The organism is Pseudomonas segetis (genome assembly GCF_900188155.1).
GTDB lineage: Bacteria > Pseudomonadota > Gammaproteobacteria > Pseudomonadales > Pseudomonadaceae > Aquipseudomonas > Aquipseudomonas segetis.
On the sequence record NZ_FZOG01000009.1, the window covers coordinates 1 to 57,671 of the forward strand.

Annotated in this window: 47 protein-coding genes and 1 rRNA gene (1 of these 48 running past the window's edge); 28 read left to right on the forward strand and 20 right to left on the reverse strand. The window is 57.5% G+C overall.

Going from position 1 to position 57,671, the window contains the following annotated elements:
• The first annotated feature begins 147 nt into the window (after nucleotides 1–147).
• Nucleotides 148–263 (forward strand): 5S ribosomal RNA (gene rrf / locus CHB79_RS20470).
• A 448-nt stretch (nucleotides 264–711) separates the two neighbouring features.
• Here the strand turns inward: rrf and CHB79_RS20475 are convergent.
• Entirely contained in the window at nucleotides 712–1,431 is a 720-nt protein-coding gene (locus CHB79_RS20475) for a murein L,D-transpeptidase catalytic domain family protein (RefSeq protein WP_089361254.1), read from the reverse strand.
• 127 nt (nucleotides 1,432–1,558) lie between these two features.
• Here CHB79_RS20475 and CHB79_RS20480 point away from each other — a divergent pair, with 127 nt between their 5' ends.
• The gene (locus CHB79_RS20480; protein WP_089361255.1) at nucleotides 1,559–3,163 is read left to right on the forward strand and encodes a L,D-transpeptidase family protein; all 1,605 of its coding nucleotides are present in this window, start codon (nucleotides 1,559–1,561) and stop codon (nucleotides 3,161–3,163) included.
• A gap of 42 nt (nucleotides 3,164–3,205) precedes the next feature.
• Here CHB79_RS20480 and CHB79_RS20485 read toward each other — a convergent pair whose 3' ends face one another.
• On the reverse strand, nucleotides 3,206–4,153 hold the full coding sequence (locus CHB79_RS20485) for a LysR family transcriptional regulator (protein ID WP_245851611.1): 948 nt from the start codon (nucleotides 4,151–4,153) through the stop codon (nucleotides 3,206–3,208).
• Between the two features lie 192 nt (nucleotides 4,154–4,345).
• On the opposite strand from CHB79_RS20485, the gene CHB79_RS20490 reads away from it, so the two are divergent.
• From CHB79_RS20490 to CHB79_RS20505, 4 genes are all read left to right on the forward strand, one after another.
• Entirely contained in the window at nucleotides 4,346–5,374 is a 1,029-nt protein-coding gene (locus CHB79_RS20490) for a TRAP transporter substrate-binding protein (RefSeq protein WP_089361256.1), read from the forward strand.
• A gap of 58 nt (nucleotides 5,375–5,432) precedes the next feature.
• Nucleotides 5,433–5,993, forward strand: coding sequence for a TRAP transporter small permease subunit (locus CHB79_RS20495; protein WP_010485345.1), 561 nt, complete (start codon nucleotides 5,433–5,435; stop codon nucleotides 5,991–5,993).
• Nucleotides 5,994–6,008: 15 nt separating this feature from the next.
• The gene (locus tag CHB79_RS20500) at nucleotides 6,009–7,313 is read left to right on the forward strand and encodes a TRAP transporter large permease (protein ID WP_089361257.1); all 1,305 of its coding nucleotides are present in this window, start codon (nucleotides 6,009–6,011) and stop codon (nucleotides 7,311–7,313) included.
• Between the two features lie 66 nt (nucleotides 7,314–7,379).
• Nucleotides 7,380–9,116 (forward strand): IlvD/Edd family dehydratase, encoded by a 1,737-nt coding sequence (locus CHB79_RS20505; protein WP_089361258.1) that lies wholly within the window; start codon nucleotides 7,380–7,382, stop codon nucleotides 9,114–9,116.
• A 35-nt stretch (nucleotides 9,117–9,151) separates the two neighbouring features.
• Here the strand turns inward: CHB79_RS20505 and CHB79_RS20510 are convergent, their stop codons facing one another.
• The 3 genes from CHB79_RS20510 to araD1 form a co-directional block, all read right to left on the reverse strand.
• Nucleotides 9,152–9,658, reverse strand: a complete 507-nt coding sequence (locus tag CHB79_RS20510) for a P-loop nucleotide/nucleoside kinase family protein (RefSeq protein ID WP_089361259.1) — start codon at nucleotides 9,656–9,658, stop codon at nucleotides 9,152–9,154.
• A 149-nt stretch (nucleotides 9,659–9,807) separates the two neighbouring features.
• Nucleotides 9,808–11,391: an aldehyde dehydrogenase (NADP(+)) gene (locus tag CHB79_RS20515; protein ID WP_089361260.1), complete on the reverse strand. Its 1,584-nt coding sequence runs from the start codon at nucleotides 11,389–11,391 to the stop codon at nucleotides 9,808–9,810.
• 127 nt (nucleotides 11,392–11,518) lie between these two features.
• Nucleotides 11,519–12,514 (reverse strand): AraD1 family protein, encoded by a 996-nt coding sequence (araD1, locus tag CHB79_RS20520; protein ID WP_089361261.1) that lies wholly within the window; start codon nucleotides 12,512–12,514, stop codon nucleotides 11,519–11,521.
• A gap of 101 nt (nucleotides 12,515–12,615) precedes the next feature.
• Between araD1 and CHB79_RS20525 the strand changes: the two genes are divergently transcribed.
• The 10 genes from CHB79_RS20525 (at nucleotide 12,616) to CHB79_RS20570 (ending at nucleotide 23,976) form a co-directional block, all read left to right on the forward strand.
• Nucleotides 12,616–13,557 carry a LysR family transcriptional regulator gene (locus CHB79_RS20525; protein ID WP_089361262.1) on the forward strand — a complete coding sequence of 314 codons (942 nt, stop codon included), beginning with the start codon at nucleotides 12,616–12,618 and terminating at the stop codon, nucleotides 13,555–13,557.
• 266 nt (nucleotides 13,558–13,823) lie between these two features.
• Complete coding sequence (locus CHB79_RS20530; protein WP_089361263.1) at nucleotides 13,824–14,600, forward strand: transporter substrate-binding domain-containing protein; 777 nt, start codon at nucleotides 13,824–13,826, stop codon at nucleotides 14,598–14,600.
• A gap of 36 nt (nucleotides 14,601–14,636) precedes the next feature.
• Entirely contained in the window at nucleotides 14,637–15,314 is a 678-nt protein-coding gene (locus tag CHB79_RS20535; RefSeq protein WP_010485358.1) for an amino acid ABC transporter permease, read from the forward strand.
• Nucleotides 15,311–16,045 (forward strand): amino acid ABC transporter ATP-binding protein, encoded by a 735-nt coding sequence (locus CHB79_RS20540; RefSeq protein ID WP_089361264.1) that lies wholly within the window; start codon nucleotides 15,311–15,313, stop codon nucleotides 16,043–16,045. Before CHB79_RS20535 ends, CHB79_RS20540 begins: the two co-directional genes overlap by 4 nt.
• Nucleotides 16,046–16,064: 19 nt before the next feature.
• The gene (locus CHB79_RS20545; protein WP_010485362.1) at nucleotides 16,065–17,312 is read left to right on the forward strand and encodes a cysteine desulfurase-like protein; all 1,248 of its coding nucleotides are present in this window, start codon (nucleotides 16,065–16,067) and stop codon (nucleotides 17,310–17,312) included.
• A 21-nt stretch (nucleotides 17,313–17,333) separates the two neighbouring features.
• Nucleotides 17,334–18,194 carry a MurR/RpiR family transcriptional regulator gene (locus CHB79_RS20550; RefSeq protein WP_089361265.1) on the forward strand — a complete coding sequence of 287 codons (861 nt, stop codon included), beginning with the start codon at nucleotides 17,334–17,336 and terminating at the stop codon, nucleotides 18,192–18,194.
• A gap of 45 nt (nucleotides 18,195–18,239) precedes the next feature.
• Nucleotides 18,240–19,151, forward strand: a complete 912-nt coding sequence (locus tag CHB79_RS20555; RefSeq protein ID WP_089361266.1) for an allantoinase PuuE — start codon at nucleotides 18,240–18,242, stop codon at nucleotides 19,149–19,151.
• A 103-nt stretch (nucleotides 19,152–19,254) separates the two neighbouring features.
• Nucleotides 19,255–20,691 (forward strand): dihydropyrimidinase, encoded by a 1,437-nt coding sequence (gene hydA / locus CHB79_RS20560; protein ID WP_089361267.1) that lies wholly within the window; start codon nucleotides 19,255–19,257, stop codon nucleotides 20,689–20,691.
• On the forward strand, nucleotides 20,688–21,434 hold the full coding sequence (locus CHB79_RS20565) for a fumarylacetoacetate hydrolase family protein (RefSeq protein WP_089361268.1): 747 nt from the start codon (nucleotides 20,688–20,690) through the stop codon (nucleotides 21,432–21,434). The genes hydA and CHB79_RS20565 overlap by 4 nt, the downstream gene beginning before the upstream one ends.
• 115 nt (nucleotides 21,435–21,549) lie before the next feature.
• A complete protein-coding gene (locus CHB79_RS20570; protein WP_089361269.1) occupies nucleotides 21,550–23,976 on the forward strand; it encodes a glucose/quinate/shikimate family membrane-bound PQQ-dependent dehydrogenase in 2,427 nt (808 codons plus the stop codon).
• A 119-nt stretch (nucleotides 23,977–24,095) separates the two neighbouring features.
• Here CHB79_RS20570 and CHB79_RS20575 read toward each other — a convergent pair whose 3' ends face one another.
• Complete coding sequence (locus tag CHB79_RS20575; protein WP_089361270.1) at nucleotides 24,096–25,133, reverse strand: AraC family transcriptional regulator; 1,038 nt, start codon at nucleotides 25,131–25,133, stop codon at nucleotides 24,096–24,098.
• 9 nt (nucleotides 25,134–25,142) lie between these two features.
• On the reverse strand, nucleotides 25,143–26,060 hold the full coding sequence (locus CHB79_RS20580; RefSeq protein WP_089361271.1) for a GGDEF domain-containing protein: 918 nt from the start codon (nucleotides 26,058–26,060) through the stop codon (nucleotides 25,143–25,145).
• 325 nt (nucleotides 26,061–26,385) lie between these two features.
• Here CHB79_RS20580 and CHB79_RS20585 point away from each other — a divergent pair, with 325 nt between their 5' ends.
• From CHB79_RS20585 to CHB79_RS20605, 5 genes are all read left to right on the forward strand, one after another.
• A complete protein-coding gene (locus CHB79_RS20585; RefSeq protein WP_089361272.1) occupies nucleotides 26,386–28,902 on the forward strand; it encodes a TonB-dependent receptor in 2,517 nt (838 codons plus the stop codon).
• An 83-nt stretch (nucleotides 28,903–28,985) separates the two neighbouring features.
• A complete protein-coding gene (locus CHB79_RS20590) occupies nucleotides 28,986–30,923 on the forward strand; it encodes a phytase (RefSeq protein ID WP_089361273.1) in 1,938 nt (645 codons plus the stop codon).
• 135 nt (nucleotides 30,924–31,058) lie between these two features.
• The gene (tolQ, locus tag CHB79_RS20595; RefSeq protein WP_089361274.1) at nucleotides 31,059–31,766 is read left to right on the forward strand and encodes a protein TolQ; all 708 of its coding nucleotides are present in this window, start codon (nucleotides 31,059–31,061) and stop codon (nucleotides 31,764–31,766) included.
• 10 nt (nucleotides 31,767–31,776) lie between these two features.
• On the forward strand, nucleotides 31,777–32,220 hold the full coding sequence (gene tolR / locus CHB79_RS20600; protein ID WP_089361275.1) for a protein TolR: 444 nt from the start codon (nucleotides 31,777–31,779) through the stop codon (nucleotides 32,218–32,220).
• A complete protein-coding gene (locus CHB79_RS20605) occupies nucleotides 32,217–33,026 on the forward strand; it encodes an energy transducer TonB (protein ID WP_089361276.1) in 810 nt (269 codons plus the stop codon). Before tolR ends, CHB79_RS20605 begins: the two co-directional genes overlap by 4 nt.
• Nucleotides 33,027–33,224: 198 nt before the next feature.
• Here CHB79_RS20605 and CHB79_RS20610 read toward each other — a convergent pair whose 3' ends face one another.
• The 5 genes from CHB79_RS20610 to CHB79_RS20630 form a co-directional block, all read right to left on the reverse strand.
• On the reverse strand, nucleotides 33,225–34,148 hold the full coding sequence (locus CHB79_RS20610) for an MBL fold metallo-hydrolase (RefSeq protein ID WP_217898875.1): 924 nt from the start codon (nucleotides 34,146–34,148) through the stop codon (nucleotides 33,225–33,227).
• 86 nt (nucleotides 34,149–34,234) lie between these two features.
• Complete coding sequence (locus CHB79_RS20615; protein WP_089361355.1) at nucleotides 34,235–35,071, reverse strand: alpha/beta fold hydrolase; 837 nt, start codon at nucleotides 35,069–35,071, stop codon at nucleotides 34,235–34,237.
• Nucleotides 35,072–35,223: 152 nt separating this feature from the next.
• Nucleotides 35,224–35,490, reverse strand: a complete 267-nt coding sequence (locus CHB79_RS20620; RefSeq protein ID WP_010485391.1) for a hypothetical protein — start codon at nucleotides 35,488–35,490, stop codon at nucleotides 35,224–35,226.
• A 62-nt stretch (nucleotides 35,491–35,552) separates the two neighbouring features.
• A complete protein-coding gene (locus CHB79_RS20625) occupies nucleotides 35,553–36,755 on the reverse strand; it encodes an NAD(P)/FAD-dependent oxidoreductase (RefSeq protein WP_010485394.1) in 1,203 nt (400 codons plus the stop codon).
• A gap of 229 nt (nucleotides 36,756–36,984) precedes the next feature.
• On the reverse strand, nucleotides 36,985–37,377 hold the full coding sequence (locus tag CHB79_RS20630; RefSeq protein WP_089361278.1) for a response regulator transcription factor: 393 nt from the start codon (nucleotides 37,375–37,377) through the stop codon (nucleotides 36,985–36,987).
• 394 nt (nucleotides 37,378–37,771) lie between these two features.
• Between CHB79_RS20630 and CHB79_RS20635 the strand changes: the two genes are divergently transcribed.
• A complete protein-coding gene (locus tag CHB79_RS20635) occupies nucleotides 37,772–38,707 on the forward strand; it encodes a LysR family transcriptional regulator (RefSeq protein ID WP_089361279.1) in 936 nt (311 codons plus the stop codon).
• 11 nt (nucleotides 38,708–38,718) lie between these two features.
• Here the strand turns inward: CHB79_RS20635 and CHB79_RS20640 are convergent, their stop codons facing one another.
• The gene (locus CHB79_RS20640) at nucleotides 38,719–40,476 is read right to left on the reverse strand and encodes a PAS domain-containing sensor histidine kinase (RefSeq protein ID WP_089361356.1); all 1,758 of its coding nucleotides are present in this window, start codon (nucleotides 40,474–40,476) and stop codon (nucleotides 38,719–38,721) included.
• A 424-nt stretch (nucleotides 40,477–40,900) separates the two neighbouring features.
• Between CHB79_RS20640 and CHB79_RS20645 the strand changes: the two genes are divergently transcribed.
• The 4 genes from CHB79_RS20645 (at nucleotide 40,901) to CHB79_RS20660 (ending at nucleotide 48,470) form a co-directional block, all read left to right on the forward strand.
• Nucleotides 40,901–41,575, forward strand: a complete 675-nt coding sequence (locus tag CHB79_RS20645; protein WP_089361280.1) for a response regulator transcription factor — start codon at nucleotides 40,901–40,903, stop codon at nucleotides 41,573–41,575.
• A gap of 134 nt (nucleotides 41,576–41,709) precedes the next feature.
• Nucleotides 41,710–47,208: a trifunctional serine/threonine-protein kinase/ATP-binding protein/sensor histidine kinase gene (locus tag CHB79_RS20650; protein ID WP_089361357.1), complete on the forward strand. Its 5,499-nt coding sequence runs from the start codon at nucleotides 41,710–41,712 to the stop codon at nucleotides 47,206–47,208.
• A gap of 85 nt (nucleotides 47,209–47,293) precedes the next feature.
• Complete coding sequence (locus tag CHB79_RS20655; RefSeq protein WP_176443236.1) at nucleotides 47,294–47,767, forward strand: MerR family transcriptional regulator; 474 nt, start codon at nucleotides 47,294–47,296, stop codon at nucleotides 47,765–47,767.
• Nucleotides 47,721–48,470, forward strand: a complete 750-nt coding sequence (locus CHB79_RS20660; protein ID WP_089361282.1) for an SDR family NAD(P)-dependent oxidoreductase — start codon at nucleotides 47,721–47,723, stop codon at nucleotides 48,468–48,470. Before CHB79_RS20655 ends, CHB79_RS20660 begins: the two co-directional genes overlap by 47 nt.
• Before the next feature lie 44 nt (nucleotides 48,471–48,514).
• Here the strand turns inward: CHB79_RS20660 and CHB79_RS20665 are convergent, their stop codons facing one another.
• From CHB79_RS20665 to CHB79_RS20695, 7 genes are all read right to left on the reverse strand, one after another.
• Nucleotides 48,515–48,898: a hypothetical protein gene (locus tag CHB79_RS20665; protein WP_089361283.1), complete on the reverse strand. Its 384-nt coding sequence runs from the start codon at nucleotides 48,896–48,898 to the stop codon at nucleotides 48,515–48,517.
• A gap of 278 nt (nucleotides 48,899–49,176) precedes the next feature.
• A complete protein-coding gene (locus tag CHB79_RS20670; RefSeq protein ID WP_010485411.1) occupies nucleotides 49,177–49,755 on the reverse strand; it encodes a lecithin retinol acyltransferase family protein in 579 nt (192 codons plus the stop codon).
• Between the two features lie 166 nt (nucleotides 49,756–49,921).
• Complete coding sequence (locus CHB79_RS20675; RefSeq protein ID WP_010485413.1) at nucleotides 49,922–50,398, reverse strand: nuclear transport factor 2 family protein; 477 nt, start codon at nucleotides 50,396–50,398, stop codon at nucleotides 49,922–49,924.
• A gap of 41 nt (nucleotides 50,399–50,439) precedes the next feature.
• On the reverse strand, nucleotides 50,440–52,494 hold the full coding sequence (locus CHB79_RS20680; RefSeq protein WP_089361284.1) for a 2Fe-2S iron-sulfur cluster-binding protein: 2,055 nt from the start codon (nucleotides 52,492–52,494) through the stop codon (nucleotides 50,440–50,442).
• A 48-nt stretch (nucleotides 52,495–52,542) separates the two neighbouring features.
• Nucleotides 52,543–53,163, reverse strand: a complete 621-nt coding sequence (locus CHB79_RS20685) for a glutathione S-transferase (protein ID WP_089361285.1) — start codon at nucleotides 53,161–53,163, stop codon at nucleotides 52,543–52,545.
• Nucleotides 53,164–53,309: 146 nt separating this feature from the next.
• Nucleotides 53,310–54,218 (reverse strand): LysR family transcriptional regulator, encoded by a 909-nt coding sequence (locus tag CHB79_RS20690; RefSeq protein ID WP_089361286.1) that lies wholly within the window; start codon nucleotides 54,216–54,218, stop codon nucleotides 53,310–53,312.
• Nucleotides 54,219–55,136 (reverse strand): LysR family transcriptional regulator, encoded by a 918-nt coding sequence (locus CHB79_RS20695; RefSeq protein ID WP_089361358.1) that lies wholly within the window; start codon nucleotides 55,134–55,136, stop codon nucleotides 54,219–54,221.
• A gap of 442 nt (nucleotides 55,137–55,578) precedes the next feature.
• Here CHB79_RS20695 and CHB79_RS20700 point away from each other — a divergent pair, with 442 nt between their 5' ends.
• Together CHB79_RS20700 and CHB79_RS20705 are read left to right on the forward strand one after the other, a co-directional pair.
• Nucleotides 55,579–56,508 (forward strand): hypothetical protein, encoded by a 930-nt coding sequence (locus CHB79_RS20700; protein WP_089361287.1) that lies wholly within the window; start codon nucleotides 55,579–55,581, stop codon nucleotides 56,506–56,508.
• Between the two features lie 411 nt (nucleotides 56,509–56,919).
• A protein-coding gene (locus CHB79_RS20705; protein WP_089361288.1) for a LysR family transcriptional regulator crosses the window boundary here: on the forward strand, nucleotides 56,920–57,671 show its 5' portion. Its footprint extends 160 nt past the window's final position; only the first 752 of its 912 coding nucleotides appear in the window; its start codon is at nucleotides 56,920–56,922; the stop codon falls past the right edge of the window.

The following is a 57,671-nucleotide window of genomic DNA, read 5'->3' on the forward strand; positions in this document are numbered from 1 at the left end:
TTGCCCGTGAGGCTTGACCATATAACACCCAAACAATTTGCTGTTTGAGTGTCATAACAGAAGTTGATAGAACCGAAAGTTTGCAACACTACAAACATCACATACCCGATTCGAAGCAGCGTCCAAGACGAGGCTTCAAACAAATTGCTTGACGACCATAGAGCATTGGAACCACCTGATCCCATCCCGAACTCAGTAGTGAAACGATGCATCGCCGATGGTAGTGTGGGGTTTCCCCATGTGAGAGTAGGTCATCGTCAAGCGCCTATACCGAAACCCCAGATCATGTAAATGGTCTGGGGTTTCTCTTTGCCCTAAACAAAAGCACGACTGCACAGCACTGCATGCCCATCGCCTGGCTGCCATGCTGACAACCAAGAGTAGTCAGTCAAGGCCGATACCCAGCCAATAAAAAGCCACCGCGAGGTGGCTTTTTATTGGCTGCACCGATGGCTTGGTCGCCGCGATATTCGCAGCTACGCGTCCTGGTGATAAGGCTTTGCTCAACTGATGTCATGGGCGAAAAGCATTGTCCGGAAATATGCACTGGAACCCGGCAAGCAACGCAAAGCCAGGCTGTCCAGGCTCAATATCCAAGTCTGGTTAGCTGGGATAATCCGAAGCACCGCACAATGCTGGACAAACAAAAAGGCAGACCCAAAGGTCTGCCTTTTTGTTTTACGCCTGCTTGCGGCCGAGATGGCTAGAGCGCTAGCTGCGCGGGCCAAGGCTATTGATGATACCGGCGACCTGGCGTGGCTTGCAGTTGAAGTAGGCAGACTGTTGGGTCCAACGCGCCTTGGGATGCCAGGCAAACAGGAACTGGCCGCCGCTAAGTTTGTTGACCACCATTCGCGCAACCTGTGGGCGCACGGCCGGACAACCGAGGCTGCGACCAATGCGGCCTTGGCTGCGGATCAAATTAGGATCAACGTAACTGGCGCCATGGATGACGATGGCTCGTTCCCGTGCAAGATCGTTTAAACCTGGCTCGAGACCGTCCATTCGCAACGATAGCCCGTGTTTGCCACTGTAGCTTTCGGCTGTGCGAAATAGTCCAAGGCTGCTTTGATAGCTGCCCAACCGATTTGAAAACTGGCTGGCAATGTTCTCGCCCGACATGCGGCCGTGGGCTACATAGTCACGCAAAATTAATTTCTGGCGCTTGAGGTCGAATATCCACAAGCGTTTGGCCGATGAAGGCTGGGAGTAATCAATGACGGCGAGGTTGTTGGCGCGGGCGGCGCCGTTATTGACCGCGCACTGCATGGCGGCAACTGCGTGGCGCAAGGCTTCGCGATCCAGTCCAGGCGCTACTTTGGTCAGTTGTGCTACCAGCGGGTCTTTTATTGGTTGAGTGGAGGCGGCCAAAAGGGGGCCACAGAAAGACATTAGCCCTGCAACGCAGAGCCGGCGAACCCATACAGACATAAACCCTTCCCCTCTAAAGCAATTGCTTCTGTGCATCCTGGCGTCGACCTTGCGATGACTCGCTTATACTTATTATTGAGCCACATTAGAGGTGGCGGATCTGTATAGCTAAGGATGGAGCAGTTCATTGATCAAAAAACGAGCAGTTTACACGGTCTTGGCCTTAATTCTGGCGCCATTTGTCGGTCATGCAGTGACCTTACCGCCACTTGAATCAAACCCGACAGAAAGCATGGGTGTGCTGATCGACACGCTCTCGACCAGTTGCGCGCCCCTGCCGACAAGCCTAGACGATTTTTCCAGAGCGCAATTGCATGATTTTTATCAACCGCTTGCTGGGGCGTTGGCTTGGCCAAATGAAGCCACACGGGTCATGCTGTTGGAACAGGTCAATCAGTTGGCAGATGATGGATTATCGCCAACCGATTACCCAATACCGAGCATGCCGCTCGATGCCAGTCCCAGATTGCGAGCCTGCATTGATATTCTGACGACCCATAGCTACCTGCAGGCGCTGCATGACCTGCACTACGGTCGTTTGTCGCAACAGAAGCTGGAAAGTGTTTGGCGTTCTTCCGATATGCCAGTACGGCCCTCAGCCAAGGTCACAATAATGCCGGTTGCAATCGCCAATCTGTCGGAGCCCGGCCTGGCGTTTAAAGCCGTGCGACCGAGCCTCGTGCAGTATCAGCAGCTGCGCTCAGCCTATGCGGCACTGCGCAGTCGGCCGCTGCAAAGCTGGCAGCCGATTGCCGCAGGTCCCACCCTTCACCCGGGCCAATCTGACCCGCGGGTTCCTGCCTTGCGTACCCGGCTCAACGCAGAGGGCTACAACACTGCGCTTACCAGCGGCAGTGTTCAGACAGACACCCGGTTCGACCCAGGTACTGTTGCAGCCCTGAGGGCATTCCAGGCCCGTCATGGGATTAACGATGATGGTGTGCTGGGTACCGCGACCCTGACCGAACTCAATGTTTCACCGCTGACCCGGCGCGAGCAATTGAAGGTCAATCTTGAGCGACTGCGTTGGCTCGCCGATGATTTAACGCAGGCACAGGTGGCGGTGAACGTTGCGGGTGCCGAGGTGATGTTGATGCAAAATGGCGTGGACCTGTGGCGCAAGCGCACCCAGGTCGGCCGTGCGGAGCGTAAAACACCTTTGTTGGTGTCGCGTATCAACCGGATAACCCTGAACCCGACATGGACAGTGCCGCCAACTATTCTGCGCGAGGACAAATTACCTGCGATCCGTAGCGATATCGGCTACCTGGATAAACACCAGATGAATGTCTATAACCACCAGGGCCAGCGCCTCAACCCCCATGACATCGACTGGTCAAAACCCGGTGCGATCATGCTGCGCCAGGAGGCGGGGGTGAACAATCCACTGGGCCGAGTGGTGCTGCGGTTTGATAATCCGTTCTCGGTATACCTGCATGATACGCCCAGCCAGCGCTTGTTTGACCGTTCACCACGGGTGTTCAGCTCCGGTTGTGTGCGTGTCGAGGCCATCCAGACATTGCTCACCAAGATTCTCGATGCAGATCAGATGCGCACAGTCCAGGCCCGCCTCGATTCAGGCAAGACCAGCCAGTACCGCCTGGATCAGCAACTCAACCTGGTGATGGCCTATTGGACAGTGGAAGTCGATGCCAATGGGATTATCCATTACTACCCCGATATGTACGACAACGACCAGAAAATCATCACTGCACAATTGCTCGATAAATAAGCGCGCCCCGGGATTTGGTCGGGATCATGGCTGGGGGCTGCCTTAGAGCGACTGGGCAATTTTCCTGAGCTGGGTCAGCACGCTTTTGGCCGAGGGGGAAAGCAAATCTTCATGCTTGGTGATGATTCCATAGGCCATCAAGCTGCGATTCAGATCTTCTTCGATCCCGGCTTCGACATCGACCACGGCCAGCATGTTGTAGCGCGCGTAATGGGCGACCACCTCGCGCGGCAGCACGGTCAGCATGTTGTTGTGTTCAAGCAAGGTGGTGACCATTAGCAGGTTCTCGGCATTGACCACCTTACTCGGCGGCAGCATGCCTTTTTGCTGGAAAAGCGCATCGAATTCGTAGCGTAATACGCTGCCGGACGGTGGCAGCACCCAGTCGGCCTGATGCAGCGCCTCGCGGGACAATCGTTGGTCGATCAACCCGGCACGAGCACATACGCACAGGGGTTCCTTGTGCAGCGGCTCGAAGTGCATGCCGCTGAGGCCTACATCGGCGAAGAAGCGTGCGACCAGAAAATCCAGTTCGCCGTCGTTCAAGGTGGTCATCAGGTCGCGGCTTGAGCCGGTGTGGATACTCAGTTCCAGGTTGGGATGCAATTGTTTCACCTGGCGGATCAACTCCGGCAACAGGTCGGCACAAGGCGTGAGAATGGTCCCGATGCGGACGTGGCCGCGATGCCCGGCGCGCAGTGCGATCACTTCATCAAAAGCGCTGTCGAGGCTGGTTTGCACCCGGCGCGCATAGCGAATGACCGCCTCGCCATAGAGCGTAGGCACCACGCCACGTGCATGGCGTTCGAATAGTGGCACCTCCAGGCCGTCCTCTAACTCCTTGACCAGCTTTGAGATTGCCGGTTGGGAAATACCCAGGCCTTCAGCCGCTCGATTAAGGTTGCAGGTTTCTCCCAGTGCGACCAGCACCGGAATGTGGCGGCTTTTGAGGCGCGCACGCACGAACCAGTTGTTATTGAGTGGTTTCATTCGGCTTAGGTATATCCATTTGTATATGTATTTGGCGAAATTACATATTTGTTGATTATCCATGATCTGTCTACTCTTTGGCCTCGGAACGCGTGTGCCGGCCTGCCTGTTGACTTGGCACACCTGCTTGCGAGTAGCGCCCTAGACGGTGTTGCCGCCAAAATGCCTGATAAAAATAAATGGAGAGGCACCATGCAACCCAGTAAATTTTCCAACCGCCTGACCCTGAGCGCCGTTGCTATGGCTGTGCTCCTAAGTTCCACTGCCGCCTTTGCCAAGGAAGAGTGGAAGTTCCAGATCAACGTCAACGCTGGCGATGATGAGTACCGAATCGCTCAGAACTGGGCGAAAGACGTAGCTGAAAAAACCAAGGGTGAAATTGTCATCGAAGTGATGCCGACAGGCACCATAGTCGGTAACAACGAAACACTGGACGCCGTTGGCGCCGGTATCATCCAGGGCCAGATCACCGACCCCGGTTATTTCTCAGGTAAAAACCCTGCCTTTGCCGTTTACGGCAATATGGTCGGCGCCTGGAGCGACACCTCGACCTTCCTCGACTACATGCGCAACGGCGGTGGCGAAGCGGGTTACAACAAGCTGGTCGAACCCTACAACGTTCACCTGATCCGCGCCGGCGCTGTTGGGGTCGAAGCCTTGATCAGCAAAAAGAAGATCAACACCCTGGCCGACTTCAAAGGCATGAAGATTCGTGCGCCGGAAGGCATGGTCTCGAATATCTTCAAGCTGGTGGGGGCCGCCCCCGTGAACCTGCCGACATCCGAGGTCTACACCGCCCTGGAAAAGGGCGTTATTGATGCCGCCGACTACACGGTGTTCTCCACCAACTATGAGCAGGGTTACTACAAGTACGCGCCATTCGCCGTGCATCCGGGCTTCCACTCGATGCCGATGAAAGACATCTCGATCAACAAGACGATCTGGGATGGCCTGAGCGCCGAACAGCAGAAAATCCTTGAGGACTCTGTTGATCAATTCACCGCGACGCTGATCAGCGACCTGCACAAGAAAGACCAGGAGCAGGTTGAACTGGCGACCAAGCGTGGTGATGTGACCTTGACCACGCTGTCCCCTGAAGAGCTGAAGAAATTCCGCCAGATTGCCCGCACCGAGTGGGACACCTGGCGCAACAGCAGCCCTGAAGCCAAGGAAGCCGTGGATTCAATCAAGTCTTATCTGCAGAGCAAAGACCTGCTCTGATCCCCCGCACGACCTGTGCAGTTCTGCACAGGTCGCTCTGGAAGTCAGGAGTCTCCCCGTGAAAGCGAATCCGCCAACGAGCGAAAACCCGCTCGGTGTTGCTGAGCCCGAGTCCGTGCCCAGTAACAATCCACTTGATCGTGTTATCCAGCGTATGGGCCAAGCAATCGCCTGGCTGGTGTTCCTGGCCATGCTGGTCAGTGTCTACGAAGTGATCATGCGCTACGTGTTCAACGCGCCAACCGACTGGGCGCACGAAACCACCACATTCCTGGTGGCATCGATTTTCGCCCTGGGCGGCCCCTACGCGCTGGCAACCAATCGGCATATCCAGATTCGTATCCTGCTCGATCGTCTCTCGCCGCGTAAGCGCAATTGGCTGGAGATATTCAACTTGCTGCTGGGCGTGGTGTTTTGCCTGGCAATTGGCTACGCCGCCTGGGTCCTGGCATTTAACGCCACCCATTCGCCGACAGGGGCCTGGCGCCTGGAAACCTCAGGCTCGGCCTGGAATCCGCCGCTTCCCGCTTTTACCAAGATCGTCATCCTGATTGCGATTGCCATCATGGCAGTGCAGCAAGTTGTGCGTATCGGTCGCCAATGGCGCAACAAGCAATAATTCGAGATCAGCGCCATGAGTATTGAAATCGCTACGTATCTGATGATTTTTGCCATCTTCGGCCTGCTGATTATGGGGCTGCCGCTGGCGTTCGTGACAGGTTTGGTTGCCGCAGGTTTTACCCTCGGTTGGTTTGGCCCGATGGCCACGCCGCTGGTGGCCAGCCGCATGTATGGTTTTATCACCGAGTATTCGCTCGTTGCCGTACCCATGTTTGTGTTCATGGCGGGGCTGCTCGATAGATCGGGCCTGGCCCGGGATTTATTCAACTCGATGCGTTTCTTCGCCGGCAGGATGCCTGGTGGGGTTGCCGTACAGACACTGGTGGTGGCGTTCTTCCTTGCAGCCATTTCCGGCATCATCGGCGGAGAAATCGTCCTGCTGGGCTTGTTGGCCCTGCCGCAAATGCTGCGTCTGGGCTACGACAAGCGCATCGCAATCGGCGTTGTCTGCGCTGGTGGTTCGCTCGGCACCATGGTGCCGCCGTCAATCGTTCTGATCATCTACGGCCTGATCGCCAGCGTGTCGATTGCCGACTTGTTCAAGGCCGCCGTGGTGCCCGCCGTGCTGTTGATGGGCTGCTACATGCTCTATGTGGTGGTGATGTGCGTGCGTTATCCACAAATGGGCGGGGCGCATATCAAGCAGGATTCGGACGGTCTTCCACGCCTGACAGTGTCCGAAGCGATCAAGGGTATGTTCTATCCAGTGGCTATTGCCGGGCTGGTGCTGGGCAGCATCTACGGCGGTATCGCCTCGGTTACCGAGGCGGCGGCAATGGGTGCCCTGGGCGTGCTGTTGGCGATTGTGCTGCGTCGTGAGTTTAGTCTGAAGTTGCTCCAGGCCAGCCTGACCCAGACCCTGGAAACCTGCGGCATGATCGTCTGGATCGGGATTGGCGCTGCTTGCCTGGTTGGCGTCTACAACCTGATGGGTGGCAACCGCTTCGTGTCATCGGCGATCACCGGGCTCGATGTCGCACCTGTGGTCATCATCATGGTGATGATGCTGATCTTCCTGGTGCTGGGCATGATTCTCGACTGGATCGGCATTGCCATGCTGTGCCTGCCGATCTTTGTGCCTATTGTTGTGCAACTGGGCTACAACCCGGTGTGGTTCGGGATTCTCTTTGCCGTGAGCATGCAGGTTTCATACATCTCACCACCCTTTGGTCCCGCCGCTTTCTACCTGAAAAGTGTGGCGCCCCCGGATATCACCCTGACCGATATTTTCAAATCGATGGTGCCTTTCATCATCATTCAGCTGTGCGTACTCAGCCTGCTGTTGTTCTTCCCAGTCCTTTCGACGGGCTTGCTCTAACCCCCCATTTTTCAATTACCCAGGGTAGCTCCAGGCGAGCTCCCCCTTGCTTGACAGGTTGCAATCATGACTGAGAAACGCACATTACGTTCTGCCCAATGGTTCGGTACCGCCGACAAAAACGGGTTCATGTACCGCAGTTGGATGAAGAATCAGGGCATTCCCGATCACGAGTTCCAAGGCAAGCCAATCATTGGCATCTGCAATACCTGGTCTGAGCTGACGCCGTGCAACGCGCACTTTCGCAAGATCGCCGAGCACGTCAAGAAAGGCGTACTTGAAGCCGGTGGTTTTCCGGTTGAATTCCCGGTGTTTTCCAGCGGTGAATCCAACTTGCGGCCAACCGCCATGCTCACGCGTAACCTGGCGAGCATGGACGTTGAAGAGTCGATCCGCGGCAACCCGGTAGATGCCGTGGTGCTGCTGACCGGTTGCGACAAGACCACGCCGGCGCTGTTGATGGGGGCTGCTAGTTGCGATGTGCCAGCGATTGTTGTGACCGGCGGGCCGATGCTTAATGGCAAGCACAAGGGCAAGGACATTGGTTCGGGCACCGTGGTTTGGCAGCTCAGCGAAGAAGTGAAGGCCGGCAAGATCTCGATCCACGACTTCATGGCCGCTGAAGCCGGCATGTCGCGTTCAGCGGGTACCTGCAACACCATGGGTACGGCCTCGACCATGGCATGTATGGCCGAAGCCCTGGGCACATCTCTGCCGCACAACGCGGCGATTCCGGCTGTGGATGCACGTCGCTATGTACTGGCGCATATGTCCGGCATGCGCATTGTCGAGATGGTGCGTGAAGATTTGCGGTTGTCGAAAGTTCTTACCCGCGAAGCCTTCGAGAACGCGATTCGGGTCAACGCCGCCATTGGTGGCTCGACCAATGCGGTGATCCATCTCAAGGCGATCGCCGGGCGCATGGGCGTTGAGCTTGAGTTGGATGACTGGACCCGAGTTGGACGCGGTACGCCGACTATCGTTGACTTGCAGCCATCGGGACGTTTCCTGATGGAAGAGTTCTACTACGCCGGTGGTCTGCCAGCGGTGATTCGTCGCCTGGGCGAGAAGGGCCTGCTGCCGAATCCTGACGCGCTGACGGTCAACGGCAGCAGCCTGTGGGACAACTGCACCGATGCGCCGATCTACGGTGAGGACGAAGTGATTCGTCAGTTGGATAACCCTCTGCGCCGCGATGGTGGCATCAGCATCCTGCGTGGCAACCTTGCACCCAAAGGCGCGGTACTGAAACCTTCCGCTGCTTCACCAGAGCTGATGCAGCACCGAGGCCGTGCTGTAGTGTTCGAGGACTTCGACGATTATAAAGCGCGTATCAACGATCCTGATCTTGATGTCGACGAGACCTGCGTACTGGTGCTGAAGAATGCCGGGCCCAAGGGTTATCCGGGCATGGCGGAGGTCGGCAACATGGGCCTGCCACCAAAGGTGCTGGCCAAGGGCATCACCGATATGGTGCGGATCTCGGATGCACGCATGAGCGGTACAGCCTACGGTACAGTGGTACTGCATGTCGCACCGGAAGCCGCAGCGGGTGGGCCATTGGCCGTGGTGCAAAATGGCGATTATATCGAGCTCGACTGTGATGCCGGACGCCTGCACCTGGATATTTCGGATGCAGAGCTACAGGCGCGACTTGCCGCATGGCAGGCACCCCAGGGCTTGATCTGGGATGGCGGTTACCGCCGTCTGTATGTTGATCACGTGCTGCAGGCCGATGAGGGGTGTGACTTTGACTTTCTGGTCGGCTGCCGTGGTTCCGATGTGCCGCGTCACTCGCACTAAGTGAAGCTACCCGGCGTGCGCAACGTGCGCCGGGTTCAAGGCTTGGGATTGATGTGGCGCAGGATCATGGCCACGGCCTGTGCCGGCATGAGCCGGGCTGTGTCGATCTGCAGAGGCGGGCTGTCCCAGGCTTGGTAATCATGATTGAGCACTGCCTGCCATGTCGGCGGACTCAGTCCTGCAATGTCGGAGCTGCGCGTTTCAACTCGACGCTGGTGCTCTGTTGTGTCTGAGCAGCTGACCTCGATATTGACCAACTCTACCGCTGCGTTTGTGGCTGTTATGCGCCAGGCTTCGCGGCTTTCGGCAACTGGGTTGACGCAATCGGCGATAACTGTGTTGTCAAGGCGCAGATTACTCAGGGCCAGCTCGTTGGCGATGCTATACCCGCAGCACCCCAGGTCACCGACCAAGCCATCGGCATTGCGGATGGCTTGCTCAATTGTATCGATCCGCAGATACATAGCCCCTGTTTGCCGGGCCAGGGCACTGGCAATGGTGGTCTTGCCGGTTCCAGGCAGGCCGCTGAAGACAATAAGCATTTTGCTTCCTTTGATTGACCAGCAGGCCCAGTCTAAGCCATGGCTTGTGGCAGCTAGGAAGGGCGTCGCTCATAAACAACAATGCCCGGCATTTTAGCCGGGCATTGTTGGGGTGAACGCTTCAGGCGTAACTGATCGCCATCAACGACTCAAGCCAGGGCGCTGGTGCTGGGCTTGCCATCGACCAGGCGCTGAATGCCCAGTGGATTGGCATTCTGCAACGCTTGTGGCAGCAGTGCGTCCGGGCAGTTCTGGTAGCACACAGGGCGCAAGAAGCGATCGATGGCCAATGTGCCCACGGAAGTACCACGTGAGTCGGAAGTTGCCGGATAGGGGCCCCCGTGGACCATCGAGTCGCACACCTCAACGCCTGTCGGGTAGCCATTGAGCAGCAGGCGGCCAGCTTTTTGCTCAAGCACTGCCAGCAGGTCGCCGGCATTGTGCAGGTCAGCCTCGTCGGCGATCAGGGTCGCGGTGAGTTGCCCATGCAGGCTGTGCAGGGCACTCAGCAGTTCCGCGCGATCGGCCACCTCAACCACGATGGTGGTCGGCCCGAAAACTTCTTCCTGGAGCAACTCGTCCCCTTCGAGCAGCAAGCTCACATCCGCCTTGAACAGCTGGGGATATGCCTGGTTGCCCGTTTGCTCGCTACCGGCCAAATGGCTGATGCCGGTGTGTGCATGCAAGCGTTGAAGGCCACCGACGTAGCTCTTGAGCGTGCCAGCATTGAGCATGGTTTGCGCCGGTTTGTCGCCCATCTGCTGGGACAGGGTCTTGATAAAGGCGCTGTATTCCGGCGAGCTAACGCCGATAACCAGGCCCGGACTGGTGCAGAACTGACCACAGCCAAGTACCACCGAGGCGCTGAGGTCGGCTGCAATCTGCTCGCCACGGGTTTTCAAGGCTTCCGGCAGCATCAGCACCGGGTTGATGCTCGACATCTCGGCAAATACCGGGATGGGTTGCGGGCGGGCAGCAGCCATGTCGCACAGGGCGCGGCCGCCTTTCAGGGAGCCGGTGAACCCTACGGCTTGAATGGCTGAATGCTTGACCAACAGCTCACCGACGCCCGAGCCATAGATCATGTTGAATACACCGGCGGGCATGCCGGTTTTCTGCGCAGCGCGAGTGATAGCGCCCGCTACGCAGTCGGCGGTGGCCATGTGGCCGCTGTGGGCCTTGAACACCACCGGGCAGCCTGCTGCCAGTGCAGCAGCGGTGTCGCCACCTGCGGTTGAAAATGCCAAGGGGAAGTTGCTGGCACCGAATACAGCAACGGGGCCAACCCCAATGCGGTATTGACGCAGGTCCGGGCGCGGCATTGGTTGGCGCTCGGGCAATGCCTGGTCAATCCTTGCACCGTAGAAATCACCACGGCGCAGGACCTGCGCGAACAAGCGCATTTGCCCGCTGGTGCGGCCACGCTCGCCTTGAATGCGGGCGGCTGGCAAGGCGGTTTCACGGCAAACCAGGGCCACGAAATCATCGCCCAAGGCATCAATTTCGGCGGCGCAGGCTTCGAGGAATTCCGCGCGCTTTTCCGCAGGCAGGCTGCGGTAAGCGGGATAGGCGGCTGCGGCGGCTTCGGCGGCCGCGTTTACCTCATCGGCCGTGGCCTGATGGAATTGGTAGGGAAGCGCTTCGCCGCTCTGTGCGTCGTAGCTTTGCAAAGCGGTATTGCCAGCAGCGCTACGGCCCCCGGCGATGTAGTTTTGACCGAGTATATCGGGCATGTTCGACTCCTTGACCTTATGGGTTCAGGCGGTGGGCATAGGCCCGCGAATGATGAAGTGCCTCGCAGCCTGCGAGCTGTCAGTTCCCTTGCGTAACCAACTCTTGCAAGGGGCTTGGCGAAGTGGCTCAGAGCGCCTTGACTGTACCGGCGACAAAAGACGTTTTGTTGATTTCGATACCGTTGCGCAGTGGCTCGCCAAAAGCATCGAGACTGATTTCGAACTGGTCACCAGGCTGCGCCTTGACGCCATCGGCGAATGACAGTGTAGCGGTGCCAAAGAAATGCACATGGACATCGCCGGGGCGAAGGAATTGTGCGTACTTGAAATGATGGTATTCGAGGTTCTCCAGGCTATGGCACATGTTCTCTTCGCCGGAGAGAAACTCCTTTTCCCAGAGCACTGCGCCATCGCGACGAATACGGCTCATGCCAGCCAGATGCTTGGGCAGTTCACCCAGGCGCGCTTCCGGACCAAAGGAGCAGAAACGTAATTTCGAGTGGGCCAGATACAGGTAGTTCTTGCGTTCAACCACATGATCGGAAAATTCATTGCCCAGTGCATAACCCACGCGATAGGGCATGCCGTCATCGCCAATCACATAGAGCCCGGTCAGTTCCGGCTCTTCGCCAAAGTCTTCGGCAAAGTCAGGGGCCGGGAAATCAGCGCCGGGGCGAACCACGATGCTGCCGTCCCCTTTGTAAAACCATTCGGGTTGAGCGCCAGCTGTGCCTGATTCTGGACGGCCGCCTTGCATGCCCCAGCGGAACATCTGCATGGTGTCGGTCAGCTTGGTTACTTCTTGCTCAGCCTGTTGGTGCATCTTGTCACGGGTCGAGGCGCTGCCGAGGTGAGTCAGGCCGGTGCCGCTGACCAGGCAATGCGCCGGGTCTTCGTGGTCCAGCGGAGGCAGTACGCGCTGTTCGTCGAGCACTTGGCGGTAAAGCGGCCCAGGCTCACAGCCATGGGCTTCAATCTGCGCCTGCAGGCTGCGCTGGTTGCGGATGGCGGCAAGGGCCAGCTCACGGGTGCTGCGCGCGTCACGTACGATGTCGATACGCTCGCCATTGACCACGCCGACGTGGCGTTGGCCCTGTTCATTTTCGAATTGAATCAAGCGCATCGGCCTGGCTCCTGTTGATAGCCTAAAGCATCACTTTAAAAATCCTTGGAGATGCTGCCTAATGAAAGCTTCTGATTGAGCGATAACTTTTAGTCATCACCATGATCTCGTCCTTGCCTTCAATTGTTTCGCGCTTGCGCCTCAAGCAACTGCGCTTGCTTATTGCCCTCGATGAGCAAGGCTCGCTGCATCGTGCGGCCGAGCAGGTAGCAATTAGCCAACCCGGTGCGACCAAGGCGCTGCATGAGATCGAGACGACTTTTGGTGCCAGCCTGTTTACCCGTACCAGCCAAGGCCTGGCACCAAATGACCTGGGCCGCTGCGTGATTCGCTATGCGCGACTTATCCACAGCGACCTGGCGCACCTGCGCGAAGAGATGATCGGCATTGTTCAGGGCCATGGCGGGCGACTGTCGGTTGGAGTGATCATGGGTGCGGTCCCGCAATTGATGCGCGCCCTGACAGGCTTACGCGAAAAGCAGCCGGAGTTGTCGGTGGAAATCGTCGAGGACACCAGCGAGCGCCTGCTCAGCCTGGTCGATCAGGGGCGTCTCGATCTGGCCATCTGCCGCACCAGTGTCAGCCGCAGGCCGGATGCCTACGATTGCCTGAAGCTGTTCGAAGAACAGCTGGTGCTGGTGGCTCATCCAGAACATCCGCTGGTGGGCGTTGCCAATGTAAAACTGGCGCAACTCAGTGATTGTCGCTGGATCATCTACCCGGCCAATATGCCCATGCGCTTGTTGCTTGAGCACGAGTTCAGCCAGGCAGGCCTTGAGTTCCCGCGTTACCCGTTGGAGACTGCTTCGACCTTCAGCATGCTCAGCCTGTTGCAACAAGACGCGAGATCGGTGGCCTTGATGCCGCGCGAGGTGGCCGGGTTCAGCCAGGGTTTTGGCATGATTGGCCGCCTGGACCTGCAGATCCAATCAAGACGCGAGCCCTACGGTGTGATTGTCCGTCACGCCAGCCAGTTGTCATTCCCTGCGCAGTTGTTGCTTGAAGAGCTGCGCCAAGAATCCTCCGGCGAACCCGTTGTGTGATCGAATGCCGGTGTCCTAAGGGTTGATCCGGCGCCCTGCATCAGTGCGTCTGGATTGATTTTCTGCCACGCAAATCCTCTGTAACCAGACCCTGTGTGCCTTGTAAACACTGCACCAAACCGGGTCTGATTCGCACTTTGCTGGAGCATTTAATTCAGTAAATTAAGTTGTTGAAATATTTAATTCATGTGCCTATGCTCAATCTCGAAACGCCTGTTCATCCAAGCGGGCGGCCTGTAGGACTGACTTGAATCGAGGAGCTAGACATGAACGTGAAAGTACTCTTGGGCATGGCAATCGCCACTGCGTTTTCAGCATCGACTCTGGCCGCTGACTGGACGGTGGGCGCAAACGTCGGCAACGTTCCGTGGGAGTTCCAGGACGCCAAGGGCGAGATAGTTGGCTTCGAGGTTGATCTGGTCAAGGAAGTCGCCAAGCGTGCGGGCAAGAGCGTCGAATTCATCAATATCCCCTTCAATGGCCTGTTCAGCGCGGTGCAATCCAAGCGTGCCGATATTGCCATTTCCTCAATCACCATCACTCCCAAACGCCTTGAGTCTGTTGGTTTCGCCCAGCCCTATTACGACAGTGACCAGTCCTTGTCGGTATTGACCAAGTCGGGCATCAAGGGCCTGGACGGCATGGCTGACAAAGTGGTTGGCGTCGATACCGGCTCCACCGGCGACATGTGGGTTGGCGAGCACAAGGGCGAATACAAGTTCAAGGATGTCTCGCGTTATGAAGGTTTGTCGCCCGCCATGCTGGATCTGGCTTCGGGCCGATTGGACGGCTATGTCAGTGATATTCCAGCGGTGCTTTATTACATCAAGGACAAGCCGCAGTACGCCGTGGTCGCACGTATTCCAACGGGCGAAAAATATTCATTGATGCACGCGAAGAACTGGTCCGAGAGCGCCAAGGTCAACGACATCATCAGCACCATGAAGAAAGAAGGCGTGATCGCCGACCTGCACAAGAAATGGTTTGGTGCTGAAGCCGCAGCTGATTCGAGCACGGTGATGGTGACTGACGTACCAAAGTAATCACTCGATCAACCGTTCACGAGCAAGGTGCTTTCTATGGAGCTGTTACATACATTCTTCAACTGGAGCGTATTTGTCGATGCGCTGCCACTGATGCTTCGCGGCCTTGGCGTGACGGTGCTGTTGGGTGTGGTCAGTATCATTCTCGGGTTGGTTGGCGGCTTGCTGCTGGCGATGTTGCGCCTCTATGCCTTCGCGCCGATTCGCTGGCTGGCGCGGGCCTATATTGATGTCTTGCGTTCGATTCCCCTGCTGGTTCTGCTGGTGTTGATCTACTACGCATTGCCCTTTGTGGGGATTCGCCTGTCGTCATTCGCGGCCGCAGCGGCAGCTTTGTCGCTGGTGTCGTGCGCCTATTCGGCTGAGATTTTTCGTTCCGGCATCGAAGCCATTCCACGGGGCCAATTCGAGGCTGCGGCGTCACAAGGCATGAGCTTTTTCAACACCATGCGCGACGTGATCCTGCCGCAGGCCATGCGTATTGTCATGCCGCCCATGACCAGCAACTGCATCAACGTGATGAAAGACACCGCGCTGGCATCGGTGGTGGCCATGCCTGACTTGCTCAAGCAGGCAACGCAAGCCCAGGCGCTGGCGGCTAATCCGACGCCCTTGGTGGGGGCCGCGGTGATGTATCTGTTGCTGCTCTTGCCGCTGGTGCAAATGGTCAGTTGGATAGAGCGGCGCAATGCTGCCGGGGGTAAAAGCGCATGAGCAGCCTGATCGAAATCGAGCACATGAATAAGTTCTACGGCCAGTTCCAGGCCTTGAGCGACATCAACATGACTGTTGAACAAGGCGAAGTGGTGGTCATTCTGGGGCCGTCCGGATCTGGGAAGTCCACGCTGATTCGTTGCATCAACCTGCTGGAGGCTTATCAGGAAGGTGAGATCCGGGTTGCCGACCAGCGTGTGGAAAACGGTCCCAATCTCGCGAGCATTCGCTGCGAAGTGGGCATGGTGTTTCAGAATTTCAATCTTTATCCCCATCTCACGGTGCTGGCCAATGTTGCCTTGGCGCCGGTGCGGGTGCGCGGCATGTCGCGGCGCAGTGCCAATGACCGTGCGCGTGCGCTGCTGGAGAAAGTCGGCATGGCCGCCCACGCCGACAAATACCCAAGCCAGCTGTCCGGCGGCCAACAGCAGCGTGTAGCCATTGCGCGGACCATGGCCATGGAGCCACGCGTGATCCTGTTTGACGAACCCACCTCCGCGCTTGATCCGGAGATGGTCGGTGAAGTGCTTGATGTGATGCAAAACCTGGCGCGTTCTGGCGTGACCATGATCGTGGTCACCCATGAAATGGGTTTTGCGCGTAAGGTCGCCGACCGGGTGATCTTCATGGAGAGCGGCAGAATCATCGAACAGAACAAGCCGCAAGAGTTTTTCACCGCCCCGCAAGAGCCGAGAACCCAGGCTTTTCTGCAGGCGATTCTGCATCACTGATACTTTCGGGAGACTTATTTTGACTTTGCTCGATATCAATTACGTTCGCAGCCAGTTCCCCGCCCTGGCCGATGGCTATGCCTATCTCGATAACGCAGGTGGTTCGGCCGTACTCAAGCCGGTTGCCGATCGTATCAGCCAGTACCTGCTCAACCATGCGGTGCAGCTTGGCGCCTCATATGAGCCCTCGGTGCAGGCTGGCGCCAAGGTGATGGAGGCGCGTGAGTCGGTTGCGCAACTAATCAATGCCTACCACCCCGAAGAGTGTGTAATGGGCGGCTCGACCACCCATCTGCTGCAAATTCTCACGCGTGCGATTGCACCTTCGATCAAGCCCGGCGATGAAGTCATCGTCACCCACAGCGACCATGAAGCCAATATCGGCCCCTGGCAGCGCTTGTGCGAGGAGCGCGATGCCGTGCTGCGTGTGTGGCATGTCGATGCACAAACCCTGGAGCTGGAACTGGCTGACCTGGATGCCTTGCTCAGCCCGAAAACCCGGTATGTGGCCATGACCCATGCCTCGAACATCCTGGGCAGCGTCAATCCCGTGGCCGAGGTCGCGCGTCGTGTGCATCAGGTCGGGGCTAAGCTATGCGTCGATGCGGTGGCTTACGCGCCACACCGCTTGGTCGATGTCCAGGCCAGTGGCGCCGACTACTACGTATTCAGCTTCTATAAAGTCTTTGGCCCCCACTTCGCCGTGCTCTGGGGCAAGCGCGAGTTGCTTCTGGAGCTGCCAAGCCTCAACCACTTCTTCATCGGGCGCGACGTGCTGCCCTACAAGCTCCAGCCCGGCAACCTCAACTATGAGCTGTCGTACGGTTGCATCGGTATCAGTGATTACCTGGTCGATATCGGCCGTCGCCTGGGGGCTCAAGGCAGTGAGCGCGAACTCATGCAGGCGGCATTTGATGCCTTTGAGGTCCAGGAGAATCTTCTGGCTGAAACCCTGCTGGCTTATCTGCGAGAGGCACCGGGCGTGCGTATCATCGGCAAGAGCCAGGTGACCAATGGTGACCGGGTGCCGACCATCAGTTTTGTCGTCGAAGGCGTGCAGTCCGAAGCCATAGTGCGGCGCATTGACCCGGCACGCATTGGTATTCGTTTTGGCGATTTCTACGCGCGTCACCTGATCAACGAACTGGGCCTGGCACAACAAGGCGGGGTGGTGCGCGTATCTATTGCACACTACAACACCGTCGAAGAAATGACCCGGTTAGTGGCCTGTTTGAGTGAGGCTATTGCCGAGCTGCGCCCATCCTGATTTTTACCGAGCGACCTGCCTATGTCACTGCCACAAACCCTGGATGAACTGCGCTCAGCCATCGCGCTGGGACAGGACAAACTCACCAGCCGGATGCGCGATGCCGCCCATTACCTGATCGAGCATCCCCACGATGCTGCCCTCAATACATTGGCGGCGCTGGCCAAGCGTTCGGCGATTCCTGCATCGGCATATATTCGCCTGGCGCAAGCATTGGGCTACGGCGGCTTTAGCGACCTGCAGCGGCTGTTCAAGGCACCGTTGGAAAAGGCAGGGCAGGGCAGCTTCAAGGAGCGCATCCGACATTACCGTGGCGAGCAACTGCTGGATGACCCAAGGGATGTTGGCGCCATGCTGTCTGCCTTCAGCCAGGCCAATATCGTTTCGCTCGAGCACTTGGCCGAAGGCCAGCAAGTGCAGGCTCTGGAGCAGTCCATCGCATTGCTGCAAAAGGCGCGCACCACCTTTGTGGTGGGCATGCGCAGGTCGTTCCCGATGGCGGCTTACTTGAGCTATGCCTTGAGCCGGGTGGGACGCCGTGCCGTGCATATCAGTGGTTTGGGCGGCAGCCTGCGTGAGCAGGTCGGTGCATTGCATGCCGATGATGTCCTGGTGGCCGTGAGTTTCCCGCCCTACGCCCAGGAGACGATTGATGCCTGCCAGCAGGCACTGGCTTCCGGCACGCCAATCGTGGCGATCACCGACAGCATTCTCAGCCCGATAGGCCAATGTGCTTCGGTGATGATCGAGGTCAACGATGCTGAGTTGCTCGGCTTTCGTTCACTTACCGCAGCATTTTGTGTTGCCCAGACACTGGCCATGGGCTTGGCGTTTGGCGATGGCCAGACCGACCACGAAGCCTTGAAAGAGATTGATTGCTGAGCCTGTGTGGCTGAGTAATTTGCCAAACCTGTAGGAGAATTTTCCATGGCGTTACCCCTTCGAGATCTGGTTGGTTATGGTCAGCAGCGTCCGCAAGGCACCTGGCCCAACGGTGCGCGACTGGCCATCAGTGTGGTGATCAACTACGAGGAAGGCTCCGAGCGCTCGCTGGCCATGGGCGACTCCGATCAGGAGAGCATGACCGAGTGGGGCAGTTATCAATTCCCTGAAGGGGTGCGTAACCTGGCGATGGAGTCGATGTATGAATACGGCTCCCGCGTCGGTATCTGGCGGATTCTGCAGATTCTGCAACAGGCAGATGTACCGGCCACTTTCCATGCCTGCGCCCTGGCGTTCGAGCAAAACCCTGATGTTGCCAAGGCGGCCGTCGCCCTGGGCCATGAAGTGTGCAGCCATGGTTATCGCTGGGAAGAGGTGTTTCGCCTCAGCGAAGAACAGGAGCGCGAGCATATTCGCTTGGCCATAGAGTCTTTCCAGCGCACCTGCGGCAAGCGCCCGGTGGGCTGGTATTGCCGCTACGGAGCCAGCGTGCGTACGCGGCGCCTGGTCGCCGAGGAAGGGGGATTCCTGTATGACTCCGACGCCTACAACGATGATGTGCCTTACTTTGTCGAGGTCGAGGGCAAGCGCCATCTGGTGGTGCCTTACACCAGCGATGTGAATGACTTCCGCTACTGGAACTCGCCTGGTCTTTCGCAAGCCTCTGACTTTCTTGAGTACATGAAGGAAAGTTTCGAGGTGCTGCACGAAGAGTCCGCCGATGGCCTGCGCATGATGTCCATCGGTTTACACCCCCGCATGGTGGGACGGCCAGGGCGCGTGCGCGCGCTGAAAAAATTCATTGAATACGCCCAGGGCCACGAAGGCGTCTGGTTCGCCACCCGCGAACAGATCGCCCAGGCCTGGCTGGAGCGCGACGCTGCCACCACGCGCTGAATCAGTTTTATCCGAGGTGTTGGCAACTTCACCTCGCATTTCATACTCGCGCCACAGTTGATGAGTTGAAAGCTGCTGCGCGGCGCTTTTCATGAGGCCTGACATGCAAGCTTTCGACACTGTCATTCGCAACGCCCGTGTGGTTACCGCCGCGGACACCTTTAGTAGTGATATTGGTATTCGCGATGGGCGTATCACCGCGCTGGCGCTGGATTTGCCTGCTGGCCTGCACGAAATCGACGCTGCCGGCCGTCATGTCACGCCGGGCGGCGTCGACAGCCATGTGCATCTGGACCAGCCGACCGGCGACGGTTCATTGATGGCGGATGACTTTTTCAGCGGCACGGTCTCAGCTGCATGCGGGGGCACCACCACGGTGATTCCGTTCGCCTGCCAGCAAAAGGGTGAATCGCTGCGTGCCGCAGTGGATGATTATCACCGCCGTGCAGGCAACAAGCCGGTGATCGATTATGCCTTTCACTTGATAGTGACAGATCCAACGCCTGAGGTTTTGCGTGAAGAGCTGCCAGCACTGATTGCCGAAGGCTACACCTCGTTCAAGATCTACATGACCTATGACGCGCTCAAGCTGGGTGACCGCGAAATTCTCGAAACCCTGTCGGTGGCACGGCGCGAAGGTGCAATGGTCATGCTGCATGCCGAGAACAGCGATTGTATCGCCTGGCTGACCGAGCGCTTGCTGGCTGCTGGCCTGAGTGCGCCGAAGTACCATGCGACATCGCGGCCAATGCTGGTCGAACGTGAAGCTACGCATCGTGCAATTGCCCTGGCCGAACTGGTTGATGTGCCGATTCTTATCGTCCATGTCTCGGGGCGCGAGGCGGTTGAGCAAATCCGCTGGGCACAAAGCCAGGGGTTGAAGGTCTACGCGGAAACCTGCCCGCAGTACCTGTTTCTGACGGCTGACTCCCTGGGCTGTGATGACAGCTTTGAAGGGGCTAAATGTATTTGCAGCCCGCCGCCTCGGGATGCCGCCAATCAACAAGTCATCTGGGATGGGCTGGAAAATGGTGCGTTCGAGATATTCTCTTCCGATCACGCGCCCTTTCGCTTCGACGGCCCGGACGGCAAGAAAGCCCATGGCGAAAACATCTCGTTCGACCAGGTTGCCAATGGTATTCCCGGTGTTGAAACGCGCATGGCCTTGCTCTGGTCCGAAGGCGTACGCAGTGGCCGTATCACTGCGCAGAGCTTTGTTGCGCTGACCTCAACCAATGCGGCGAAGATGTATGGCCTGTACCCGCGCAAAGGCAGCATTGCTATCGGCGCCGATGCTGATTTGGTTATTTGGGATGAAGGCCAGCGAGTCGACTTGCGCAATGAACTGCTGCATCACAATGTCGATTACACACCCTATGCAGGCATGCAATTGAGCGCCTGGCCCGCGATGACCTTGTCCCGTGGCGAGGTGGTGTGGGATGGTGAGCCACGTGGCGCAGCAGGACGGGGACAGTTTATGCGCTGCGACAGACCCGCGCCCGCGCAATTGCGGCGGCGCAAGACGGAGTTACCTTTATGAATATGGTTGAACAGGTTGCCGCACGCTTGATTGAGGCTTGGCATACGGGCCAGCGCCAATCACATGAGGGCCTGGTGCTGGAAAGTGAAGCTCAAGCCTATGCCGTACAACAGTGCGTCGCTGATGCGCTCGGCTGGTTCAGCCAGGAGCCGGCCCGGGCCTGGAAGCTGGGTGGCAGCCCCGATAGTTTTATCAGCGCGGCAGGCGTACCTGCTGACGCCGTCCACTCTTCGGGTTGGCAGGCGCCGTCCGGTTATTGCAACGGTTTCGGCATTGAGGGCGAGTTGATCGTGCGGCTGCGTTGCGATCTTGATCAACATACCGATCTGGAAATGGCTTATCGCGCGATTGATGCGTGGTTGCCGGGCATCGAGCTTTGCGATACGCGCTGGCTCAGCGCTGAGCACGCAGACCCCTTGTTGCGTCTGGCTGACCAACAATCAAACCGCGCCCTTATCATCGGCGAACCATGCTCGCTGGAAGCGCCGTTTGATTGGCCGGGGCAAACAGCCGAGGTTCGGATCAATGGTGTTTCTCAACAAGTGAGCACGGGCAGCCACCCATTCGCTGAACCGCTTAACTCGCTCCCCTGGCTGGCAAGGCATGCTGCGCTGCAAGGCAATCCGCTACGGGCCGGAGACCTGGTCGCGACTGGCAGTTGGACCGGGATCTGCTGGGCGCCGCCTTCGGCCCGGGTCGAAGTTAAGTTTGCAGGCTTGGGTTCGGTCACTTTTTCAACCTGATTCGAATTGATGCTTTTTTATTGACCAAAGCCGCGCGGGCCGTGGCTTGCGGGTGGGTAGCACCTCACTTAACCTGTTTGTATCTATCTTCAAAACAGGTCAAGGAGTGAGCCCGATGAACCCAAAACAAGCACCCGTTCCAGCAGTGATGAATTGCTGGTTTTATTTGATTGGCTTGGTGCTGGTTGTCAGTGGCGCATTTTTTTCCATCACCGGCGGCCAGCTGATCGCGCTTGGCGGCAGTTGGTATTTTTTAAGCGCCGGGGTTCTGATGCTGATCTCGGGCGTGCTGTTTTTCATGCGCCGTACCGCCGGAGCCTGGCTCTATGTGCTGGTATTTCTAGGCACCCTGGTATGGGCCCTGCTCGATGCCGGGCTGGAATTCTGGCCACTGGTTTCAAGGCTGATGTTCAACGGCGTGCTGCTGTTTGCGGTGGTGGTGTCGATCCCCATGCTGCGCCGCCTGCAGGGCAAGCCCGAGCTGCGTGGCCCGGCCTACGGCTTTTCCCTGGTTACGCTTGGCTGTCTGGTTGCAACTGTCGCCTTGATGTTCAAGCCGCACATGCCGTTTGAGGCGTCTGGGCAGTTGCCGTTGCAAGCAGTGAACCCGCAGCAGGAGCAAAAGAACTGGGACAATTACGGCAATACGCCGGGCGGCAGCCGTTTTGTCGCGCTGGACCAAATTACTCGCGATAACGTTAAGGACCTGAAAGTTGCCTGGACTTACCGCACCGGCGATATCCCGCAAAGCGACGGCAATGGCGCAGAAGACCAACTGACACCGCTGCAGGTTGGCGACAAGCTATTCCTCTGTACCCCGCACAACAATGTCATTGCAGTGAATGCCGACACCGGCAAAGAGCTTTGGAAGAATGAAATCAACGCCAAGTCTTCGGTGTGGATGCGCTGCCGTGGCCTCGCGTATTTCGACGCCAGCAAGCCATTGGTGCAGCCGGATGCCAACAACGCGACTCCAGTGCCAGCAGCTCAAGTAGCCAGCGGTGCTGCATGTATGCGTCGAATCCTGATGAACACCATCGATGCTCGTCTGATTGCCCTGGATGCCGATACCGGTGAGTTCTGTCCTGATTTTGGCAAGGATGGGCAGGTTGACCTGCTTGCCGGTCTGGGTGATGCCAAGGACCCGAGCTATGTATTGACCTCGGCGCCAACCCTGGCTGGAACCACGGTGGTCGTGGGTGGACGCGTAGCCGATAACGTCAGTACCGATATGCCCGGCGGTGTTATTCGCGGTTTTGATGTGATCACCGGTGCCATGCGCTGGGCGTTCGACCCGGGTGCGCAAGACCCGAACAAAACCCTTGAGGCTGGCGAAACTTATGCGCGCAGCAGCCCGAACTCCTGGGCGGCCATGTCGTACGATCCGCAGTCAAATACGGTGTTTATACCGATGGGCAGCTCCTCGGTTGATCTATGGGGCGCTAATCGCACAGAACTTGACCACAAATATGCCACCTCGGTTTTAGCGGTGGACGGCACCACGGGCAAAGAAAAATGGACCTACCAGACCGTACATAACGACTTGTGGGATTTTGACTTGCCAATGCAGCCGTCGCTGATTGATTTTCCGGGTAAGAACGGTAAAACCACCCCAGCGGTGGTGATCGGCACCAAAGCCGGGCAGATCTATGTGCTCGACCGTGCCACCGGCAAGCCGCTGACCGAGGTCAAGGAAGTACCGGTCAAGCGCAGCAATATCCCCAATGAGCAGTATTCCGATACCCAGCCACGCTCAGTCGGCATGCCGCAAATCGGTGCCCAGACCCTGACTGAGTCCGACATGTGGGGCGCAACACCATTCGACCAAGTGATGTGTCGGATTGCATTCAAGTCGATGCGTTATGAGGGATTGTACACGGCTCCAGGCACCGACCTGTCATTGAGCTTCCCGGGTTCTCTGGGCGGCATGAACTGGGGCAGTATTTCCACTGATCCGGTCAATGACTACATCTTCGTCAATGACATGCGTCTGGGCCTGTGGATTCAGATGGTCAAGGCAGACCCGCAAAGCACCGCTGTCAATACTGGCGGGGAGAGCGTCAACACTGGCATGGGCGTTGTACCCATGAAAGGCACGCCCTATGCAGTGAACAAAAACCGCTTTATGTCGGCCCTAGGTGTTCCTTGTCAGAAGCCACCTTTTGGTACGCTCACTGCAATTGACATGAAGACCCGGAAAATCGTTTGGCAGGCTCCTGTGGGCACTGTCGAAGATACCGGCCCGCTGGGCATCCGCATGCGCCTGCCGATCCCGGTTGGCTTGCCAACCTTGGGCGGCACCCTGAGCACTCAGGGCGGCTTGGTGTTTATCGCCGGCACCCAGGATTATTACCTGCGTGCTTTCGACAGCTCGACCGGCAAGGAAGTCTGGAAGGCGCGCCTGCCTGTCGGTAGCCAAGGTGGGCCTATCAGCTATAAGTCACCTAAAACTGGCAAGCAATATGTGGTCATCTCGGCAGGTGGCGCGCGCCAGTCACCGGACCGGGGCGATTACGTGATTGCGTATTCGCTGGATAAGTAACCTGAGCTGAAACCAGCAGGTAAGAAAAGCGCCCGTCGGCGCTTTTTTTACGGTTGATGACTAAGCATCCGAGCTAGGTTGAGTGACCTGTTTGCAAGAGCACCGCCCGCAGCTTCAGGCTAATCGCACGGCCAGAGTTGGCGCAGCGCGCTCGGAGCGAGTCCAGTCCAGCGCTTGAATGAGCGCCGTAAGTTGGTGGAATCGTGGAACTGCAGGTAAGCAGCTACTTCTTCATTGCTTTGACCCTTGATCTGATAGAGATACAGGGCCATATGTTTACGCGCCAAGTCCAGTTGTTCTTGAAAATGGGTGCCGTGCCTATGCAGCTTGCGTTTCAGTGTTGAGGGGCTCATGCCAAACGCTAGCGCGACGTTTTCCAGTTGTGGCTGGTGCCGCAGGTTCGCCAACAGATGGCGATAAAGGTGGTCGAGCAGGCTGGCATCGAAACCCAGTTCCTGCAGCTGCTGCATGCTTTGTTGCTGGGCTGCTTGGCCGGCCGTTGGCGCGGCTGCAGGCCAAGGCTGGTGCAGATATTCTCGCGGCAGGCTGAGCAGATCCACAGGCGCGTCGAAGCGTACATCCTCACCCAGGTTGACCCAGTATTGTTCAACTTGGCGCGGCCTGGTTTGAGCAATACTGACTTTCCACGGCAGTGGCGCACCGGCCAACCAGCGGCTCATGGCCAGCAAGGCGGTCATTGCCGACTCCACCAGAAACCGCTGCTGCGCCCCTGCGCCGCAAGTGTCCAGCCAATAGACGTAGACATTTTGCTCATCGAGCAGCACCCGTGGGCTGAGTAATGGGCTGATCAGGGCACGGTAGCGACACACAATATCCAGCGCTTGGCTCAAGTCTGCCGCATGCTGCAAGGCATGGCTGGCGGCGCCGTAGTAACCGGGTAACAGACGTTGGCCAAAGAGAAAACGGGTGTCTGCGGCGGCCAGCAGGCGTTCGCTGTTGTCTATCAGTTGCAGGAATTGCTGAGCACATAGGCGAGCCTTGCCAGCCTGCAGATCTTCATGGAACAAACCGGTGCCGCGTAACAATCGGTGGCTGTCGATGCCCCGTGACAGGGCCAGGTCGACCAGCACCGCAGGTTGCCAGTGGCCAGGAATAAAACGGTTGTCGTTCTCGTACCAAGTGGCCTTGAGGGTCATGGTTTTACCTCAAGCACTGCGCGCATAGAGTGCTGGTTTTGCATGTGCCAGTGCTTGATTGAGGCGCTGCAACAAGCTTTCTGCGTCGTCCTGCAGGGCCATTACGCAGGCCACGCTGGCGCGCAATTGCAAGCGCTCGCCGTGCGCGCGGGCCTTGTGCGCGAAGTGCTCAACACTCAGGCGCAAGTCCTCGGCCAGCTGCTGTGCCTGGCGTTCGCCGGTGTGCGGCAGCATGACCACGAAGCGATCACCGGCCAAGCGACAGAGCAAGTCCTGATGGCGCAGGTTAAGCACTAACAACTGACTCAGGGCTTGTAGTACACGGTCGCCCTCGGCATGGCCATGCAGATGATTGATCCGGCTGAAGTTATCGAGATCGAGGATCACAAGTGACAAGGGCTGTTGTGCGCTACGTGCCTGACAAAGAGCCTGGTCCAAGTGCTGGCGCAGGTACTCGGCGGTGTTTAATGGGGTTAGCGAATCGAACAAGCGGTGTTCGCGGAACAGCCGTTCACGCTTTTCCATTTGCGCGCTAATCGCCAGCTGCTCACGGTGCCAGTGATAGATGCCCAGTGTCAGCAGGAGCAGGCCAAATGGCATAGGCGCTGACTCCATCCAGTGATCCCAGACGATGCTGTCAGGCAGGCGGATAAATTCGTCTAGGGTATCGACCCACCAAGAAAAAAACACCAGCCCCAGGCCCATGGCCAAGAAGCTGGTAACCCGTCCCGCAGGACGACTCTTGAGTACCAGTCCTAACCAGGTCAGGCACAGCAGCGTCGAGCCGCCCTCGCCAAGGATATCCAGCCAGACCCATTCGCTCATCGGCTTTATATGGCCGGCAGCAAGGTGCAACAGCAGCGCAAGGTTTGTGGCGAGCAAAAGTACGACCAGTTTCAGGCGATGCAGTTTGAGCAAGGTGGTCATGGGTGCAGCGTCCAGGTGGCTAAGCCTGCAGCACAACAGAGTCTTGTTACTAAATGGTTGCAATGGGGGAGGTCAGTTTGGCTCAGTTGGACGCGCAATTTTTTAGATAAAAGTGGTTCTACCTCCGCTACGAAGCGGGTTTGCGCATCAGGGCTGAGCCGTTCACCTCGACAAGGCCAGGTCATTTCGGCTCAAAACCCCGGACAAACCCCGTGTTTAGGGGCTTGTGCTGCTGGCCTGTCATCTAACTGTCACGCCGCACTTCTAGCTTGCGCTGCAGATCGCCGGGCAATACCCGGCCAGCAGGCTTATCTGGGAGAGCAGTATGCATAAGCACCAACTCAATGCCCGTCGCGTCGGTTTTCATATCAGTGCTTTGGCGCTGGCTGTGGCCATCACTCCGTTGTGGGCTAGCGAGGCCGAGCACGTCAATGTGGTCGGTCAGGCCGCTAGTCTGGACCAGGCCCTGAAAGAGCAGCGCCGCGCGGATCAAATTGAGAGTGTTGTGCATGCCGATGGCGTGGCGCAACTGCCTGACCAGAACGCCGCCGAAGCCGTGCAGCGCCTGCCTGGCGTTTCTGTTGAGCGTGATCAGGGCGAGGGACGTTTTGTCAGCGTACGTGGCTTGGGGCCAGATCTTAACAGTGTGACCATCAACGGTACGCTGGTTCCGTCGCCAGACAGTGATCGCCGAGCCGTTGCGCTCGATGTATTGCCGGCAGAACTGGTGCAGTCGCTGTCGGTGGTCAAGACGTTGACACCTGATATGGACGCCAACTCCCTGGGTGGCACCATTGAGGTCGAGAGCCTGTCTGCATTCGACCATAAAGGCCTGTTCTACACGGGTACTGGCGAGGCCAGCTACGACGATAACACCGACCAGACCAGTCCGAAATTTTCTGGTGCCATCAGCGACCTGTTCAGCCTGGGCGGTGGTGTGGATAACTTTGGCGTGGCCGCGGCCTTAAGCGTGCAGCAACGTGACTTTGGCTCAGACAATGTCGAGACCGGTGGCGATTGGGATTTCTCCGATGGCGACCGGTTGCAGCAGTTTGAGCAGCGTGATTACGACATTCGTCGCGAGCGCAGCGGCCTGGGGCTGAACTTCGACTATCGACCAGACGACTACTCAAGCTACTACTTGCGCACGCTGTACAGCCGCTTCAAAGACACCGAAACGCGCAACGCCGCCGGGGTTGAGTTTGCCGACGCGCAGCTTGCTGGCGAACAGGGCGAGGCTGAGGGCTGGCGCGAGTTGAAGGACCGGGAAGAAACTCAGGAAATCCAGTCGTATGTGTTTGGTGGCGAACGTTTTATTGGCCAGTGGACGCTGCAAGCCCAGGCGGGCTACAGCAAGGCCAACCAAGATACACCCGGGCATATAGGGGGCGCAGTATTTGAAGGTCTTGATGATTTCGCCGACAGCGGTTTTAGCAACACGAAAAAGCCGCGGCTGACCATCGGCGACGACTTCTACGACCCGAGTAATTTTGCGCTCGATGAAGTCGAGTGGGCCGAAGAAAACACCGAGGATACCGAGAAAAATATCAAGCTCGACATAGCCCGTGACTACGACCTGGCAGGTAATGCCGCGCAAGTTAAATTCGGCGGCAAGCTCAGCCGTCGCGACAAGGACAACGACACCAACATCTGGACTTATGAAGACCTTGGCGACTTCGGTTTCAGCGATGCGCAACTGAATATGGACGCGTTCAGCAAAGGTGATGTCGACTACAGCCTGGATCGGTTTGGCCCTGGCTTGTCAGCAGGGAGGATTGAAGACCTGATCTCGGGCCTGGATCGCAATAGCTTCTATAACGAGGAGGAATCGCGGGTTAATGACTTCAAAATGAGCGAAGACATTGACTCGGCGTACCTGATGCACAGCCTCGACATCGACGACTTGAGCGTGATTGTTGGTGTGCGTTATGAAGGCACTAAGTTCGATGCCAAAGGCACGGGCCTGCGCGATGGCAACTATGAAGCCATCAAGTCGAAGAATGAGTACCACAACTGGTTGCCTGGCCTGCACCTACGCTACCAACTGGATAAGGATACCCAATTGCGCGGCGCTATTACCCATTCGGTGGTGCGCCCGACCTTCGGCCAGTTGGCGCCAGGCTTCGTGATTGATGGTGATGAAGCCAGCTTTGGTAATCCTGAGCTTGATCCGCTGGAGTCTCGTAACTTCGACCTGGGTATCGAACATTACCTGGGCCGGGCTGGGGTGGTGTCGGCGTTCCTGTTTTACAAAGACATCGACAACTTCGTCTACAACGCTGACCTGTCGGGCACCGGAGCCTGGCTTGATTTTGCCGAGGCCAATACCTTCGCCAACGGAGACAGCGCTGATCTTTACGGCCTTGAGCTGGCCTACTCGCAAAAATTCGATTGGCTTCCTGCGCCCTGGAACGGTTTGCTGATGGGCGCCAACGCCACGTTCAGCCGCTCTGAGGCGACCATTACCGGTAGCGATGCGGCAACGGGTGGAAGCCGTTCGCGGGACATCGACTTGCCGTTTCAGTCGGACACCATTGGCAACCTGATGCTCGGATGGGAAGACGAAAAGCTTAGCCTGCGCCTGTCTGCCAACTACAAATCCGACTACCTGTACGAAGTGGCGAGCATCAACGACAAGGCCCACGACCAGCATGTGGATGATCAGGTCTTTGTCGACTTCAGCGCGGGTTACTTCCTGACCAAAGGCCTGCAGCTGCGCTTTGAAGCGCAGAACATCACCGACGAAAACTACTACGTCTATACCGGCAGCCGTTCCTACAACGCGCAGTACGAAGAGTACGGCCCAACCTACAAGCTCGGCCTGACCTACACCAACTTCTGATGCGCTGTCTCTGGCCCGGTGTGGCTGAGTACCACCGCTCGCCTTAAAACATCGCCAAGCTTTATCACAAGGACTTTTTTTCAATGAACGCGTTGTTTACTCGCTCTCTGTTAGTCGCCGCTCTGTCCCTGACGGGTTGCGATCAGATGCCCTCTCAAGTCCTGGCGGCTGATGCCAGCGTGGTACTTAGCCCTTGGAATGAGTTGCCTCAGATTGAGGCCGAAACACTGCGCTTCGTCCCGGCCGAGACAACGGCGGGTGCTGATCTGTTTATCGCCGCCAGTGAAAGCCGTGGCCTGCTTGTGCTTGATGGCAAAGGTGCGGAACTGGCCCGCTTGCCCGGTAATTACTCGGCCCTGGACAGCCGCAAGGCGGGTGACAGCCTGATTGTCGCCAGCATCAATAACAGCACCCAGCAAGCGACATTGGTTGGGCTTGATCTACCCGCTCGTAAATGGGGGCATACGCTAGCACTGCCTGCTCGAGATTTTGCCGTAGCCGGGCTGTGTCTTTACCGCGACGAGGCGAACAACCTGTTTCTGTTTCTGGTTGGCGAGGAGGGCCGGGGAGAGCAGTGGCTGGTTGGTACGGCCAATCGCTTGAGTGCCAGTGCCAGACAAGTGCGGCGCTTGCCCCTACCGCCACAGGCGGAATACTGCCATGCAGATGACAGCGCTGACAGGCTCTTTGTTAACGAAGAAAATCTTGGGCTGTGGGCTTATCCTGCCCACCCCGAGGCGGATGCCAGTCGTGTGCCCGTCGATATGCGCGCGCCCTATGGTCGGCTAAAAACCAGCGCCGGAGCCATGGCAAGTGTCCCTGGCGGCCTGCTGGTGCTTGATCCTTCCGCCCGAGCGTTACACCTCTATCAACAGCAAGGTGAGCATTGGCGCTCAGTGGGCCCCGTACAGTTGCCCGGCGTGAAAGAACCTGAGCATATTGCTGTGCAGTCCACCGCAGCGGGTTTGCAGGTACTGCTACAGGATGACGCCAGTGGCCACTTCTATCAGGGCCTGTTGAACTGGCAACCGAGCCCCGTAAGTACTGCACCGGTGTTGCCAAATGTGGCGGCCATAGCTCAGACCGAACCGGTCGGTCGCCAAGGCGATGCGGCAGATGATCCTGCTATTTGGGTGCATCCAACCCAGCCGAGCTTGTCGCGAGTACTCGGCACTAACAAGAAGCAGGGGCTGCTTTCCTACGACCTTAACGGCAAGTTGCTGCAAGACCTGCCAGTCGGGCGCCTGAACAATGTCGATCTGCGGGCTGACTTCAGCCTTGCTGGGCGAACGATTGACCTGGCTGTTGCCAGCAACCGCGATAACAACAGTATCAGCCTGTTCGCCATAGACCGTTCCAACGGCACGATTAGCACCGCAGGTGAGATTCCGACACCGCTCAAAGAGATCTACGGCATCTGCTTGTTTCAGCCGCAGCCGGGTGAGTTGTATGCCTTTGCCAACGACAAGGATGGCAGCTTCCTGCAATACCGATTGAGCGATGCCAACGGCAAGTTGGCTGGCAAGCTGGTTCGTCGTTTCGCAGTTGCCAGCCAGCCAGAAGGCTGCGTTGCCGATGATCAACAGCAACGATTGTTTATCGGTGAGGAGGATGTTGGCGTCTGGGCGGTTGATGCCCGTGCTGATGGCTCCACCGAGCTGAGCTCGGTGCTGGCGGTCGGTGATGTACTCAAAGCCGACGTAGAAGGCCTGGGGCTTTATCAAGCCGCAAAGCACAGTTATCTGCTGGTTTCCAGCCAAGGCAACGACAGCTATGTGGTGCTTGATGCCATGCCTCCTTATGCCATTCGTGGTGCCCTGCGTGTCGGCCTGAATGGGGCGCTGGGTATTGATGGGGCCTCTGAAACCGATGGTCTTGAAGTCACTTCCGCCAACCTTGGCGGCCCATGGGGCAAAGGCATGCTGGTGGTGCAAGACGGCCGCAAGCGCATGCCTGAGACGACCCAGAACTTCAAGTTCGTGGCCTGGAGTCAGGTTGCTGAGGCGTTGCATTTGCAATGACTGTCATCAGTCGGTAATCGCCATGTAATCCAATGGCCAATATTTCACAGCACCGATTTCAGCCGTTGAGGCTGGGGTCAACGGCAGATCGCCGTCGCCATGCATGCGGCGGTGCGTAACAGCAGGAGCATCATCATGCACAGCACTCTCGAACAAATGACCGTCTGGAGCCTGATTGGCGACGCCAGCTTACTGGTCAAGTTGGTCATGCTCATTCTCTTGCTCGCCTCATTGGCGAGTTGGTATCTGATTATCCAGCGCAGTTTGTTGCTTGGGCGCAGTGAGCGGTTGCAGAAAGATTTTCTCAAGTGCTTTCGTCAGCAAAGTGATCTTGGCCAGCTTTACCGTGAAGGTGCAGAACAGGCCGATAGCGACGCTGTGCTCGAGTGTATTTTCCGCGCCGGTTACGGCGAATTTGCCCAGCTTCAACGCAAGGCTGGAGCTACCCCCGAGGCGCTGATTGATGGGGTTGAGCGCGGCATGCTGGTCGCTATTGCCGAGCAGGAAGAGCGCCTGGAAAAGGGCCTGCCGTTCCTGGCCACTGTTGGCTCGGTCAGCCCTTATATCGGGCTCTTCGGCACCGTCTGGGGAATCATGAATTCATTTATCGGCCTGTCACAGGTGCAGCAGGCAACCTTGTCGACCGTTGCGCCCGGGATCGCCGAAGCGTTGATCGCCACAGCCATTGGATTGTTCGCAGCGATCCCTGCGGTAGTTGCATACAATCGTTTTGCCGCCCGTGTAGCTACGCTGAGCTCGCGCTTCTATGCCTTTGGCAACGAGCTGCAGGGCCGTTTACAACGCAAGCTGCAGTCATCGCCGAATCTGTCCCAGGCAGCCTGAGGAGGGCTTTATGCGTAAACCTCACAGCAAGTACGCGGCCAAGGCAGAGATGAATGTGGTGCCTTATATCGACGTGATGCTGGTCCTGCTGGTGATCTTTATGGTGACCGCACCCATGCTCACTCAAGGCGTCAAGGTTGAGTTACCCAAGGTCGCTGCCGAGGCATTGCCCAGCGATAGTCAGCAACAGGTGCTTACGCTCTCGGTACAGGCCGACGGCGGCTACTACTGGAACCTTGGCCCAGAGCTGGACATAGACAACCGGGGCGACAGTGCAGTGGATCTACAGGAGATGACGACCAAGGTTGGCGAACTGCTCGCTGCCCGAGGCGATACTCAGGTGTATATCCGTGCCGACGGTGCTGTCGATTATTCACGCGTGGTCGCCGGCATGGCCGCATTGCAGCAGGGCGGGGTAACCAACCTCGGGTTGATCACCGAGGCGCCACAGTGAGTGCCGTGCTGATGTCCGGCCAAGGTTATAGCCTGTGGACACCGAATGCGCATAACTGGCGTAATTTCACCGCTGCCGGGGTTGCAGTAGGTGTGCATGCCATGGTCTTGGCTTTGTTGCTGGCGCAATGGCCAAGCGATACACCTGATGCGCCCAAGGTACGCACCTTGACCACCCAGCTGATTAGTTTGCCGGTGCCTGCGCCTGCTTTGCCGGACATCAGCCCCCCGCCAGAGCCGGTGGTTGTACCGCCCGTGACGCCTGCTAAACCGATTGAACCGGTCGAAGCACCGAAACCGGATCCACGCATTCAGCAACAGAAGCTGGAGCAAGCTGCATTGGCGCGTAAACGAGTGGCTGAGCAAGAACGCAAGCGCGGACTGCAACGTGAACAACAACGCATTGCCGAGCAGCAGGCGTTGGCACGTCGCGAAGCTGAAGCCCAACAACGCTTGGCCCTGGAGCAGGCGCGTCAGCAGCAGGAAGCGGCTCTTGCGGCTGAGCGTGCACGTCAGGCTGAAGCCGCTGCGGCTGCCAGCCGTCAATACCTGCCAATCTCCAAGGAGGCACCGGATTACCCTGATCGCGCCCTGGACAAGAACATCGAAGGCGACTGCACTGTCAGCTATAGAGTCAATCCTCAAGGTCGAGTGGAGAACCCGCAGGTTATTGGCGATTGCCACCCGCTATTTGTCCGGCCTTCACTCTCTGCTGCGAAAACCTTTCGCTATCAACCGCGCGTGGAAAACGGCAAGGCGGTCGCGGTGGATGGGGTAAAAAATACCTTCCACTACCGTATTGAGTGAGCGCTGGCGTGGGCGCCCTGCATGCGTCGTTCAGTTGCAAGGTGTCGCACAAGGTCTATCCCCTGCCGGGCCACCTTTGGGAACGATGTTGGGGGCGTCTACCAAAGGCTGTGCTTTATCATCAGTTCAAGTCGCGTGCAGCCTCCGTCTTGCCGCTACATCCGCAGAAGCGTAGCGGCAAGACGGAAGCCGGAACCGTCAGTAATCCCAGAAGGCCGCGATCCAGCGGAAACCTTCGCCCTCGATCGCGACCCGGCCGACAGATGGGAATGGCAAGTGCGTTGCCACGAACAGCTCGCCGCTGGCCGCGGCTTCTTGCATCAGGCGCACGCGAACACGCACGGACTCCTCGGGGTCATGTTCAAAACCATTGTGCCAATCGGGGTGTTCGAAGGCGACGGGAAACAAGGCATCACCAGCAAAGGTCAAGCGCTGGCCGCCGGAGTTGATGTAGACCACGCTGTGCCCGGGTGTGTGGCCGCCTGTAAGTTTGGCCAGCACGCCAGGTGCCACTTGGTATTCATCGTCGAAGGTGCGCACATTGTCCTGGTACTGCTTGATGAATTCAGCGGCAGTCGAACGCAGCACTTCAGGCACGGGTGCCGGCATGGAGGTCAAGGAGAAGTCAGGTGACTTCCAGAACTCGACTTCGGTAGCGGCAACGTGGATGCGGACATCTGGACGCAAGCGGTTCTTCACTTCCTCGACCAGCAGCCCGCCAATATGGTCCATATGCATGTGGGTGATGATAATGTCGGTCACGGAGCCAAGGTCAATACCGGCAGCTTCCAGGCGCTTGGGAAATTGTCCGGCACGCGGAAACCCAGGAAACTGGCCGCCCAGTCCGGCGTCAACCAATATGGTCTGCTCGCCGCTACGCACCACCAGTACGTTCAGTGCCCAGTCGAATGCGTCCGGGCCCAGGAACATGTCTTTGAACCAGGCTGCACGTGCATCCGGGTCCGCATTGGTGGACATCGTTTCGGTAGGCAGGGGCAGGACGCCGTCGCTCACCACCAGCACGTCAATATCGCCAACCCGTAGGGCGTAGCGCGAAGGTACAAGCTCTTCAAAGCCTGCTTTGCCAGTGATGGCCGGGGTTTGGGTCTGATGCATTGTCATGGTCGTTCTCCATTGCATGGGTGCAGAGTCTCAAGTGAAAAATGCGCCCGGCCTGCAGCAGGTAGCGGTTGGGCGCAGCAGCCTGGCTAGCTGCGAATAAACTTCAGCAACTCGGGATTGATGGCATCGGCATTTGTGGTGCACATGCCATGTGGAAACTTTTCAAAGACCTTGAGCGAAGCGTTTTTCAGCAGCTTGCTCGACAGCAGTGCAGAGTCGGCAATGGGCACTATCTGGTCATCGTCGCCGTGCATCACCAGGGTCGGGACGTCGACCAGTCCAAGGTCTTCGGTAAAGTCCGTTTCGGAAAATGCCTTGATGCCGTCGTAGTGAGCCTTGGCCGAACCGTTCATGCCCTGGCGCCACCAGTTTTGAATCATGCCTTGCGAAACGCTGGCGCCTGGGCGGTTAAAGCCGTAGAAGGGGCCGCTGGCAACATCCAGGTAGAACTGCGAGCGGTTAGCAGCCAGTTGCTGGCGGAAACCGTCGAAAACCTCGATGTCCAGCCCTCCAGGGTTGGCGGGTGTCTTGAGCATGAGCGGAGGCACTGCGCCGATCAGGATCAGCTTGGCCACGCGCCGTTGTTTTTGCCCATACATGGCGACATAGCGCAATGCTTCACCGCCGCCGGTTGAGTGACCTATATGCACAACGTTGCGTAGATCCAGATGCTCCACTACGGCTGCTGCATCTGCCGCGTAGTGGTTCATGTCGTGGCCGTCGCTAACTTGGGACGAGCGGCCGTGGCCACGGCGATCATGGGCAATGACCCGATAACCAAGGTTGACGAAGTACAGGGCTTGGTTATCCCAATCGTCACTGCTCAGTGGCCAGCCATGATGAAACATGATGGGCTGGGCGTGCTTGGGGCCCCAGTCCTTGTAGAAAATTTCAACGCCGTCTTGGGTGGTCACTGTGTTCATGGTCATGACTCCTTGGTTGGGTTCTGAAGCGAGGGTTGTGGCGAGTGCGGCGAAGGGCACCGAAGCAAAGGTGGCCAGTGTTGCGGCACTCAAGCCGAGGAGCAGAAAGTCGCGCCGCTCCGGGTTGCTGGGTGCGAAATCATTGGAATTACTCATTGGGTGCTCCTAGCGAGGGTGCTTGGCCGATGCAGCCGCAGCTTCAGGCGGTAATGTGTTTGCAGGCGCAATACATAGCCGAGCTTGAGCAGCGTTGGCCCCAGGATGGTCATGAGGTGCGCCACGACCAGGACGGTTATCGATAGGTATGCACTCAGGCCGTAGGCCAGCAGCCCACCAATCACCAGCATGGTCATGCCGCAAAACAGCAAGTAACTGGACAGCCTGAGTGCACTCCGGGGAGACTCGAAGAAAGTGAACATAGCCAATGCCCCTCACAGGGTTGCTCGGCGGGCGCCCTTGCGGACGCTCTGTTGAGGGTGTTTCAGGCCACTGGAATCATCGGGTCAGCAGCTGCCAGTGCCGTGGCACGATCCGCAGCTGGCGGGTAGATCCAGATGCTGTTGATCTGGCTCTTGAGCTCCTTGGCCTCGTGCTTGATCAGCTTGACCTGGCGATCCCAGCCTTCGGTGTACACCGCGCCCCAAGCGCCTAGATCAAGACAGGTGACGTACTTGGGTTGCCGGTAAGGAGTTGGCGCTACGCCGAGCAGCTCTGCGGCAACGTTATTGCCTGCATGACGCCCCAGAGCGATTGCATGCTGGCAGGACATGGCGGCGAAGTTGCCCAGGTCATCGGTGGCGGCATAAGCAACGTCGCCTGCGGCGTAGATATGTTGCTGGCCCCTGACCTTGAGGTTTTCGTCGACATGCAGGCGGCCTTGGGCATCGCGCACGCTGGTCATCTGCTCAGTTAGCTTGCTGGCGCGGAAACCCACAGTCCAGATTGCGGTATGGCTTTCGATATGACGGCCATCCGCCAGGGTTACACCGTTGGCATCCACCGCTGCAACTGTGGCGTTGAGTACCCATTCGATACCAAGGTGATCCGAGGCTTCTACTATGGATGGACGAATTTCATCTCCCATGGCAGCGGCGATCTGCGGCCCACGGTCGACGATGATCACGCGAATCGCGGCGTCGTCTCCGAGAATCGCACGTAGGCGGGCGGGCATTTCCGTTGCGGTTTCGATACCGGTAAACCCACCACCGGCGATCACCACCGTGTTACGGGCAATGCTATCGGGCTGGTCCTTCAAGGATTTAAGGTGCGCTTCAAGGCGTGCGGCCGATTCAATTTCATCCACATCGAAAGCATAGGCATCCAGGCCCGGGACTGGTGGGCGGGACAACTGGCTGCCAGCTGCGAGCACCAGACGGTCATAGCTCAACACACCCTGGCCGCCATGCTCGTCACGGTAGCCGACCGTTCTGCCGAGTTCATCGAGATGTTCGGCTGTACCTTTGACAAAGCGCACGCCCACAGTGTCGAACAGCGCATCAAGCGGGGCGAACATAGTGTGGACATCGGTTTCGTAGAAGCGTGGACGAATGCGCAGCTCTGCCTGGGGCGCCAACAGTGTGATTTCCACATCGTTACGGTCGTGCATATCCAATAACCGGGCGGCGCTCAATGCACTCCATACACCACCAAACCCCGCGCCGATGACCAATATTTGCTGTTTCATGATTTGTTCCTCAGTAGAAGTGGCCAATGACCCTGAAGCGTTCTTCAGGGTCGGCAGGACGACGTGTTGGTGCCGAAATACAGGAGCCCATGCTCGCTACGGCAAATCGTCTGCTCTGGATTAATCCTATTGGCGGGGCCTGGTGAACACACTTCTACATTGGGGTATCAGGGTTATGCGTCAGTGGCAGGAAGTTATACGAAGGTATCTGTTGTGGGCGGCTGATCGCTCAGCGTTTTGCCTGGAGGGTGGTCTCGATATGGCTGAGCAGTTTGTCAGCTGCAAAAGGCTTGGGCAGACACGCCACCAAATGGGGGGTAGCCGCCGTGATGCAAGGCGCTGCACCTGGATAACCGGTAATAAAAATCACGGGAATGGTGAAGCCCTGGGCGTTGAGCTGTTCAAGCATTTCAACACCGCTCATGCCAGGCATCTGGATGTCGGAAATCAGGCAGTGTGTTTCCCAGGGGCCATTGGAATTTATAAAGTCCAAGGCACTGCAATAGCTTTTGACCTGATAGCCGCTGGAGCGCAATAAACTCTCCAGCGCGATTCGGATGGGCTCGTCATCATCGACAACCGCAATGACGGCCGTATTGCGCATTTGATTAGTTTGCATCATGTGGGTCGCTCGTGACGGCGCCTGTTGATATTGCAAGATACGCCGTCTCATGGGACGGAGAAGTATACCTAGGTATATCGCATGCAGATCAAAGTCTAGAAGCCTCCAGGCAGGCCGCTCCGGCTGCCGGGTTGGGCTGTTCTGCGAACCTGGATGATATGCCCGGCCAGTACCCTGTCCCGGACAGGCGTGGACGTTTTTACGGTACTGGGCATACCCAGGTACAGGCGCGCGCACTCAATGGATACTCCTGTTAAACCCAGGTACAACAGACCTTTTGTGGCGGCCTGGATAGGCTTGGAGCAGATCGTTTGGTTGTGCCGAGGCGGCGTAAGCAGCGATCAGGTTTCCAATCCACTCATCCGGGGCGATTTGCGCCCAGGCGGCGAACATAATGAACAGAAATGATCTGCGACGTGCCGACATCAATCTGCTAGTTGTCTTCGAGACGGTAATGCATGAGCGTAATGTCACCCGGGCCGGAGAGAAGTTGTTCCTTTGTCAGGGCACCATCAGTAGCTCGCTGGGCCGACTGCGCTCGATGTTCAATGATCCATTGTTTATCCGCACCGGCGGTGTGATGGAACCAACAGCGCGTGCCGAGGAAATCCACGCCCGCCTGGCGCCCGCCCTGGATGGCATCGCCGTGGCATTGAGCTGTGCCCAGACCTTCGATCCCTCGACCAGCGAGGACTGCTTTCATATTGGCTTGTGCGATGACGTCGAGTACGCGCTGTTGCCGGGCCTGATGCGTTCCCTGCGACTCGAGGCGCCCAATATCACCCTGGTGGTACGCCGTGTGGATCACCGGCAATTGCCTCAACTGCTGACCTCAGGCGAAATATCCATGGGTACCAGCTTTGTCCAGGACTTGCCGGCCAGTGCCCACTGCAAGCGGTTGCGGTCGATGCAACCGATGTTGCTGCGTGCTGATGCATCCAAAAACGCGCTGACCTTGGATGATTTCTGCACACGCCCGCATGTGGCTGTGTCTTCGATGGGCAGTGTCATCGATGATGTTGATCAAGCCCTGAGCGGGTTCGGACTACAGCGCAAGGTGGTATTGGCCGTGCCGCAGTTCAGTGCATTGCCCGCGCTGCTTGCGGGCAGCGATATGCTTGCCATAGTGCCCGACTATGTGGCGGCCGCCATGGTTCGTGTCGATGGCATACGGGCTGAGCTTCCCCCCTTGAAATTGCCAGCACCGGAGCTGTCCATGGCGTGGCGTGGAGCAACCCACAACGACCCGCGTGAGTCTTGGTTACGTGCTTGTGTTCATCGTCACTTCAGCCAGCAGCAAGCCTCTTGCATTGCCCTGGCAGTGGCCTGAACTTCAAGTCTTCAGCTCGTTACGGGTGGCAGGGACACACAAATGGTTGCGCCTTGCGTGGCATGTGGGTCGGCCCAGATCCTGCCACCGTGCTTTTCGATAATGGCGCGGCAGATGGGTAATCCCATCCCCATGCCTTGAGCCTTGGTGGTAAAGAAGGGCTCAAAAATATCTGGCAGCAGCAAAGGGTCGATCCCGGGCCCGCTGTCGATCACGGCCAACAAGGGTTCTCCCTGAGCCGAGCAGCGTAACTGCACACCAAGACGGCGCTTTTTATCCTGGCCTGCCATGGCCTGCATCGCGTTCATGATCAAGTTGATAATCACTTGTTGCAGCTGGACCCGGTCACCATGCACCACAAAGCATGCATTTGGCAGTACTGCTGACAGCCGCACGTTATGGTGCTTGGCTTCGGCGCGCATCAGGGCCAGTGATTCTTCCACCACCTCCCGCAAATCAAGGCTTCTGTATTGCGGGTCGTCCTTTTTGGACAGTGCGCGAATTCTCAGTATCACTTCACTGGCCCGGCGCGCTTCGGCCAACATGCGTTGAATGCAAATGGCTGCTTCATCGAGATCCGGCTGGTCGCGGCTCAGCCAGCGTAGACCTGCTTCACCATTGGCTGCCATTGCAGCAAGTGGCTGGTTGACTTCATGGGCGATGGAGGCGACCAGCTCACCCAGGGTTGTGATCCGTGTGATGTGCGCCAGCTCGATCTGTGAGCGGTGCAGTGCCTCTTCGGCAAGCTTGCTGGCGGTTACATCCATCAAGGCGCCGACGTACTCGCGGTTACCACTACAGTCACGTACCGGGTGAGTGAGCATATGTACATACTTGATACGCCCGTCGGCCATCTGCAAGCGGTACTCAAGGTCGATCTTGGGTTCATCCTTGAGCACATCCCTGATTGCTTGTTCGATGATCGTCCTATCTTCCGGGTGGGTCTTGTCCACCAGGCTAAGCAAGGAGGGTCGCTCGTCTTCGTTAAATTCAAGAATGCGCCGGGCCTCTTCGGAACCATAGATTTCCCCTCCCGGCACTTTGATACCGATACTGCTGGTACGGCTGATGCGTTGCGCACCGGCCAGGAAGGCTTCGCTGCGGCGCAGGGCTTTTACGGCCTGATTACGTTCAGTGACATCGTTGTGTGTTGCCAGAATGCCCACCGGCTTGCCGCGTTTGTCGCGCAGCAGGGTGCAGCGGCTGGCGACGGTCATTCGTTCGCCATTGCGCTTGAAGCTGTCAGGTTCGCTTTCCCAACTGCCGGTCTGCAGCACGGTGGCTACTATTTCCTCCAGCGGCTGTTGGGGCTTTAGTCTTATCAGTTCAACCAGGTTCTTGCCGATGGCTTCGCTTCGGCTCCAGCCGTAAAGGGTTTCCGCTCCACGGTTCCAATGAGTCACCGTACCCTCCAGGGTTCGGATCATGATGGCGTCATGGGTTTGCGACAGCTGGCTGAGTTGAACATGCAGTTCGTCGTTGGCCGCTTTGTTCCTGAGCGCGAACAGGGCCGTGACACTGATCGCTATCAAACTGACCAAACAACGCGTAAAGGCCTGGCTGGTCGGTGAAATCGGATGGGAAATCCAGAAAGAGGCGATGGTGAGCAGCATGCAGCCCAGGGTGATGCCCAGTACGCCACGGTAGCTGAACACGGCCACTGACATCAGGATCACCGTGACATACAGCACTGCCACGGCAATGGTCAGGGACGTTGCCGTATCAATGATAAATATGGCTCCCGCCAGGACGATAGAACCGCGGCGCAAAAAGTTTTCTCGTGTCGTCTGCATGGCGCCTGTGAAATCTGATCCAGCAACTGGGGCGTGGCACGTGCGGATTTGCGCAAAAGCGCTTCGAGCGAGAGCTGCGCAAGAGGCACGTACGGGATATAAACGCGAATTGAGCTGGCAGAATAGGTTCCGCCAGACAGTGACGTAACTATACTTAAGTGTCCCTGGTTCATACTTAGGTAGTGTGGGCATCGCGCTGTCGAGGGAAAAGCGGCAAACTGCCAATAATGGAATCTTCACGGGTGCTTCAGGTCACGGGAGGCCTGGGTTAAAACGCAGGCGTCGCGCTGCGCCTCGAGGTTTGCTTACAGCGGCTTTGAGAGGTGCCGGGTGTGATCCTTGGGATATGTTATTGGGTATGCATGCCCTGCGTGCTGCTGGCCGAGAGACAGGAGGCAAGATGAGTTCGTGGTCCCATTCAAAATCCGCCCAGGGTTCTGCCGAGCAAAAAGGACCGGTGGTCTATGTGGTCGACGACGACGCCTCGATGCGCCTGGCCCTCGATGGTTTATTGCGCTCCATAGGCCTGCAGGTGGAAACCTTTGAGTCCTCGCAAGAGTTCCTGGACTTCCCCAAGGGCAATGTACCGAGTTGCCTGGTGCTGGATGTCAGGCTTCGGGGAGAAAGCGGCCTTAATTTTCAGGAGCAGATTGAGAAGCACGGCGTGCAGATGCCCATCGTGTTCATGACAGGTCATGGCGACATCGCCATGACGGTCAAAGCGATGAAGGCTGGTGCCGTGGACTTTCTGGCCAAGCCGTTTCGTGACCAGGATATGCTTGACGCGGTTTCTGCTGCCCTGGTCAAGGATGGCCAGCGGCTTGCGTCACAACAGTCGATCGCCACGCTGCAGGCAGCCTATGCTTCGTTGACGGCCCGTGAGCGAGAAGTCATGGGCTTTGTCGTGGCCGGGTTGATGAACAAGCAGATTGCCTATGAGCTTAATCTCAGCGAGGTGACCGTCAAGGTTCATCGCGGGCAGGTGATGAGAAAGCTGACTGCGCGTTCGGTGGCCGACCTGGTCCGAAAGGCTGAAACCCTGGGCGTCAAGCCGCAGTCTCAAGCGTCCTCCTGAGCGTGCATTGAGGCTATTGCCAGTGGTTTTGCGGTCTATCTTGTTTAGCATGATGTGGGCGTATGACGAACAGCATGTCAGCCGCTTGCGGCAGGTAAACGTCTACCAATGGTCCGATGTTGATGGATAACAGACTGCAAGTATTGTTTAACGACGGCGAGCGTACATTTTGTCGCGAGTGGCGTGAGGGACCGCTTGGGCGTTACAGCATCCTGACGATGCGTCCGACTGCCGAGCAACCAGCGCCTGCGTGCCTTGATCGGCTTATTCACGAGTTCAGCCTCAAGGATGAACTGGACGAGGCCTGGGCGCTCAAGCCAGTCGAACTGGTTCGCGATGGCGGCCAGACCACATTGATACTGCATGACCCCGGTGGCGAGCCGCTCTCGCGGCTGCTGGTCGCGCCCATGGACATCGGTGAGTTCCTGCGCCTTTCCATTGCCATCGCCGAGGTACTTGGCAGGCTGCACCAGCGCACATTGGTGCACAAGGATCTCAAGCCAGCGCACATACTGGTCAACTGCGATGACGGCCAGGCGCGCCTTACCGGGTTTGGCCTTGCATCGCGAATACCCCGGGAAAAACAGGCCCCGGAACCGCTTGAAACCATCGCCGGTACACTCGCCTATATGGCTCCCGAGCAAACCGGACGGATGAATCGCTCGATAGACTCACGCAGCGACCTGTATGCCTTCGGCGTCATCCTCTACCAGATGCTTACCGGTTCGCTGCCCTTTACCGCAGTCGATGCCATGGAGTGGGTGCACTGCCACATCGCTAAAAAGCCCTTGGCGCCCAGTGTTCGAGTCGAAACTGTTCCGTCTGCGCTCTCTTCGATCGTCATGAAACTGTTGGCCAAGACCGCCGAGGAGCGCTATCAAACCGTCGCCGGTGTCGAGCAGGATCTTCGTCGCTGTTTGTCCGAATGGCAGAGCCAGCGGAGCATCAATGAATTTCCCCTGGACGAGCACGGCACCTCAGATCGCTTGCTGATTGCTGAAAAACTCTACGGGCGCGAGCAGGAGGTCGAGACCCTGGTGAGTGCCTTTGCCCGGGTTGTAAGCAAGGGTGTTCCCGAGCTGGTGCTGGTTTCCGGATATTCGGGAATTGGCAAGTCATCGGTGGTCAATGAGTTGCACAAGGTGCTGGTGCCTCCGCGTGGACTTTTTGCCTCCGGCAAGTTTGACCAGTACAAGCGCGATATCCCTTATTCCACTCTGGTTCAGGCATTCCAGGGACTGGTGCGCGCCTTGTTGGGCAAGACCGCGGCCGACCTTGCAAGCTGGCGTGTCAGGTTGCTTGGGGCGCTGGAGCCCAATGCGCGGCTTATGACCGACCTGATCCCTGAGTTGAAACTGATTATTGGTGAACCCGCCGCGGTTCCCGAACTTGAGCCGCAGCAGGCGCAGCGCCGGTTCATGCTGGTGTTCCAGCGCTTTATCGGCGTGTTTGCCCAGCCCGAGCATCCCCTGGCTCTGTTCCTCGATGACCTGCAGTGGCTGGATATTGCCACCCTCGATCTGCTCGAAAGCCTGTTGGTGCAATCGGACTTGCGTCACCTGTTGCTGATTGGCGCCTACCGGGACAACGAAATTGATGCCATCCACCCGCTGACCACCAAGCTGCAAGCCATAGGCAATGCTGGTGTCAGAATTGATGAAATCAGGCTGATGCCTTTGACGACCGGGCATGTCCAGCAATTAGTCTCTGAAGCTCTGCATTGCCTGCCGGAACAGATCGATACCTTGGCCCAGTTGATACATGAGAAAACCGCTGGCAATCCCTTCTTTGTGATCCAGTTCCTGCAGGCATTGGTCGAGGGTGAATTGCTCAGCTTCAATTATCGCCTTGGGTCTTGGCAGTGGGCGCCTGAGCGCATCCATGCCAAGGGCTATACAGACAATGTTGTTGATCTGATGGTCAACAAGTTGACGCGCCTGCCGCTTTCGACACAGCAGGCGCTGCAACAACTGGCCTGCCTCGGTAACGTGGCCGAGACAGCTGTACTGGCGATGGCCCTGAACCGTTCGCCGGAACAGGTGCAGCGGGTGCTGTGGGAAGCGGTGCGACAAGAGATGGTCGAGCGTACGGCTGAGGGCTACAACTTTGCTCACGATAGAATTCATGAAGCCGCATATTCCTTGCTCGCCGCCCCCCAGCGTGCCGAGGCACACTTGCGAATCGGCCGGTTGCTCGCGGCCCAGATGCTGCCGGGCCAACAAGAGGAGTCGATCTTCGAGATCGTCGGGCAGCTCAATCGCGGCGCTGCTTTGATCGATGACCAACCTGAGCGAGAACAACTGGCGGCGTTCAACCTGCTCGCCGCCTTGCGTGCCAAGGCATCGACCGCCTATGCGTCGGCACTTGCCTATCTTGCTGCCGGTATTGAATTGCTCGCAGCGGACCGCTGGACGCGCCAGCATGAGCTGAGCTTTGCGCTTGAGCTAAATCGCGCCGAATGCGAATTTCTGACAGGGCAGTTGATTGCGGCGGACCAACGCCTGGCAGCGCTGATGGACCAGGCCTCTACAACGGTGGAGCGCGGCCAGATCACCTGCCTGCAGATGGATGTCCATTTGCTGCTTGACCGTAGCGACCGTGCGGTTGCGGCCAGTCTCGACTACCTGCGTCATGTCGACATCGATTGGTCGGCCCATCCCCATGACGACGAGGTGCGTCGCGAATACGATCAGATCTGGCTGCGTCTTGGCGACCGGAGCATCGAGTCGTTGATTGATCTGCCGCTGATGCAAGATGCCGCGTCTTTGGTGACCCTGGACGTACTGGGCAAGCTGTTTGCGCCTGCCTTGCAGAGCGACGCGAACCTGGCCAGCCTGACGATTTGCAAGGCGGTCAGCCTTAGCCTTGAACGTGGCAACTGCGATGCCTCTTGCGTGCTCTACGCCAATGTCGGCCGGGTGGCGGGGCGACGGTTCGGTGATTACCAGGCCGGCCTGCGCTTTGGCGAGCTGGGCTGCGAGCTGGTCGAGAAACGCGGACTAAAGCGTTTCGAGGCGAGCACCTATCTGTGTTTTTCGATCTTTGTCGCACGTTGGATGAAACCGGTGCGAGAGTGTCGAGAACTGTTGCAACGTGCGTTTGTGGCGGCCAATCGTGTCGGTGACCTGGCTTATGGGGCTTACGCCGGTAATGCACTGAACTCCGACCTTATTTTTTCTGGCGAGCGCTTGTCTGATGTGCAGGGCGAGGCTGAGCGTGGCCTTGCCTATGCCACGAAAGTGAGGTTTGGCCTGGTCACTGACTTTATCAGCACTCAACTGGCGTTGGTGCGGATGCTTCGTGGCTTGACGCCGAACTTTGGTTATTTCGACAGTGAGCAATTCAGTGAACGCGAAACCGAGGCCCACCTGTGTGCCAATCCAGATCTAGCGCTTGCAACCTGCTGGTACTGGATACGCAAGCTACAGGCGCTTTATCTGGCTGAAGAAAACGATGCAGCCCTGGCATCGGCGGCGAAGGCACAGCCGTTGCTCTGGGTTGCGTCCTCCTTTTATGAGGAAGCTGAATACTATTTCTATGCGGCGCTGGCGATGGCGGCAGCTTTTGAGCACGCGTCTGGCGATGTTCGCGAGCAGTATCTGGCTGACATGGTCGGGCATCATTTGCAGCTGCGGACCTGGGCGCAACAATGCCCTGAAAACTTTGCCAGCCAGGTTGCCCTGGTGGATGCTGAAATCGCCCGCTGCCAGGAGCGTGTGGTCGATGCCGAACAACTCTATGAGTACGCCATAGATCTGGCGCAGAAAGCCTCGTTTGTCCATGTCGAGGCCGTGGCCAACGAGCTTGCTGCGCGATTCTATGCTGGGCGCGGGCTGCAAAAAGTTGCTCGCGTATATATGCAGGACGCACGCTATGCCTATTTGCGCTGGGGGGCCGATGGCAAGGTCCGCCAGCTCGAAGCCAAATACGCCTACCTGCGCCCAGATATACCGGCGCCCGGGCCAACCACCACCATTGCCGCGGCGGTTGAACACCTCGATCTGGCGACTGTACTCAAGGTCGCGCAGGCGGCATCCGGTGAGTTGGTGCTGGAAAAACTGATCGACATGGTCATGCGTACGGCGATTGAGCAAGCTGGCGCGGAGCGTGGCGTGCTGATCCTGTCGAACGATGGTGAGCTGCGGATCGCGGCGGAAGCGACAACCAGCCAGGATGCCACGCAGATGATGCTGCGCGATGTGCCGGTGAGTGCATCGCTCTTGCCGGGCTCTATCCTTAATCAGGTGCTGCGTACCGGCCAATACCTGTGTCTCAATGATGCAGTCGCCGAGTTGCAGTTTGCCGGTGACACCTATATTCGCGAGCACCGTGCCCGTTCGATTCTGTGTTTGCCGTTGATGAACCAGGCCAAGCTTATTGGTGCGCTCTACCTGGAAAACAACCTCGCCGCGGAGGTCTTCAGTCCCGCGCGTATCGCGGTACTCAAGCTGCTGGCCTCCCAAGCGGCTATCTCCCTGGATAACGCCCGGCTCTATCGTGGTGTCGAACAGCGTGAAGCCAAGATACGGCGACTGGTGGACGCCAATATCATCGGTATTATCGTGTGGAACACCGATGGTGAAATCATTGAGGCCAATGATGCCTTTCTGCGCATGGTGGGCTATGAGCGCCAAGAGCTTGTCTCAGGCAACATAGGCTGGCGCGACCTGACTCCTCCTGAGTCGCGGGCAGAGAGTGAAAACGCCCTGGCAAAAGCCATAAGTACCGGGCATGTCCAGCCCTTCGAGAAGCAGTACATTCGCAAGGATGGCAGCCTGTTGTCGGTTATTCTCGGTCTGGCTTCTTTTGAGGCAAGCCGCAATGAGGGCGTCGCCTTTGTGCTTGATCTGACCGAGCGTAAGCTGGCGGAGAAAAAGGCCAGCGAAGGCGAGCTCCGATACCGTGAAGTTCAGGCTGAGCTGGCACATGCCAATCGCGTGGCAACCATGGGCCAGCTTGCAGCCTCGATTGCCCATGAAGTCAATCAACCCATAGCGGCGACAGTCACCAACGCCGAGACGGCATTGCGCTGGCTGCGCTTCGAGCCGCCCGAACTGGGCGAGGTCGAGCAGGTGTTGGGGCGCATAATCAACGATGCCAACAGGGCTGCTGAAGTGCTCAGCCGGATTCGTGGCTTGATCAAGAAGGAAGCGCCGCAGAAGACCTTGGTCGATATCAATGTCGCGGTTCATGAAATGATCGAGTTCACCCGGGGGCAAGCCAACAAAAGCGGTGCCTTGGTGCAGGCGCAACTCAGCCGTGGCCTGCCACTGGTCGACGGCGACCTGGTCGAACTCCAGCAAGTGCTGCTCAACCTGATAATCAATGCGCTTGAGGCCATGAGCGAGGTTGCCAACGGGGCCAAGGAGTTGCACATCAGTACTGGTCGAGATGATGGCGGCAACCTGCTGGTGATTGTCCGCGATTCCGGCCCTGGCTTTGCCGAGGAAAACGCCGAACATGTGTTTGCGCCCTTCTACACGACCAAGCCGACCGGCCTGGGAATGGGGTTATCGATCTGTCGCTCGATCATCGATGCCCATGGCGGGCGTTTGTGGGCGAGTGCCAATTTGCCGCGCGGGGCTGTTGTTCAATTTACCTTGCCAGCGGCTTCGAGTGCGCCCGCGCAGTAGCACCTGAGCTTGGTATTTTTCCTGAATTTAGCGCTTGACCCTGACACTAGCGTCAGGGTTTTAGAGTGCCTTGGTGGAGGGCATCATGCGAATTGGACAACTGGCAAAGCGGACTGGTGTGAGCCATCGGGCCTTGCGTCACTATGAAGCGCAGGCGCTGATTGAGTCGACCCGGCAGGAAAATGGTTACCGTGAATATGGTCATGCGACCGTAGAGAGGGTCTTGTGGGTTCGCGAGCTAATCGACTGTGGCTTCAGCACGCGGCAAATACATGGGCTGCTGGCTTACCTTGAGGACAGTGAGCCTGGTTCGGAGCATTTCCGTCAGTGCCTGCAGCAACACATGGAGAAGCTGGGCGCCCTGGATAGCCTGATTGCACAGCTATCCGAGCGTCGCCAGCGCCTGTTCGAACGCCTTCGAGTTTACACCGATCCAGATGCCCCCACGCACACCGATGAGCAAGCCAATGATGGGCTTGATCTCGAATACCAAGGTATTAACGGAGTCAGTGATGGGCAAGTTGAACAACAAAGTAGCAGTGATTACCGGCGGCGGTAGCGGCATTGGTTTGGCCATCGCCCAGAGGTTTGTCGAGGAAGGCGCCAGGGTGGTGATTTCCGGGCGCAGCGAATCGGTACTCAATGACGCCGTGGCGCTCATGGGTTCGCAGGCCACGGCAGTGTGCGCGGACGTCAGCTCTGCCGATGATATTGAGCGTCTCTACCAGCAAGTTGGCCAGTTGCATGGCCGCATCGATATCGTGGTGGCCAATGCAGGTGTCATCCATCCGGCCCCTTTTGAGAGCGTGACCCTGGAGCAATTCGATAGCCAGTTCGATATCAATGTCCGCGGGCTGTTTCTGACCACGCAAAAAGCCTTGCCGCTGCTGAACGACGGCGGCTCCATTGTATTGGTGTCCTCCATCGCGCATTTCAAGGCGATTGATGGCCATTGCGTGTATGCGGCGGCCAAAGCTGCAGTGCGCTCCTTTGCCCGTAGTTGGGCCCATGACTTGAAACACCGGGGTATCCGGGTCAACTGCCTGAGCCCGGGACCGGTCAAGACCCCGATCATCGGCAAGATGGGGATCGCGCCAGAGAACCTTGAGGCTTTCGAGAATAGTGTTGCAGCGATGATCCCGCTGGGACGCCTTGGGCGGCCCGAGGAATTGGCTGCTGCTGCGTTGTTTCTGGCTAGCTCCGAGAGCAGTTTCGTCACCGGTATTGATCTTTGTGCAGACGGTGGCCTGGGCCAGATCTAGCCAGCAGATGAGCGCCCACCGAATCGGGGGCGCTATAGCCAGGGCTAGCTACGGGCGCAAGTTGTTGCCGCGTTGACCAGATCCCCCTTGGTCTGCCAGGCGTGGGCTTGGTAGACGCTAAACTGCAGGTTGCCATTATGCTCGCTAACATCGACCCTTCCACTGGCCTTCTGCGGGTCATTGCTGCCGACAAGCAACTGCCCGGAGGTCTGGTCGAATGTGATGGTGCTGGTACTTGAGTTTGCCCGTTTGCTGACGCAATCGAGGTAGGCAAAACGATTCATGTCTTGCAGGGTATTACGCCGTTCCCAACTGAGTCGGGTATCGGCGTTCTGTGCGCAACCTGCCAAGCTTGCCAGTGCTGCCAGCACCAGAGCTGCGGCGCTGCGTGTGATCTGGAGTTTTGCCACAGCGTTTGACATTGTCATTTTAGCTGTCCTCTTAGCCTGTTTACTGACGGAGGGCATTGCTGCCTTGGGACAGATTCTTGAACAGGGCGCAGATGCAGGCCAGTCGATATGATCAATAGTCTTTATTGGTAAAAATACTCATGACTTGGCATCGATCAGGCGCTATTGCCCCTTTATTTTCCAGGCCAAGTCGGCTCACTGACCAGGATGAGGTTCAACGGGAAGTCTGACCACACAGGTTTCTTGCCGTGCGTAGGGTGCATGGTTGTTGCTAGGCTGAATACGCCGTCGAATCGCTAGGCCGTAAGGCAGGGATCAAGCGCTGAAATCAAACACAGCAAGTGGGCTGGGCAATGCAGGTAGGCATTGATTTGCGCGCTGTGGTTTTGGCCGTTGATACACCAACTGCAGAAGTGTTCGCAGTTATTGGTAAGCAGTTTGTATTGGTTCTCGCCGACTCTCGACCGGGCGCGATTGACGACTTGGTCATTGGAAAATCTACGCGGCTCTTCGAGTCGCCAGACGGGTTTCCCATGGGCAAAGCGTTGCATGTTGGTGATCTCAATCGGGCCTGCTTTGAACGAGCTGCCAAATCCTGAGTAGTGGGCAATGGTGCCGTTGCCCAGGTAGATACCATGATGCATATAAAAACGACGCGGGCTGATCAGGTGTGCGCCTGGAGACAGGCTGTCCATATCCGGGCCGATGCTGACAACATTGAACTGCAGCCTGGCTAGATCTTCTGTCGAGTGAGCCTTGGGCATGATCCGGTTGAGCTGGCTGGCAACGCTGGCAGTGCTCAGTCTCAGGCAGACCAGCATTTTCGAGCGAAGCTCTGTCATGGTGTCCAGCACATCAGCGCTTAGCTTACCCACGATGAAATCCTCCACAACCCCTGGCGATTAATCTATCGCCGGGGCTGTGGGTTTTCATTTGCACTCGGGCTTAGTTCAGCTCATTCATCAATATGCGGTTTTTATACCTTGGTATCGAGTCAGTTGTACCTCTCCGGACTCCAGGTGCTGGCGAACCTTATTGAGCTTACAAGCCCAGGTCGGAGAGACCTGGGTGGTCATCCGGACGACGGCCCAGCGGCCAGCGAAATTTTCTGTCGGATTCCTTGATGGGCAGGTCATTGATACATGCAAACCGATGTGCCATGAGGCCGTTTTCAGCAAACTCCCAGTTCTCATTGCCATAGGAGCGGAACCAGTTGCCGGAGTCATCATGCCACTCGTAGGCATAACGCACGGCGATTCGGTTATCGGTAAATGCCCACAGTTCCTTGATCAAGCGGTAGTCCAGCTCCTTGCTCCATTTGCGCTGCAGAAAGGCTTCCGCTTCGGCGCGGCTGTTGGCAAATTCAGCACGGTTTCGCCACTTGGTATCCGGGGTGTAGGCGAGTGCGACCTTAGCCGCATCGCGGCTGTTCCAACCGTCTTCTGCAAGTCGCACTTTGAGGATGGCTGTTTCCCGGGTGAAGGGAGGAACTGGCTGGCGAATTTCTGAGGTGGACATGACGATTGCTCCTGTTTGGTTGGCGGGTTGTGACGCGTTGCTTAAAGGTCAAGAACCAAGGGCAAAGTCCCTTCTGCTGCTTGTGCAGGTATGGCGCAGCAGATCAGCACAGTATTGTCATCTGGCAATTGCGCGGGTGGATTGGGGTAATGCACCTGGCCGCTGATCAAGCGCGTGCTGCAGGTGCCGCAAGAGCCACCACGACAACTGAACTCAGGGCTGAGCCCCCGGCTTTCCGCCAACTCCAACAGACTGCCGCTATCTGGCTTCCAGCGTGCCTGGGTGGCGGAGGATGAAAAATAGACAGGGACCGGCGTGCTTGCAGCAGGCGGTTGCTCCAGCACCGATGATTGTTCTACTTCAAACCGGCGAAGGGCCGAGGGGCCGAAGGCTTCGGCGTGAATGCGCCGGTCTGGAATATTGATGCCACGCAGAGCGTCGTAAATATCCTGGATAAAACCTGCCGGGCCGCACAGATAAAAATCATAGTCATCCAGCGGTAACCGAGCCTTGATCTGAGCAAATCCGAGACGGCCGGCCACTTGGTAGTGCTGGTCCAACACCGTGTCTGGGCCGGGGTTACTCAATGCCCGGTGGATATGCAGTCGTCCGGCAGAGCGTTGTTGCAGGTCTTTGAGTTCCGCCTGAAACGGCAGGTCCTCAAGGCCTCTGGCGCTTTGGAATAGATGAACGGGACGCTCGGTTTGCTGCAGTTGATTTTGCACAACCAGCTCTCTGGCCATGGAAATCAGTGGTGTGATGCCCACTCCCGCCCCAATCAGGACCACTGGCCTTGCTGTCCCGTCACAGAGGGTAAAGTTGCCCAGCGGCGTGCGAACTTCGAGCAGGTCGCCAACCTTCACTTGGTGGTGAAGAAATTGCGATGCCTTGCCTTGCAGCTTGACACTAATGCGGACGTGTCCGTCTGAGGGTGCGCTGGACAGGCTATAGGTACGTACGAGCGCATCCTGGTCTGCCCCGGGGATGCGCATCGGCAAGTGCTGGCCAGGGGAGAAGGCAACCTGTGCGCCGTCCAGCGGTTCAAGGTACAGCGAGCGAATGTCTTTGCTCTCTTGGTGGACTCCCGTCACTCGCCATTGATGCCACTGTCGGCGTAATTCGTTCTGGCGCACGCGCTCGTCAGCCTGCTCCCAGGTTCCAGTCATCAGGCTGGTCGGGGCATAGTCATCAAATGTCCAGCGAATCGACAAGGCCTTGGGGCGCAGGACGACTCGCTCTGCATCAAAGGTCCAGATCCGCTCGGCGCCCTCGAATGCCTTGATTGTCGGACTGTCGAGTATCAGTTCTGCCCGCCCGGTAAGTTGCAGCATGTCCCCGTTTGTGAAATCGACGAACAACAGCCCGGCCAATCCGTTGGCCTGCAAGTTGCCAAGGGTATTGAAGTGCAGGTTCCCAGCGTAGTCAGGAATGCTCAGTCGGTTGCCTTCGACCTTGACGAAACCGGCGCGCCCACCGCGGTGGGATACGTCAACTGAACAGCTGTGGTCTTCATGGGTAAAGTAGCTGGCAATGAAAAAGGTGTCGGCATCGCGAATCATTTTGCTGGTTTGTTCGTCCAGCACCGAGGCGTCGAGCCGTGGGCCCTTGCCCGGTGGATCGGGTAAGCGTGTATAGGACCTTTGCTGAATATACTTGGGACAGTTGCCGAAGGAGTGCTCGACCGCAACCTCAAGTCGATTTGCCGTGGCCTGCTGGATAATCCCATTGACGCGGTTGCGTCGCCGAGTGTGCAGTTCGATACCCAGCATGCCTATGGGCTGTCCTGCCTGCATTCCGGCGGTGGCTGGGTCCTGGCTGTCGGGCTGTACAGCCAGGGCCAGGTGTTCCGGGTCAGGTGAGCTGACGAAACCTTCGGGTCCTTCCAGAAAGGTAGCCCAAGGCCGCATTTCTGTGTCCAGGCTGCCAACCACCATAAAGGGCAATTGCTGGAAGAACTCGCGGTGTTGGTCGGGCATATAGGGACGAATGACCTTTTGTCCAACCGCCTCCATTCGATCAGAGGCGTTGAACAGGTCTTGGAGTATTTTCTCACCGGCATGCCAAGGTGATCGACGGTGCTTGGGAAGGTGTTCCATGCGGAGCACTCCTTGAATTGGCGGCCTTAACAGCAGCCTGATCCGGACTTAGCTTGCTTGTAGGCCTACAGCGGTACGTTGCATCGGCACGAATCCGGGAAGCGCTTCAATGCGCGCAAGCCAAGCCCGCACATTTTCAAGAGAGACGTTGCCCTCCGGGGCATGGGCTATGTAGCTGTAATTGGCTACATCGGCAATGGTGGGCTGGTCGCCGACCAGGAACGAGCGCTCGTTTAGTTCGTTGTCCATCACCTTAAGCAAGGCGTGGGAGCGGCCGATGACTTCATCCGCATTGAATGACGCGCCGAATACCGTGATCAACCGCGCGGCGGCAGGGCCAAACGCAACTTGACCTGCGGCCACCGAAAGCCAGCGCTGGATATGTGCGGCGGTCAGCGGGTCTTCGATTTTCCAGTTACCGCTACCGTATTTTTGCGCGAGATAGACCAGTATCGAGTTGGAGTCACTGATAACAGTGCCTTTGTCGTCAATAACCGGAACCTGGCCGAAGGGGTTGATGGCCAGGAACTCGGCTTTTTTGTGCGCGCCGTTGGCAAGGTCGACAAAGACCAAGTCGGTAGGTAGTTGTAGCAGGGAGAGCAGTAGCTCAACGCGATGGGAGTGGCCGGACAACGGGTGGCGATAGAGCTTTATGGCATCAGTGGGCATGATTTTGACTCCTCAGTTGATTTGGGGAAATCAGCGCTAAGGCAAACCCAATAGGAGGTTAATGCGCTGGTTGGGGATACTGCGCCCAGGCTTGGCTGAGCAGAAGCCCCGTCACAGACAATGCATAATTTCGTTTTTTGAAAGAGTCAGCTTGATTCAAGAAGCGCCGGATGGGCACGCAGCAGCGGCGTTGCGAAATCGATAAAGGTGCGCACGCGTGCGTCGGCACGTCGGCCATTGCGATAGAGTAGTTGTGCGGGTACAGCTGGGCTGGAGAAGTCAGTCAGAACCGGTATTAATAATCCGTTGCGTACTTCATCGTGGACCTCGTAGCTCATGCAGCGAACCAGCCCGAGCCCGAGGCTCGCCGCGCGAATGGCCGCGCGCTGGGTCGTGCATCTGAGCACCGGTGCGAGCTTTGCCTGCCGGTAGGAACCCGCGTTGCAAAAGCGCCATTCGGATTCGCAACCTTGGGCTGTCGTGACAATCGTCCGGTGGTTCTTGAGGTCGACAGGCGTTTGTGGCTTTCCCCATTTTGCGAGGTAGCCGGGCGCGCCACAGATGATTGGCTTTACCTTGCCAATCGGCATGGCGAAGCCAGAAGAGTCCGGCAGTTGGCTTACGACCAGGGCGATATCGATACCTTCCTCAAGGAGTTTGGGTACAGCTTCACGGGTTAGGGTAAGCAGTCGCACATCGGCAAAGGCTTCCAGGTAGGCCAGGGCAACCGGCATGAATATTTGCGACGCCATCAGCAGTGGCAATGCGACAGTCAACTGTCCGGACGGGCGTGCGTGCAGACCCACAGCAGAGTGCTCGGCCGCAACTGTCTGGCGCAATATATGTCGACAGCTGTGGGCGAACTCTTTGCCTGTCGGGCTCAGGGTGACACCCCGGGGGCCACGGAGCAGCAGGGTATTATTCAGACGTGTTTCCAAGGCGCTGATCGTTCGCATGACAGTGGCGCATGACACTTGCAGGTGCCGTGCAGCGCCAGCCAGACTGCCAGTCATCGCCACGGCATCGAATGTCTGGATCTCTCGATAACGGCCCATTTACAGGTCCCGTATCGCTGGTTGCAGACTCGGGTCGGCAAGAAACTGGCGTGTGCAATAGTCGACGAAGGTTCGTACCTTGGCGGGTAGTCGGCCACTGTCTTGATAAACAATATGTACCGGCAAGGCAGTTGTTTCGAACTCTTGAAGGACAATTTCCAGCTCGCCCCTGGTCACCCATTCGGCAACTTGGTAAGAAAGCACCCGCGTCAGGCCTCCCCCCATGCGCGCGGCATTGATCGCCGCCTGATTAGAACTGACTACCAGGCGGGCCTTGGGGTGTAAGGTCAAGTCACTTTTCCCGGTCTTGAAGTGCCAGGCGGTCAGCAGATTGCTAGCCGAGGACATGACAATCGGCATGCTTAGCACGTCCTTGGGCAATGTTGGCCTGCCCACCCGATCTAGAAAATCAGGCGCGGCGCAGACGACGGGACGGATTTGGCCGACCTTCACCGCCCGGAGGCTGGTGTCCGGTAATTGACCGATGCGGATGGCGACATCTATGCCTTCCTCAACCATGTTTACCAGACGATCAACCAACAGGGCGTTGATGGTGACCTGAGGATGTTGCTCCAGATAGGCGTTGACCAGCGGGATCAGATACAGTTCGCCGAACATTACAGATGCGGTCACGGCCAAGTCGCCTCGCGCCCGGTTACTGCTGCCTGCTGCCAGTTCTTCCGCTTCGTCAAGTTCGAGCAGGATGCGTTTGCAATCATCGACATAGCGCCGCCCAGCTTCGGTCAGGCGCAAGCTGCGTGTACTTCGCGCCAATAACAGCGTGCCCAGGCGGTTTTCAAGCCCGGCAATCACACGCGTGACACTCGGTGGCGACATAGCCATCAGCTTGGCCCCACCGGCGAAGCTTTCTGCCTCAGCCACGGCCAGCAGCACCTTCATCTCTTGAAACCTGTCCACAATCACCGCCAACTATAAATTAGGTTAAGTCCTTCATAGCCCAGTCCTTGCCGGCAGGACAGGTATCACTCGCCATAAGGAGGCGGCTCTGCAGCACGGTTGGTCATAAAGCTCGCCTTGGTATTCAAGCAGAGCCTACCAAGAATGCCCGTTGCAAACAGAGTGTTGGCAAGTACCAGGACAGTCTGCTGGTTTTGATGACGCCATCGGCCAGCAAGATGGTCGTGCAAGTTGCACGGTCATTAAAAGTCATCATGCACAATGCAAGCCGTTGCTTGGTCGTGTTGGCTTGCTAACTAGTTGATTAGTCTTGCGATTCATAGTTCGTATAAACATGGCATGTGCCTTGCTCCTGCACAGGTGCAAGTCGCATGACTAAGTGTCGCACCTCATGAAGTGTTAGTTGGCTGCATTAGCGTGCGCTTTATATGAGAGATGGACGATGAAAACAATAAACGAACAACTTGCGTTACCGGATTCAATCGCCTTGAGTATGACTCAACTTTCACCCCGTGCAGTTTCATGGGGGGCGATATTGGCGGGTGCTGCTGGCGCGGCGGCGTTGTCGCTGTTATTGCTGGTTCTGGGTACGGGATTGGGGTTTTCGTTTGTCTCGCCCTGGGCCAACGATGGCGCCAGCATCAAGACTCTTGGCGTCTCGACTATCGCCTGGATCACCTTCACCCAGCTGGTAGCCGCCGGTTTGGGCGGCTACCTGGCAGGGCGGCTCAGGGCCAAGTGGACTGATGTCCATGCCGACGAAGTCTATTTCCGCGACACGGCACATGGTTTTCTTGCATGGTCCATTGCGACACTTGCGACTGCGTTGCTGCTGGGCTCTGTGCTGGGTGGCATCGCCAGTGGCGGGGCGAAGGTGGGCGCCTCGGTTGCCCAAGGCGTTGCTTCCTCTGCGGCGAAGGCCGGCGCAGCTGTGGCCAACACTGATAATGCAGGCGCTGGCATGAGGTACGCATTGGACAGCCTGTTTCGCCGCACTGTAAATGCGCCTGCCAATGCGCAAAGTGGATTGGCCCCGGCCCAGGAACGACCTGCACCTATTGCTGAGGTCACGCGCATTTTCATGAATGCGATACACACAGGTTCACTGCCAGCCGAGGATACACAATACCTGGGTCAACTAGTTGCCAGGCGCACAGGGCTCAATCAACCAGAGGCCGAACAGCGAGTCACTGCAACCTTTACCCGAATCAAGAGCGCTGTGGACGAAGCCCAGACCCAGGCACGCCAAACCGCTGATCAAGCGCGTAAGACATCCGCCTATGCAGCGATTTGGTTGTTTATTTCATTGTTGGTTGGCGCTTTCGTTGCGAGTTTTTCCGCCACATTGGGTGGTCGTCAACGCGACGCCTGATCCTGAACATTGATACCCGGAGGTTGTTATGCGTTCTATATTGCTGTTTTTTCTCGGTGTACCAATTCCGATTATTATCTTGCTGGCGATATTTGTCTTTTAACTAAACCAAGTAGGGGTTGGGCAGGGCTGTCGTTATTAAATGCCCCTGTTTGTATAACAGGGGCAGAAGTTGAACTGGCCTTGATAAATATTCCCGGCTCGCTTGTCGGTCGTGACATGACCTTTGAATATTCAACTACTCATGGCGAGTGTTTGGATTATAAAAGCCTTGGTGTTAGGCCCGTCGCCTCGCCCCAGGCTGCGCTTTGGCCATCATGCTGTTAAGTCAATCCTGAACTCATAGTCGTTTACTTTTGCCCTGTGCCTATGGTTAATTCCTGCGCTGGTTTAGGTGGGAGTATGAACAGGATGAAGCTTCATCAACTCAGGGCGCTGGTGGCAATTCACCAGTCTGGAAGTATCCAGGAAGCGTCCAAGGTCATGCATATCACTCAACCTGCCCTGAGTCGCTCAATTAAGGAGTTGGAGCGAGAGCTGGGATTCAACCTGTTGCAACGTTCCTACAAGGGGATGTCGCTGACCGAAGAAGGGCGGCGGATTATCCGCCATGCCAATCTGGTGGTGGAAAGCATTCGACGGCTACAGGTCGATGCCGCACATATTCAAGATGCAACGGTCGGGCACATTGCAATCGGGGTGACGTCCCTGACGGCCATGCTCGAAGGCCTGGATGAAGCCATTTTGACGATGCGCCGCAAGTTCCCGCGCTTGACCATCAGCATTACCGACCTGCGCCCCAACCAGATTCTGCAGCGTCTGCGCGATGGCTCGCTGGATTTTGCCATCACCTCCCAGCAACCATTAACTCGCCTGAACCTGGACTGGGAAGCGCTGGGCAGCATCAAAGGCCTGGTGGTTTGCCATAAAAGCAATCTGCACAAGTTCTCGCGCTCCCTGCGCTCCTTGCAGTATGCAAACTGGATTAGCCTGGATGAATTGGACGAGCCTGCATCGCAGTTTCACCAGTTGTTTGAGGTCAATGATATACGCCGCCCGCAGAGCGCCATCGAGTGCACCTCAATCATGCTGGCGCTGAGCCTGATCAAGCATGATGACGCGCTGATGACGATCAGCGAACTGGCCATTAGGGATTTCAAACG

What these genes read in the sequence shown, in the direction of transcription:
- CHB79_RS20475 (WP_089361254.1), bottom strand. Translation starts at nt 1,431, where the DNA reads ATGTCTGTATGGGTTCGCCGGCTCTGCGTTGCAGGGCTAATGTCTTTC.
- CHB79_RS20485 (WP_245851611.1), bottom strand. Translation starts at nt 4,153, where the DNA reads ATGAAACCACTCAATAACAACTGGTTCGTGCGTGCGCGCCTCAAAAGC.
- CHB79_RS20490 (WP_089361256.1), top strand. Translation starts at nt 4,346, where the DNA reads ATGCAACCCAGTAAATTTTCCAACCGCCTGACCCTGAGCGCCGTTGCT.
- CHB79_RS20500 (WP_089361257.1), top strand. Translation starts at nt 6,009, where the DNA reads ATGAGTATTGAAATCGCTACGTATCTGATGATTTTTGCCATCTTCGGC.
- CHB79_RS20505 (WP_089361258.1), top strand. Translation starts at nt 7,380, where the DNA reads ATGACTGAGAAACGCACATTACGTTCTGCCCAATGGTTCGGTACCGCC.
- CHB79_RS20510 (WP_089361259.1), bottom strand. Translation starts at nt 9,658, where the DNA reads ATGCTTATTGTCTTCAGCGGCCTGCCTGGAACCGGCAAGACCACCATT.
- CHB79_RS20515 (WP_089361260.1), bottom strand. Translation starts at nt 11,391, where the DNA reads ATGCCCGATATACTCGGTCAAAACTACATCGCCGGGGGCCGTAGCGCT.
- araD1 (WP_089361261.1), bottom strand. Translation starts at nt 12,514, where the DNA reads ATGCGCTTGATTCAATTCGAAAATGAACAGGGCCAACGCCACGTCGGC.
- CHB79_RS20525 (WP_089361262.1), top strand. Translation starts at nt 12,616, where the DNA reads ATGATCTCGTCCTTGCCTTCAATTGTTTCGCGCTTGCGCCTCAAGCAA.
- CHB79_RS20530 (WP_089361263.1), top strand. Translation starts at nt 13,824, where the DNA reads ATGAACGTGAAAGTACTCTTGGGCATGGCAATCGCCACTGCGTTTTCA.
- CHB79_RS20535 (WP_010485358.1), top strand. Translation starts at nt 14,637, where the DNA reads ATGGAGCTGTTACATACATTCTTCAACTGGAGCGTATTTGTCGATGCG.
- CHB79_RS20540 (WP_089361264.1), top strand. Translation starts at nt 15,311, where the DNA reads ATGAGCAGCCTGATCGAAATCGAGCACATGAATAAGTTCTACGGCCAG.
- CHB79_RS20550 (WP_089361265.1), top strand. Translation starts at nt 17,334, where the DNA reads ATGTCACTGCCACAAACCCTGGATGAACTGCGCTCAGCCATCGCGCTG.
- CHB79_RS20555 (WP_089361266.1), top strand. Translation starts at nt 18,240, where the DNA reads ATGGCGTTACCCCTTCGAGATCTGGTTGGTTATGGTCAGCAGCGTCCG.
- hydA (WP_089361267.1), top strand. Translation starts at nt 19,255, where the DNA reads ATGCAAGCTTTCGACACTGTCATTCGCAACGCCCGTGTGGTTACCGCC.
- CHB79_RS20565 (WP_089361268.1), top strand. Translation starts at nt 20,688, where the DNA reads ATGAATATGGTTGAACAGGTTGCCGCACGCTTGATTGAGGCTTGGCAT.
- CHB79_RS20570 (WP_089361269.1), top strand. Translation starts at nt 21,550, where the DNA reads ATGAACCCAAAACAAGCACCCGTTCCAGCAGTGATGAATTGCTGGTTT.
- CHB79_RS20575 (WP_089361270.1), bottom strand. Translation starts at nt 25,133, where the DNA reads ATGACCCTCAAGGCCACTTGGTACGAGAACGACAACCGTTTTATTCCT.
- CHB79_RS20580 (WP_089361271.1), bottom strand. Translation starts at nt 26,060, where the DNA reads ATGACCACCTTGCTCAAACTGCATCGCCTGAAACTGGTCGTACTTTTG.
- CHB79_RS20585 (WP_089361272.1), top strand. Translation starts at nt 26,386, where the DNA reads ATGCATAAGCACCAACTCAATGCCCGTCGCGTCGGTTTTCATATCAGT.
- CHB79_RS20590 (WP_089361273.1), top strand. Translation starts at nt 28,986, where the DNA reads ATGAACGCGTTGTTTACTCGCTCTCTGTTAGTCGCCGCTCTGTCCCTG.
- tolQ (WP_089361274.1), top strand. Translation starts at nt 31,059, where the DNA reads ATGCACAGCACTCTCGAACAAATGACCGTCTGGAGCCTGATTGGCGAC.
- tolR (WP_089361275.1), top strand. Translation starts at nt 31,777, where the DNA reads ATGCGTAAACCTCACAGCAAGTACGCGGCCAAGGCAGAGATGAATGTG.
- CHB79_RS20610 (WP_217898875.1), bottom strand. Translation starts at nt 34,148, where the DNA reads ATGACAATGCATCAGACCCAAACCCCGGCCATCACTGGCAAAGCAGGC.
- CHB79_RS20615 (WP_089361355.1), bottom strand. Translation starts at nt 35,071, where the DNA reads ATGAACACAGTGACCACCCAAGACGGCGTTGAAATTTTCTACAAGGAC.
- CHB79_RS20620 (WP_010485391.1), bottom strand. Translation starts at nt 35,490, where the DNA reads ATGTTCACTTTCTTCGAGTCTCCCCGGAGTGCACTCAGGCTGTCCAGT.
- CHB79_RS20625 (WP_010485394.1), bottom strand. Translation starts at nt 36,755, where the DNA reads ATGAAACAGCAAATATTGGTCATCGGCGCGGGGTTTGGTGGTGTATGG.
- CHB79_RS20630 (WP_089361278.1), bottom strand. Translation starts at nt 37,377, where the DNA reads ATGATGCAAACTAATCAAATGCGCAATACGGCCGTCATTGCGGTTGTC.
- CHB79_RS20635 (WP_089361279.1), top strand. Translation starts at nt 37,772, where the DNA reads ATGAACAGAAATGATCTGCGACGTGCCGACATCAATCTGCTAGTTGTC.
- CHB79_RS20645 (WP_089361280.1), top strand. Translation starts at nt 40,901, where the DNA reads ATGAGTTCGTGGTCCCATTCAAAATCCGCCCAGGGTTCTGCCGAGCAA.
- CHB79_RS20655 (WP_176443236.1), top strand. Translation starts at nt 47,294, where the DNA reads ATGCGAATTGGACAACTGGCAAAGCGGACTGGTGTGAGCCATCGGGCC.
- CHB79_RS20660 (WP_089361282.1), top strand. Translation starts at nt 47,721, where the DNA reads ATGGGCAAGTTGAACAACAAAGTAGCAGTGATTACCGGCGGCGGTAGC.
- CHB79_RS20665 (WP_089361283.1), bottom strand. Translation starts at nt 48,898, where the DNA reads ATGACAATGTCAAACGCTGTGGCAAAACTCCAGATCACACGCAGCGCC.
- CHB79_RS20675 (WP_010485413.1), bottom strand. Translation starts at nt 50,398, where the DNA reads ATGTCCACCTCAGAAATTCGCCAGCCAGTTCCTCCCTTCACCCGGGAA.
- CHB79_RS20680 (WP_089361284.1), bottom strand. Translation starts at nt 52,494, where the DNA reads ATGGAACACCTTCCCAAGCACCGTCGATCACCTTGGCATGCCGGTGAG.
- CHB79_RS20685 (WP_089361285.1), bottom strand. Translation starts at nt 53,163, where the DNA reads ATGCCCACTGATGCCATAAAGCTCTATCGCCACCCGTTGTCCGGCCAC.
- CHB79_RS20690 (WP_089361286.1), bottom strand. Translation starts at nt 54,218, where the DNA reads ATGGGCCGTTATCGAGAGATCCAGACATTCGATGCCGTGGCGATGACT.
- CHB79_RS20700 (WP_089361287.1), top strand. Translation starts at nt 55,579, where the DNA reads ATGAAAACAATAAACGAACAACTTGCGTTACCGGATTCAATCGCCTTG.